Here is a 57,671-nt window from a genome sequence, read left to right as displayed (position 1 = left end):
AATCCGGAATTTGAGGACTGACAAGGACACGTAATTCCCGATCTTCGTGAATACCAAGATAGGAACGGAGTTCCTGCATACAATTATCCATTTCAATAAGGGCATTCATGCGGTTTGTCTCTTCCGTCAAACGGTTAAGTTCCAGTTGCAGCATTTCATTTTCTGTGATGGTACCTATGTTATAGCGGCCTTGCGCATAACGGTAAAGTGTATCGGCATTGGCGTAATTAAAGGAAGCAATATCGTAATCGCTCTGGGCGGTGGCCAAGGCAAAGAATTTATTAATCGCATTGGCTGATACGAGTTCAAGCGTCTCTACGTAGCTTTTCTTTGCCTCCTGATAGCGCACGGGCTCTATCCGTCTATCCCATTTCAAACTATTGTAGCCAAAAAGAGACTGGCGATAACCGATCATTATGGGGGAAGTCTGCCATGAGTATTTATGTTCGCTGAACAGATCCATGCGTTGAGCGGAGGTTTCGAGAAAGAAAGAGCCACCGGTCCAGGATAAGTTCTGTGAAAGATTCAGGGTTAAATCTGTATTCAATAGATTTTGTTCGACAAACTTTACCGAACCGTCTCCCATCGTTATCTTGTTAATGGCACGGTTCAGATTCGGATCGGATGTCAGGCTTAAAGACGGCAGATAATTGGCACGATAATATTTATAGTTCCAATACGCAGAACGGAAACTGTGGCGTGCCGTCTGTGCATCGGGAGATTCCATACGGGCAATCTCTATGACTTGCTTCAATGACAGCTCTGTGGTTTGATCTTGAGCGGTCAATAGTTCTGTCAACAATAGTCCGAGAGATATGAAGATTAATTTCAGATTCATTCGTTGGTTATATTTGTTATTTATCATTCAAAAGATGTGCCATTCAGATAAACAGTTATCATTCAATAATATAGTAATATTCCTTTCATTCATTCAGTGTGCATATACGCACAAAATTAGTGCGCAATCGCACACACAACACATGAGATTTATCCATATCTTTGCTCCCGGAGTTTAAATGGATAGAAGATATGGAAGAAGTCAACAAATTAGGAAAGATACTCATAGTAGATGATAACGAGGACGTGCTCTTTGCCCTCAACCTCCTACTGGAACCGTATACGGAGAAAATAAAGGTGGCTACTACCCCCGATCGGATCGAGCATTTCATGACCACCTTTCATCCCGATCTTATCTTATTGGACATGAATTTCAGCCGGGATGCCATCAGCGGACAAGAGGGATTTGAAAGTCTGAAGCAGATATTGCAGCTTGACCCACAAGCTATTGTTATTTTTATGACTGCCTATGCGGATACGGACAAGGCCGTCCGGGCCATCAAAGCCGGTGCTACCGATTTTATTCCCAAGCCTTGGGAAAAGGATAAATTGCTGGCTACGCTTACTTCGGGTATGCGACTGCGTCAGTCACAGCAGGAAGTCAACATGCTGAAAGAGCAAGTAGAAATTCTTAGCGGGCAAAATGCTTCGGAAAATGATATTATTGGAGAGTCACCGGCCATGCAGGAAGTGTTTGCCACGATAAATAAACTAAGTAATACGGATGCCAATATACTGATTCTCGGAGAAAACGGTACGGGAAAGGATGTGATTGCCCGACTATTATATCGTTGTTCTCCACGATACGGCAAACCTTTTGTCACGATTGACCTGGGAAGTATACCCGAACAATTGTTTGAGAGTGAACTGTTCGGTTTCGAAAAAGGCGCTTTCACCGATGCCAAGAAATCAAAAGCGGGACGAATGGAAGTGGCGACCAACGGGACTTTGTTTTTGGATGAAATTGGCAATCTTTCACTTCCTATGCAGTCTAAATTACTGACTGCTATCGAAAAAAGGCAAATCAGTCGTTTGGGAAGTACGCAAACCATTCCCATCGACGTCCGTTTAATATGTGCCACCAATGCTGATATCCGTCAGATGGTGGAAGACGGGAATTTCCGTCAGGACTTATTATATCGTATCAACACGATTGAAATACATATACCTCCACTCCGTGAACGCGGCAATGACATCATCCTGCTTGCCGAACACTTTCTGAACCATTATGCCCGCAAATATAAAAAAGAAATGCACGGACTGACACGGGAAGCCAAAAACAAACTGCTGAAATATGCATGGCCTGGAAATGTGAGAGAACTTCAACATACGATAGAACGTGCTGTAATCTTGGGAGACGGCTCCATGCTAAAACCTGAAAACTTCCTTTTTCATGCGACACCTAAACAGAAAAAGGACGAAGAAATGGTACTGAATCTCGAACAACTGGAACGGCAGGCCATTGAGAAAGCGCTCCGGATCAGCGACGGAAACATCTCCCGTGCTGCCGAATATTTAGGGATTACCCGTTTTGCATTGTATCGCAAACTTGAAAAATTAGGCTTATGAAACGATTTGAGTTCAAAGTAGCATTGCACATCTTAATTATTTTTCTGCTTTCTATCGGCAGTTGTCTGCTGTATCAAAGACAGTTATGGTTCAGCACTACCGTCTGTATTCTCTTTTTGATAGGTGCCGGTATGCATCTCTACCGAATACAGTTCAAGCAAATCACCTTGTTACGACGATTGACGGATGGACTTCGCTACAACGATATGACGCAGAATCTTCATCCGCCTTTCAAAAATAAGATGATGGATGAGTGGGCACAGGAGCTTTCTAATGCATTGAAGGACTTTCGGGGAAAGTTATTGGCAGAGGAAGTCAAGCATCAGTATTACGAGAGTTTATTAAATAAAGTAGATACTGTCGTACTCGTAACCGATGCTTCCGGGCACATTGAATGGATGAATCAGGCTGCAGTGGCCCATCTGGGGCAAATATCACAACTACCGGACGTACTTCAGGAGGCTTCTATCAGCAATGATATGTCCATGATCCGCATCGAGCAGAATGGTATCGTTCTGGAAATGGCTATTTCCTGCACCACATTTGCTACACAGGGGAAGAAACAGCGGTTAATCAGTCTGAAGAATATTCATTCTGTACTGGAACGTAATGAAATGGAGGCCTGGCAAAAGCTGATTCGTGTATTAACACACGAAATCATGAACTCCATCACTCCTATTATTTCTCTTTCGGAAACGTTAAGTGAAAGGGGAATCCCCGAATCACTCGGAGAAAAGGAGTATTCTGCTATGTTGCAAGCTATGCAGACTATTCACAGAAGAAGTAAGGGATTACTAGGATTTGTGGAGAATTACCGGCGACTGACACGAATTCCGATACCTGTCCGTACTAAAGTATCTGTTGCAGAATTGTTTATGGACTTAAAGAAATTATTCCCGGAAGAGTATATTCATTTCGAAATGCCTGCATCTGATTTATTTTTATATGTAGACCGGGCACAGATAGAGCAAGTGCTTATCAACTTGTTAAAAAACGCCCGCGAAACATGCGAGCGAAAAATAGATAAAGAGATACAGATAAAGTTTTTCTCTAAAGACAACCCGACATTAACAATATCTGATAATGGCGAGGGAATTCTAACAGATGTTTTGGACAAGATTTTCGTTCCTTTCTTCACCACCAAAACATCCGGTTCGGGCATCGGATTGAGCCTGTGCAAACAGATCATGACTTTGCATGACGGAAGTATTAACGTAAAATCAGAAATAGGGAAAGGAAGCTGTTTTATTCTTACTTTCCCTAAATGAGAACCACCGAAAGCCTCCCGAATCCTTTAATACGATGATTAGTCTGGGTAGTAGAGGAATTACTTATCCTCTACTACCCAGACTATTTGTATCGGGATTTAATTCCTTAACAGCCTCTTTGACCGCTTTATTAGTTGGCTTGCGATATGCTTCCGCTTGTTGAACGGGGACAATCTCATTCACCATTCTTTCATATCCTTTTTGCTCTAACAAGTGCACTTCTTTTTCACCTGTTTCTTTTTGTTTTCTTGTTTTCATAAGGCTTTTCATTTTAAAATTCTTATTTATAAAACAGAAAACATCGAAAGATAGTTCATACTCACAGATGATTTATGTATAGAGTAACCACCCTCAATATACCATTATGAGCTTGTTCACTCCGGTACAGTTATGAACAATTTAATATTCTTTCTCTATAATAGGCACAATTCTTCCATCCCCTTCACTCTTCCTCTGTATCCCCGATTAACAGGGAGTTTGCAGGTGAAGAGCCGTTCTTTCACCTTCTTTTCATCGTGAACAAAATCAAATAGCCGCTTCCTGATTACATCATTGAGCAAGATTAGTTAAGCTATTTCGTTATTAGTTTCAACCCCATTTGAAACTAAAAGTTTCACGCCTTGAAACAAAGTGTTTCTCCTAATGAAACAAAGTGTTTCACACCGAGAAACGAAGTGTTTCAAGGATTGAAACTATTTTTGAAACCTAATCGCTTACAGGTGAAGAGGTGGTGAAGTTGTTGCCCTTCACCCGCAAACTCCCTATTCATCGAAGAGACAGAGAAAAGGTGAAAGAGGAGATGAAAAGATGAATTACGATGTCCGATGATACTTCTAATCTCTGACAAGAAAAAAAAGTGAGCCCGCAAAGTGATGAGATTCAAGGTATTGAGAAATAATAGGTAAAAAACATTCGTTTAGCTATTGTTAATTAAAAAATACTCCCTATCTTTGCACCGCTTTTGAAAAGAACAACCCTTCAAAAAAGTAGCGGGGTGTAGCGCAGTCCGGTTAGCGCACCTGCTTTGGGAGCAGGGGGTCGTGGGTTCGAATCCCGCTACCCCGACTACAAAAAAGAGGGTTATTAAGTTCAAAGTTTTTCGGGGTGTAGCGCAGTCCGGTTAGCGCACCTGCTTTGGGAGCAGGGGGTCGTGGGTTCGAATCCCGCTACCCCGACGAAGAAAATCAAGTCAAGATTCACAAAATAAAGCCAGTACAATTAGTATTGGCTTTTTTATTATATATAGGATAAGTGTAATTATCCCCGTTTGGGGGCAAATAAAAAGGGCAATTCTTTGAACTATCTTTGAACAGGTTTCTAGCATTATCCTCATTTTCTTATTTAATTTAGAGTAAAAATCTATTTTGTTAACTTTACTACCCTTTTATTTTGGCGTTATCAATGTTTTGCGTTAACTTTATAGCGGAAATACAAACATTGTTTATAGAGAAAACGATAACAAACAAAATACTTAAACACATGAAGAAAACTCTGCTGATGCTCGTTGTTATTTTCATTTCACTATATTCGCATTCACAAAGTCCCTTTCTGAATTTTAGAATTCCAGAAGAATCAAATAAGCGTATCATTGGATATTCTTCAAGTAATAAAATAAATGTTTTTTTGAATATAAAATATCAATCTTGTAATACTCTAATACAGTATTACAAACAGGATTCTAATAAATTGATTGTGTAACAAAAATAACGATATGATGAAAAAGTTTTTTTATTTGAGTGCGATACTAGCCATAGTTTTGGTTTCATGTAATTCAGAAAAGGAGTATATAGCAAAACTCTCTAATACCGCTTCTATGATTGAGAAAGAAGCTGATTTAAGTGAAGCAATAGCTCTTCATTATTGTGATACTTGGAGAAAAGTAATTTACGATCATGAATACAATGGAGAATATTGCACTGATTTCAATGAAGCCTTAGCGAAGCATCAAGAGTTTATTATCACAACAGATACCTATAAGAGACTAAAACAAAAGAAAGATTCAATCGAGGCTATAATGCCACAACTAAATGATTATCCTTCAAGTTGTAAAGATGCTTATAATGAGTTAGTATCAATATATGCAGATGCAGATGAATTATTCAGATTCGCAGATGAGCCTAGGGGTTCTTTATCTACATACTCAACAAAAACGACAGACCTTTATCAAAAGATAGAAAAGTCACTGAAAGAATTTAAAATAAAGCATATACAAAACAAATAATTTAAAAGAGTAGTATAGTTATTGTAGCAGCTTATTGAATTTAAGACTATCAAAAGACAAAATAATAATTTCACTTCAAGAGCAACTTCAGAAAATACTGCTAGCAAATAGTGTTCAAAAGCTAGAAATTACTCTTTTGAATTATGAGTTAGAAAGGAATAGAACGAAGATCTCAAAATAGCGTTTTTGAACTAGCTTTGAAATAGTGACGGTATATGACAGCGATACCGTCACTATCGCAAGCATATACCGTCACTATCTTTACCGGATAGCGTCACCCTTTTACATGTTCAAATAATAATCCCGGGTTAGCGTCATATATTCCTCGCTATATTGATGACGAGCCAGTTCTGTCAATAGTTCTTCTACAATGCACTCTTGATTGGAAAAAGAAAAAGTAATCAAAACACGTTTCGGAATACCGCCGGGTTTAGTGATTACATTCAGTTGACGGACTGCATATAATTTCTTTATAGAAGCTATCTTTTTTACCCGTTCAGCTACATCTGCCGGAATCACCACTGTAAAAAATCCGTTTTCTGTCAATAATCCGCTTACTCCTTCCAACAAATCTTCATAGGTCAAAGAATCATTGTGACGCGCCGCGGCTCTCTGACGATCCGGACATTCCAGCGAATCGACAAAATAAGGAGGATTAGAAACAATTACGTCGAATTTATCCGAAGACCTGTATTTCCTAAAATCAGCCTGCACCACCTCTACCCGCTCCTTCCAGGGCGAACGAATAATATTTTCCCTGGCTTGCCCGACAGCCGCTTCATCTATTTCCAACGCTACAATATTTGCATCCGGCAAACTGCGTTGCACCAACATTAAAGCTACCAACCCTGTTCCCGTCCCAATATCCAAAATCCGGTGCGCACTTTCAACGGAAGTCCAAGCTCCCAGAAGCACCCCATCCGTACCGACTTTCATGGCACATTTATCATGCCATACCGTAAATTGCTTAAATTGAAAATAAGGATTCGACATTTTATCCGTTTATCTTAAAGCCGTTTTATACTATTATTTTATTGCAAATCGCCAAAAATAAATAATAATTATGGAATACTCCCTTTACAAGCCGATATTTTGGCATTGTTTTTGTGTTTTTATTCTGCGCAGTGCTTTATTATTAGAGAGAATCAATTAACTTTGCAAACGATTTATGCATATCAATATGACATAAACTAAATTAAAACGAAAAAATGAAAGAAAGATATTTATTGGAAGATGGAGGCGATAACAACTTCTCGCTAATCACAGACTATGATGGGAACGATGAACAAGCATTTGATGTAAATGTGAAATCTGGTGAAATTCTTCCGGTACTCCCCTTACGTAATATGGTATTGTTTCCTGGAGTATTCCTGCCGATCACGGTAGGCCGTAAGTCTTCTCTGAAACTCGTACGAGATGCTGACAAGAAACATAAAGATATTGCAGTAGTATGCCAGAGATCGGCACATACAGAAGATCCGAAACTGGAAGATTTACACAATATCGGTACCGTAGGACGAATTGTGCGGATATTGGAAATGCCGGATCAGACAACAACAGTCATTCTTCAGGGAATGAAACGTTTAAGTCTGACTAGCATCATCGAAACTCATCCGTACCTGAAAGGTGAAATAGAACTTTTGGAGGAAGATGTCCCCGGCAAAGATGATAAAGAGTTTCAAGCCCTGGTGGAAACTTGCAAGGACTTGACAATGAGATACATCAAATCATCAGATGTGATGCATCAGGATTCGTCGTTTGCTATTAAAAATATCAACAACTCAATGTTCCTGGTCAATTTCATCTGCTCAAACCTGCCGTTCAAGAAAGATGAGAAGATGGACTTGTTGAGCATCAACTCATTGCGTGAACGCACTTATCACTTACTGGAAATTCTGAACCGCGAAGTGCAACTGGCAGAAATCAAGGCATCCATCCAAATGCGTGCCCGCGAAGATATCGACCAGCAGCAACGCGAATACTTCCTGCAACAGCAGATCAAAACCATCCAGGATGAACTGGGTGGCGGCGGTCAGGAGCAGGAAATAGAGGAAATGCGCCAGAAGGCAGAAAGAATGCGCTGGAATTTAGAAGTCAGAGACACGTTCATGAAAGAACTTGCCAAACTGGAACGCACTCATCCGCAATCTCCGGATTACAGCGTACAGCTCAACTATCTGCAAACGATGCTCAATCTCCCATGGGGTACTTATACAACTGACAATCTGAACCTTAAAAACGCAGAAAAGACGTTGAACAAAGACCATTACGGACTGGAGAAAGTAAAAGAGCGTATTTTGGAACACTTAGCCGTATTAAAGCTGAAAGGTGATATGAAATCACCGATTATCTGCTTGTATGGCCCTCCGGGAGTGGGTAAAACATCTCTTGGAAAATCCATCGCATCTGCGCTCAAACGGAAATATGTACGTATGTCTTTAGGTGGTGTGCATGACGAAGCAGAGATTCGCGGTCACCGTAAGACTTATATCGGTGCTATGCCCGGACGAATTATCAAGAGCTTAATAAAAGCCGGTGCGTCCAATCCTGTCTTCATCCTGGATGAAATAGACAAAGTCAGCGCCGACCGTCAGGGAGACCCTTCTTCTGCATTGCTGGAAGTGCTCGACCCGGAACAGAACACATCTTTCCATGATAACTTCCTGGATGTAGACTATGATCTCTCCAAGGTATTGTTTATTGCAACAGCCAATAACCTGAATACAATCCCCGGTCCATTGCTCGACCGTATGGAATTGATTGAAGTAAGCGGATACATCACAGAAGAAAAAGTAGAGATTGCCCGCAAGCATCTGCTGCCCAAAGAGCTGGAAGCCAACGGACTCAAAAAGACAGATATTAAACTTCCCAAAGATACACTGGAAGCCATAATCGAGTCATATACCCGTGAAAGCGGTGTTCGTGAGCTGGAAAAGAAGATCGGTAAGATTCTTCGCAAATCGGCCCGCCAATATGCTACGGACGGTTATTTTGCCAAGGCGGAAATCAAACCGACAGATTTGTATGATTTCCTTGGAGCACCGGAATATACACGCGACAAGTATCAGGGAAATGATTACGCAGGTGTAGTCACCGGATTGGCATGGACAGCTGTCGGGGGCGAAATCTTATTTGTAGAAACCAGTTTGAGCCGTGGCAAGGGCGGACGTCTCACACTGACAGGTAACCTGGGAGATGTGATGAAAGAATCTGCCATGCTGGCACTTGAATATATCAAGGCGCACGCTTCTGTTCTTAGTCTGGATGAAGAGATTTTTGACAACTGGAATATCCATATCCACGTTCCTGAAGGGGCTATTCCGAAAGATGGTCCGTCAGCAGGTATCACGATGGCCACTTCACTGGCTTCTGCCCTGACTCAAAGAAAAGTGAAAGCCAACATTGCCATGACGGGAGAAATCACTCTTCGCGGCAAAGTGCTTCCTGTGGGTGGCATCAAGGAGAAGATATTGGCAGCCAAACGTGCCGGAATCAAGGAAATCATCATGAGTGCCGAGAACAAAAAGAACATAGATGAAATTCAATATATTTATTTGAAAGGACTGACTTTCCACTATGTAAACGATATAAAAGAGGTATTCGCTATTGCATTGACTAACGAGAAAGTAGCGGATCCTATTGATTTATCTGTTAAGAAACCCAGCCAGGAATGACATTTGAGTTACAATATACAGACACTAAAAGTAATGCCCGTGCCGGTCTGATAACAACAGACCACGGGCAGATACAAACACCTATCTTCATGCCGGTGGGCACACTGGGCACTGTGAAGGGAGTACATCTGACCGAATTGAAAGAAGATATCCAGGCACAGATTATTCTGGGTAATACCTATCACCTCTATTTGCGTCCGGGACTGGATGTGATCGAGAAAGCAGGCGGGCTGCACCGTTTCAACGGTTTCGACCGCCCCATGCTGACTGACAGCGGTGGTTTTCAGGTATTTTCATTAGCCGGAATCAGAAAACTGCGTGAAGAAGGAGCCGAATTTCGTTCGCATATCGACGGAAGCAAGCACATCTTCACTCCGGAGAAGGTGATGGACATAGAACGTACGATCGGTGCGGATATTATGATGGCTTTTGACGAATGTCCTCCGGGTGACTCGGATTACGAGTATGCCAAAAAGTCATTGGGATTAACCCACAGATGGCTCGACCGTTGTATACAACGTTTTAACGAGACAGAACCTAAATACGGTTATAATCAGTCTCTCTTCCCCATCGTGCAGGGATGTGTTTATCCCGACCTGCGCAAGCAATCTGCAGAGTTTGTTGCGTCCAAAGGTGCTGACGGGAATGCCATCGGTGGTTTGGCGGTAGGCGAACCGGTAGACAAGATGTATGAAATGATCGAAATTGTCAATGAAATACTTCCTAAAGACAAACCCCGTTACCTGATGGGTGTCGGAACTCCTGTCAACATTCTTGAAGGAATAGAACGCGGTGTGGATATGTTCGACTGCGTTATGCCTACAAGAAACGGACGAAATGGCATGTTGTTCACCAAAGATGGCATTATCAATATGCGGAACAAGAAATGGGAAACGGACTTCTCTCCCATCGAAGCCGACGGAGCCTCTTGCGTGGATACATTATACAGCAAGGCTTATTTGCGCCATCTTTTCCATGCGCAAGAGCTACTGGCTATGCAAATTGCCTCCATACATAATCTGGCATTCTATCTGTGGCTGGCAGGGGAAGCAAGAAAACACATTATCGCCGGAGATTTCTCGACCTGGAAACCAATGATGGTCAAAAGAGTATCAACTAGATTATAAGAAATGAAAAGCAATCGATTTATAAAACGGCTGGACTGGTATATCATCAAGAAGTTCTTGGGGACATACGTATTTGCTATTGCACTAATCATTTCTATTGCAGTGGTATTCGACTTCAACGAAAAGATGGACAAACTAATGGAGCATGAAGCTCCATGGGATAAAATTATCTTTGAATACTACATGAACTTTATCCCCTATTTCTCCAATCTGTTCAGTCCGTTGTTCGTATTCATTGCTGTTATTTTCTTTACCTCCAAACTGGCAGAAAACTCCGAAATTATTGCGATGTTCTCCACCGGTATGAGCTTTAAGAGGATGATGCGCCCTTACATGATTTCTGCCGCTATCATCGCCCTCGTCACTTTCACACTAAGTTCGTATGTGATTCCGAAAGGAAGTGTTACGCGTCTGAATTTTGAAGACCGGTATATCAAACCAAAGAAACAAAACTCGGTAAGCAATGTGCAGCTGGAAGTGGATAGCGGAGTGATTGCATATATCGACAACTATAACAACGCAATGAAAACCGGTAACCGCTTTTCATTGGACAAATTTGTGGATAAAAAGCTGGTTTCACATTTGACTGCACGACGGATTACCTACGATACCACCACCGTTCATAAATGGACGATCCACGATTATATGGTACGCGAACTGGATGGTTTAAAGGAAAAGATCACTAAGGGAGACCGGATAGACTCTATCATCAACATGGAACCTTCCGACTTTCTTATCATGAAAAACCAGCAGGAAATGCTGACCAGTCCCGAATTAAGCGATTATATCGTCAAACAGAAACGAAGAGGATTTGCCAACATCAAGGAGTTTGAGATTGAATATCACAAACGAATCGCTATGTCGTTCGCCTCTTTCATCCTTACCATCATCGGTGTATCGCTTTCGTCCCGAAAAACGAAAGGCGGTATGGGGCTTCATCTGGGTATCGGATTAGGATTAAGTTTCTCTTATATCCTGTTCCAGACGATTACTTCCACCTTTGCCGTGAACGGAAATGTGCCACCTGCCGTTGCAGTCTGGATTCCTAATATCCTTTATGCGGGTATCGCATTCTTCTTGTACCAGAAGGCACCTAAATAAAAGGTAGGCAAGCCTTCTGCAGTCTTCACGGATTCTATCCATAGATTGCCCCAAGGTTTTGGATGCACCGGATAAACGAAGAGTATAAAAGTAGAAGTTCCGCCTACACTTGCATTAGCAAGAGTAGGCGGAACTTTTTTGTTGTATCCATTTCCTCTTTTGTCTATTCTCCATTGTTTTCACCTGACGGTGATTTGGAAAATCCCTCTTTCTCCTTACATTCTTAAAATCGTTAACCGACTTCTTTTACATAAGCAGAAAGATCTGCAGCAGAGATGTTTTTGGCTATAATTACACCATTTCCATCCAATAAATAGTTAGTAAATCCCCGGTTTAAACGGTACTTCTTAAATAAACCGGAATCCTCGCCTTCTGTTTCCACGAAACAAGTGGGCGTAACTATTTGATCCTTACGAACGGTTTCCTTAAATATTGACTGATATTCGTCAAATGAAATAGAAACCATTTCCACATTATGAGAAGAACGAAGCGCATTGCTCAAACTTACATTTTGCATCCGGGACTGCGCGTCATAACTTGCCCAAAAACTTAGCAACACATATTTACCTTTCAAATTTCCCAATTTAAAGGCGGGTTGCCCGTTTGACGTAGATTCGATTTTAAAATCAGGGGCTACGTCACCCTCACTCAAACCTCCGGTAGGTTTGTCTTTCTCAACGAAAGCGGTCAAGGAACAAATCAGTAATACAACAAAAATCCATTTTACATGCTTCATGTAATTCGGTTTTAGTTAATACTATCCGGGACTGTCCTTAAACAGTGGTTTCTTCCCGAAACATTGTCTTTTCAGGCATCAGGCGAAGAGGAATCCGCTGATTATCAGAGCCTTTATTTTTGAAACCGGGTGCAAAGGTAAGTAAATATTAAATTAACTTCCAAGCAAATAAGCAAAAATATCACTTTTTGGGTATAACTTTTTATGTTATTTAGCATAAAAACGAACTTTTTTCTCTACTTTTGCAGAGTTAAAGTCTATTTTTTTATGCAACCATCAAATACTGAATTGATTCTGATTCGAGTTACCGGTGAAGATCGCCCGGGACTGACTGCTTCCGTGACCGAAATCCTTGCCAAATATGATGCCACGATTCTTGATATCGGCCAGGCAGATATTCATAATACATTATCGCTGGGTATCCTGTTCAAGAGTGAAGAAAGACATTCCGGATTCATTATGAAGGAACTGTTGTTCAAGGCTTCTTCTCTGGGAGTAACCATCCGGTTTGAACCTATCACCACCGAGCAATATGAAAACTGGGTAGGTATGCAAGGGAAAAACCGTTATATCCTGACGGTTCTGGGACGCAAGCTTTCCGCCCGACAGATTTCTGCCGCTACAAGCATATTAGCCGAGCAGGGCATGAATATTGATGCTATCAAACGTCTGACAGGTCGTATCCCGTTGGATGAATGTCAGGCAGATACACGTACCAGGGCTTGCATCGAATTTTCAGTGAGAGGTACTCCGAAAGATCGCATTGCGATGCAGGAGAAGCTGATGAAGTTGGCCAGCGAACTGGAAATGGATTTTTCTTTCCAACAGGATAATATGTACCGTCGTATGCGCCGTCTGATCTGTTTTGATATGGACTCTACATTAATCGAAACAGAGGTGATTGACGAACTGGCTATCCGTGCCGGTGTAGGCGACGAAGTAAAGGCCATCACAGAAAGCGCCATGCGTGGAGAAATAGACTTTACAGAGAGCTTTACCCGCCGTGTAGCACTATTGAAAGGGCTGGACGAATCGGTCATGCAGGAAATAGCCGAGAGCCTGCCTATCACGGAGGGCGTAGAACGGCTGATGTATGTATTGAAGAAGTACGGTTACAAAATCGCCATCCTTTCGGGAGGATTCACTTATTTCGGCCAATACCTGCAAAAGAAATACGGTATAGATTACGTCTATGCCAACGAACTGGAAATCATCGACGGCAAACTGACCGGACGTTACCTGGGAGATGTAGTAGACGGAAAACGGAAAGCCGAACTGCTCCGCCTCATTGCACAAGTGGAAAAGGTGGATATTGCACAGACCATCGCCGTAGGAGACGGAGCTAACGACCTCCCTATGCTAGGGGTTGCCGGACTGGGAATTGCTTTCCACGCAAAGCCTAAAGTGGTGGCAAATGCCAAGCAATCGATCAACACCATCGGGCTGGATGGAGTGCTCTATTTCCTCGGATTCAAAGATTCTTACTTGAATATGTAATTAGACCAAAAAATAGATTATCTTTGCTGACAAATTAAATAAAAGAATGAAGTTTTCCGAACTACAATTAAATGCAAATGTGCTTGAGGCGCTTGATGCCATGCGATTTGACGAATGTACGCCTATACAGGAGCAGGCAATTCCAATCATACTTGAGGGTAAAGATTTGATCGCAGTAGCACAGACAGGAACAGGTAAAACGGCCGCGTTTCTACTGCCTGTATTGAATAAATTATCTGAAGGTAAACATCCGGAAGATGCGATTAATTGTGTCATCATGTCTCCTACCCGGGAATTGGCCCAACAGATCGACCAGCAAATGGAAGGGTTTTCCTATTTCATGCCGGTATCGAGTGTTGCCGTATACGGTGGAAATGATGGAATATTGTTCGAACAACAGAAAAAAGGACTCACTTTAGGAGCTGATGTTGTTATTGCTACTCCCGGACGTCTGATCGCCCATTTAAGCCTTGGATATGTAGATCTTTCCAAGGTTTCTTATTTTATTCTGGATGAAGCGGACCGGATGCTCGACATGGGATTCTATGAAGATATCATGCAAATTGCGAAATATCTGCCGAAGGAACGACAGACAATCATGTTTTCTGCAACAATGCCTGCAAAGATTCAGCAATTGGCAAACACAATCTTAAATAATCCGTCAGAGATAAAGCTCGCAGTTTCCAAACCTGCAGAAAAGATTATTCAGGCGGCATACGTTTGCTACGAAAATCAAAAGCTGGGAATCATACGCAGTCTTTTTATGGATGAAGTTCCGGAACGTGTGATTGTCTTTGCATCTTCTAAAATCAAGGTCAAGGAAGTAGCCAAGGCTTTGAAATCCATGAAACTGAACGTAGGGGAAATGCATTCGGATCTGGAACAGGCTCAACGGGAAACTGTTATGCATGAGTTTAAAGCCGGACGAATCAATATATTGGTAGCTACGGACATCGTTGCACGTGGTATAGATATCGATGATATCCGCCTGGTTATCAACTTCGACGTGCCTCACGACAGCGAAGACTATGTACACCGTATCGGACGTACAGCACGTGCCAACAATGATGGTGTAGCACTTACGTTCATCAGCGAGAAAGAACAAAGTAACTTCAAAAGTATTGAGAACTTCCTGGAAAAAGAGATTTATAAAATTCCTATTCCCGAAGAATTGGGAGAAGCTCCGGAATACAAGCCACGTTCTTTTAGCAAGGGCAAGGGTGGCAACTACAAAAGAAAAGATTTCCGGGGAAAAAGGAATAATAATAACGGAGGAAAGAGAAATAACCGTCCGTCTCCCCCCAGACAAAATTAAAGCAAGGCTTTTTTAATCCGGCACTATACGATCTGAATGTATGGTGCTTTTTTATTTGGATGAAGTGATAGTCAAATCTCCTTTAAAACTTACTTCCATATTTACAATGCTATATATGGAAGTTTCCGGAATGGCCAGGACAGCTTGATAATGAAAACCGTTCCGGTCTACTTTCATAAACTTTGTATCTGACAGGATGGATTGCTCCAGAAAATCGACAGGAAGTACTTTGTCAAACATCTGTTTGGTAACATCGCTGGCAAACAGGCTCTTTTTACCTTCATACACACAAATGTGCATCACATTATCATAGTATACATTATCCATGCTAATCCCGTCTTCGGAATAAGTCGTCTTGATGACTCTCATTTTAGAAGGATTAATATATACGTATGCGCGATAACGAGTGCCATTATAGCTCACTACACTATCGCGTTTGGTTACTTCCGTATATGCCGGAATTACTAATTCCTGACGGACAAAATAGATTGAATCATTGGCATCTTCGGATTTATGCAACTTAATCACATCATCCGTTATGGAATGAAACCAGAATATATGTTCTGCCTGCTTATCAATCTTGTAATAAGTAGTATCATTTCCATAAGTATAAAGAGTATCCCGTATTATTTTAAATGCAATGGGAGTACTTTGTACATCTGCATAGTAGATAGTATCTCCTTCTACACGCATCAACGGGCTCTCCGTTTCATCGTCCAGCCAAATTCCCTGCAGTAGCCCTTTTGCACTAAGATCCTCTTTCTCTTGTTGAAGAGAATGGGGACTCTTATTGCCGCTACATGCCGCGAAAAAGATTGCCATTAACGATACAGCCACATTTTTCATCATCTATTTTAGTTTTTATATAAAGATACTCTTATTTTTTTATTTACCAATACAGTGATAAATAAATCCGAGTTCTTCCATCTCTTTTTTATCATATATATTACGTCCGTCCAACACAATCTGCCGGGACATCGTTTTCTTGATAACGGCCCATGAAGGCAGACGGAATTCTTTCCATTCGGTAACCAGCATCAACACATCAGCATCCAGTACGGCATCATACATATCGCAAGCATAATAGATAGTATCACCAATCCTGCGCTTACATTCTTGCACGGCAGCCGGATCGTATGCGCGTACTTTACAACCTGCTTTCAGCAATTTATCGATCAGGACTAATGCCGGAGCCTCACGCATATCATCCGTTTCCGGTTTAAATGCCAATCCCCACAAAGCAACAGTCTTACCCTGCAAATCACCATTAAACTGTTTCATTAACTTTTCGAACAAGACACTTTTTTGGTTCTCATTCACTTCTTCCACAGCCGTAAGTACCCGCATGGTATAACCATTCTGTTCTGCTGTTTTAATCAATGCCTTCACATCTTTGGGGAAGCAGGAACCACCATATCCGATACCCGGGTACAGAAACTTACGTCCGATACGAGTATCCGAACCGATCCCACTACGCACCATATTCACATCCGCACCAACAATCTCGCACAAGTTTGCAATATCATTCATAAAGCTTATACGGGTTGCCAGCATCGAATTTGCCGCATATTTAGTCATTTCCGCAGACGGAATATCCATGAAAATCACACGGAAATTATTCAATAAGAATGGTTTATATAGTTTGGACATCAATTTCTCCGCACGTGCCGACTCCACTCCCACTACCACGCGGTCCGGGCTCATAAAGTCACTGATAGCATTTCCTTCTTTAAGGAATTCCGGATTAGAAGCCACATCAAAATCAACCGTCACGCCTCTCTTATCCAGTTCTTCCTGAATAACCGCACGAACCTTACTGGCAGTGCCTACCGGAACGGTACTTTTGGTAACTACCAATTTATACTGTTTCATATTGCGACCAATGGTACGGGCCACCTCCAATACGTATTTCAAATCAGCGCTGCCATCTTCATCCGGAGGAGTTCCAACCGCACTGAATATAACTTCCACTTCATCCAGACAACTTTCCAATGAGGTAGTAAACTTCAATCGCTTTGCTTTCATATTACGGAGCACCATCTCTTCCAATCCATTCTCATAAATCGGCATATTCCCCTTTTGCAAAGATTCGATTTTCTCCTTATTCGTGTCTACGCACGTTACATTCACGCCAATTTCGGCAAAGCATGTACCTGATACCAGCCCCACATACCCTGTTCCCACGATTGCAATTTTCATACTTAATCTATTGTTTGTTTAGAAATTCATTCAAAATAAGCGGCATCTTTAAAGGCAGTTCCCTCTCTGTCTTTCGCCGATAATACCATTTGCGAATCTGCCAACGGCCAGTCGATCCCCAACGTTTCATCATTATACAAAATAGAAGCTTCTGCCTGCGGAGCATACTTGTTATCTACCTTATACGTAAAAACGGCTTCTTCGCTCAAGACTGCAAAGCCATGAGCAAAACCACGGGGAATGAAAAATTGTCTCTTGTTTTCCTCACTAAGCAACACGCAGACGTGCTTTCCAAACGTAGGCGATGATTTACGCAAATCAACGGCAACGTCCAGCACTTTTCCTTTAAGAACACGAACCAGTTTCGCCTGACTGTATTCTCCTTTCTGATAGTGCAATCCACGCAATACACCAAAAGATGATTTCGACTCGTTGTCCTGTATAAAATCTACGGGACCAATATTGGCATCAAACTCTTCTTTCTTATAGGCTTCCATAAAATAGCCCCGTTCATCGGAGAAAACTTTAGGCTCTATCAGCCATACTCCGTCTATTTCCGTCTGTATATAGTTCATTATTGATAGTGATAAATAAAACGATGCAAAAGTAGTGAATTTTTCGAAGTTTTCTGGGATATATTCAATTTATCTCTTAATTTTGCAGACATGATTGAATTGGCACAACATATAGAGACTTTACTACTGGAAAACGACTGCGTCATTGTTCCGGGATTTGGTGGTTTTGTAGCGCATTATTCGCCCGCAACCCGCGTAAAGGAAGAAAATATATTTTTACCTCCTACCCGTACAATCGGTTTTAATCCTCAATTAAAACTGAATGACGGCGTACTGGTGCAATCTTATATGTCAGCATACGACACAAGTTTTGCTGACGCCAGCCGTATAGTAGAAAAAGAAGTAAACGAATTTATCGGTCTCCTTCATGAGGAAGGGAAAGCCCATCTGGATAATATAGGCGAGATTCATTATAACATTTATGGCAACTACGAGTTCGTTCCTTATGATTATAAGATAACAACTCCTTCATTATATGGTCTCGACTCTTTTGAAATACATGAACTTTCGGCTCTGCAGCAGAAAGAAAAAGTATTGGTACCGACTTATCAGGAAAAGGAAAAGAAGACTTTTGAAATTAGTATCAACCGCGCGTATCTCCGCAATGCTGCAGCAATGATTGCTGCCATCGTACTGTTCTTTGCCTTTTCAACTCCGGTAGAGAATACTGACGTTCAAAAGAACAATTATGCACAGTTATTGCCCAGCGAGCTTTTTGAGCAAATAGAAAAGCAATCGGTTGCAGTAACTCCTGTTTATGTTAAGAACGATGCTGCGCAACAAGCAAAGAAGCTTTCTGCTTCTTCTGCTTCAACCAAAACTTCATCTGCTAAAAAGCATACAACGGATAAAGCCAAGACTTCCAAACCGATCGCAGTAAGAGAAGTGAAAGTGGTAAAACAGGAAACAGCGACTCCTGCTCCTGCGGTGAAATCTCAAGAAAGTGCAAATCATCCTTTTCATATCATTGTGGCAGGAGGAATCAGCCTGAAAGATGCAGAAGTTATTGCGAACCAATTAAAATCAAAAGGATTTGCAGATGCAAAAGCTCTGAACACTGATGGTAAAGTACGTGTCAGTATCAGTTCATTTAACAACCGTGATGAAGCAACCAAGCAATTACTTGAGCTAAGAAAAAACGAAACTTATAAGAATGCCTGGTTACTGGCTAAATAAAAATCCCTTTTAAAAAGCATGAAACGAGTTCTTTGTCCTAAATGTGAGAATTATCTTTATTTTGATGAAACCAAGTATAGTGAAGGCCAATCACTGGTATTTGAATGCGAACATTGTGGCAAGCAATTCAGTATCCGGTTAGGAAAAAGTAAAGTTAAGGCTCTTAGAAAGGAAGAAAACCTGGAAGAAGAAGCTGAATCTCATAAAGAAGAGTTCGGATATATCACTGTAATCGAAAATGTATTTGGTTTTAAACAGTTACTTCCCTTGCAGGAAGGTGACAATGTCATAGGCCGCCGTTGCGTAGGAACAAACATTAATACTCCCATTGAAAGCGGTGATATGAGCATGGATCGACGCCATTGCATCATTAATATAAAGCGTAATAAGCAAGGAAAGCTAGTCTACACATTACGAGATGCTCCTAGTCTCACAGGTACTTTCCTTATGAATGAAATTCTGGGAGATAAAGACCGTGTACGCATTGAAGATGGCGCTATTGTAACAATTGGAGCTACTACATTTATTTTGCATACGGCTGAACAAGAATAATAAATAATCTGATAATAAAAAATAGCGCCACTGTTCTCTGAACAAGTGGCGCTATTTTTTTATTTAGTCTTCTAATTACAGAATACCTTTAACGGTCTCAAGCATTCCTTTTTCCTGGATAGAATCCAAATCAGCTTTTACGGCTTCTGTCAATCCCGGAATCTTATTCAAATCTTCTCCCCAGATAAAATCTGCAGCCAGAACACCTTCGGCAACTTTCTTTGTGCAACCTGTTGCCCAAAGTTCTTTCAGCAGGTTCATGATTTCAGGAGCATCATTCGGAACAATTTCAGCACCATCAGCACGTACACCACCTTTATAATAAGTAATGATAGCAGCTAATCCAAGCACCAGTCCTTTAGGAAGTTCACCTTTACGTTCCAGATAAGTCTTCAATCCCGGCAAATCACGAGTTTCGTATTTAGGGAAAGAATTCAGCATGATACTGGTTACTGCATGATCCACGAACGGATTGTTGAAGCGTTCCAATACATCATTTGCAAATTTCTCCAACTCATCCTTCGGCAAGTTCAAAGTTTCCATCAGTTCGTCAAACATTACCTTGTGGATATATTTACCAATCACTTCGTGCTGGCAAGCATCACGCACAATATTCACTCCCGAGAGATAAGCAACCGGAGAAAGAACTGTATGCGGGCCATTCAACAAAGTAACCTTACGTTCGTGATAAGGAGCTTCTGACGGTACAAACAATACATTCAAGCCTGCCTTGTCAGCCGGGAACTCTTTTGCAACTTCCTGCGGAGCTTCAATAACCCACAAATGGAAAACTTCAGCCTGAACAACCAGATTATCATCATATTGCAGTTTTTCTTTGATAGCAGCAATATCCTTGCGCGGGAATCCCGGAACAATACGGTCTACCAATGTTGCATATACACCACAAGCTTCTTCAAACCAAGTTTTAAACTCATTCCCCAGGTTCCACAATTCAATATATTGATAAATTGTTTCTTTCAACTTATGACCATTCAGGAAAATAAGCTCACAAGGGAAAATAATCAAACCTTTTGTCTTATCACCATTGAATGTTTTAAAACGATGATAGAGTAATTGAGTCAGCTTACCCGGATAAGATGAAGCAGGAGCATCCTCAAGTTTACAAGCCGGATCAAAAGCAATACCAGCCTCTGTAGTGTTTGAAATAACAAAACGCATTTCAGGTTGCTCTGCCAACTTCATAAACTCGTCATTTTGAGTATATGGGTTTAAAGCGCGGCTGATTACATCAATCATTGTCAAGCTGTTAACAGCCTCTCCTTTATCCAATCCTTGAAGGTTTACATGATAAAGATCATCCTGTGCATTCAGCATATCGACCATACCTTTATCAATCGGTTGAACCACTACTACACTGCTGTTGAAATCAGCTTTCTGGTTCATGTTATAAATAATCCAATCTACAAATGCACGCAAAAAGTTACCTTCGCCAAATTGGATAATACGCTCCGGACGTTGTGTTTTAGGAGCAGTTTCTTTGTTTAATGCTTTCATGTTAGTTGTAATTTATAAAGTTGATATTATACAAATTCAAAATAAAAATCAATGTTTTCCTTTATCAGGATATCAATAGGCATGTATTTTACAGGTTCAACAGACTTCTTAAACACGACATGGTCGCACAACGCCTTCACCCCACAATATCCTTGCAAACCCGGACGTTGCCCGATTAAATAATGCACATCACCGGATTTTAATAAATCTACGTTTGCTTTCAGAAGGTCATATCCTATCAGTCCTTTCATGCTACGTCCCGCATGACGAAGATACTCTCCCAACTGATACACTCTGGAATTAAATACAACTCCCAGTAAAGCCTTCGGATGCGCCTGAAAAAACTCATCCAATGTCTGTTGGTTACTTTCCTGATCGGATTTATTAAGTACTACCTCATGGATTACCAAGTTATTATATTCTTCGGCAATGTAACTCATAAAACCATCCAAACGGCGTTGCATCTGTATTTCAGCCGGATTATCTTTATTGTTACTTAAAAACAAAACCAACTCCTGGCCTTCTCCTGCCGAATAATTGCGCATCAATATTTTCGCTGCGATATATCCGCTCTTATATGAATCCTGCCCGATATACGTCAACGCTTTCGCTTCTTCCATATTGAAATCGACAAAAGCATAAGCAATCTTATTTTCCTGTAAATAGGCTGTCAGCGCCAGTGTCTCTTCCCGAAAATTCGGAGAAATCAATACCGCATCCACATTCTTTTCTTTTATAGAAAGGCAGGCTTCCTGATAACTCTTCTCATCCCCATGGTGATAGCACAAATAATCTATACTCACATTAAAAGGACGTAATTCTTGCCGGGCACGCTCAATCCCCCCTACTACCGAATGCCAATAATCATGCTCTATATAATAAGGTATCAAACAGAGGAAAGAATATTTCTTTTTAGCGGCCAAACCGATAGCAAACACATTGGGCTGATAATGAATCTCATCCAACACCTTTTGTACTTTGGCTTTGCTTTTGGGAGACACGTCACCGCGATTGTGCAACACCCTGTCAACCGTTCCGGCGGAAACACCGGCCATACGGGCAATGTCTTTAATGGTATAGTTCTGGTCCTCCATAGTGCTAAAACTTAAATATTATAAATAATCGCTGCAAATATACGAATTATTTTGTTACTCCAAGTAAATTTTCTATTTTTGTGTTCGATAACGGTTAATAAAACTAAAACAAGATTTACGCCTATTAGCTTTAAAATCAATACTATATAGGTATAAATATAGAAAGTAATAATTTTATATACTTAAAACACAGTAATAATGAAGAACTTCATGGACGAAAACTTCTTGCTGCAAACAGAAACTGCGCAAAAGTTGTATCACGAGCATGCGGCTAAAATGCCGATCATCGACTATCACTGTCACCTTATCCCTCAAATGGTAGCTGACGACTACAAGTTTAAATCACTGACTGAAATCTGGTTGGGCGGTGACCACTACAAATGGCGTGCAATGCGTACAAACGGTGTAGACGAACGTTTCTGTACGGGAAAAGATACCACAGACTGGGAAAAATTTGAAAAATGGGCGGAAACAGTACCTTACACTTTCCGCAACCCATTGTACCACTGGACTCACCTTGAACTGAAAACGGCATTTGGTATCAATAAAATATTGAATCCACAAACCGCACGTGAAATTTACGATGAATGTAATGAGAAACTGTCTCAACCCGAATATTCAGCTCGTGGAATGATGCGTCGTTATCATGTAGAAGCCGTTTGCACAACGGATGATCCTATCGATTCATTGGAATATCATATCAAAACACGCGAAAGCGGATTTGAAATCAAGATGTTACCAACATGGCGTCCTGATAAGGCTATGGCTGTAGAAGTCCCTGCAGATTTCCGCAGTTATGTAGAAAAACTGGCAGAGGTAAGTGGTGTTATCATCTCCAACTTTGATGATATGATCGCTGCTTTGCGCAAACGTCATGACTTCTTCGCAGAACAAGGCTGCCGTCTGTCTGACCATGGTATTGAAGAATTCTACGCAGAAGATTATACAGATGCTGAAATCAAAGCTATTTTTAATAAAGTATATGGTGGCGCAGAATTGACCAAGGAAGAAATTCTGAAATTCAAATCGGCAATGCTTGTGATCTTCGGTGAAATGGACTGGGAAAAAGGATGGACTCAACAATTCCATTACGGCGCTATTCGTAACAATAACACGAAGATGTTTAAATTACTGGGTGCTGATACAGGTTTCGATTCTATCGGTGAATTTACAACCGCCAAAGCAATGGCTAAATTCCTTGATCGCCTGAACACTAATGGCAAATTGACTAAAACAATCCTCTACAACTTGAACCCATGCGCCAACGAAGTGATTGCAACAATGCTGGGTAACTTCCAGGATGGTTCTATCCCGGGAAAAATCCAATTTGGTTCCGGATGGTGGTTCCTCGATCAAAAGGATGGTATGGAAAAACAAATGAATGCTTTGTCAGTACTTGGTCTTTTGAGCCGCTTCGTAGGTATGTTGACCGACTCTCGTTCATTCCTATCCTACCCGCGTCATGAATATTTCCGCCGTACATTGTGTAATCTGGTAGGACGTGACGTAGAAAACGGAGAAATTCCGGTATCTGAAATGGAGCGTGTAAACCAAATGATTGAAGATATCAGCTACAACAATGCCAAGAACTTCTTCAAGTTCTAATAGATAGTAGTTACACTATAAAAAAATACCGCTACCAAAGTCGAATATAGCTTTGAGTAGCGGTATTTTTTATTCCTATAGCTGAACTGTAACAACAAAGACTCTTAACAAAAAAGGAGAACCTTTTAAGTTCTCCTTTTAATAATCTTTGTACACCCTCAGGGACTCGAACCCTGGACCCATTGATTAAGAGTCAATTGCTCTACCAGCTGAGCTAAGAGTGCAACATTTTATTTTTATTGCAACGTTGAATTTGTACACCCTCAGGGATTCGAACCCTGGACCCACTGATTAAGAGTCAGTTGCTCTACCAACTGAGCTAAGAGTGCTTAATTCCTCGTTTGCGGTTGCAAAAGTAGGTCTTTTATTTTATTTGACCAAACAATCATGCAGCTTTTTTACTATCTTTTTTTCGTCTTTATTCGAACACATAAAGCTCGGAAGGCGTATTTCGCTTTAAAGCAAGTAGTTGCACATCTTTGCCTACAATAACACCTTTGTTCTTTAATTTCCATTCCACCGTTTTATAAGCCAGCTCCGGGTGATTATTGTCTTTACTTAAATGGCATAACCAGATATATCGCAAATGTTCAGTGATATTTTCCGCCAGAAACTCTGCAGTATCAGAGTTACTCATGTGTCCGGTTTTACTTGCAATCCGTTCTTTCAGATATTGAGGATAAGGCCCCATTTTGAGCATTTCCTCATCGTAGTTGGCTTCAAGTATCAAATAATGGGCTTTACTGATATAATGAGCAGCTGTAGGAGTAATCTCTCCAAGGTCGGTTAAGAAAGAAAAGACTTTGCCATCAATTTCAATGCAATACCCCACATTGTCCGTTCCATCGTGTGGCACTTCAAAAGATTCGATGTGAAAATCTTCCAGCGTCATAGGCTCTTGCTTTTCCAGATAACGAACTGACGAGCTAAGTTTCTCCGTCATACAATAGCTACGATTAATTCCAGCATGAATACGTGCGGTTGTATAAACAGGAATATTCATTTTTTCTCCCAGATTACCTACTGCTTTAATATGGTCAGCATGATCGTGCGTTATAAATACCGCACGAATACTATCCATCAAGATATTATAATCTTTCAGTGATTTTTTGATAGTACGTATGCCGATTCCGGCATCTATCAGTATTCCATAGGTTTCAGTGCCCAGATAATAACAGTTCCCGCTACTGCCACTCGCCAGGCTTATAAATTTTACTTTCATGTTTTATCCTCTTTATTAAAATGCAAAATGCCGTCAACTTTTACAGCAAAGTGACGGCAAATATACATAAAAAAGCAGAGAATTACCGAGAAGCCTCCTTCTTTTTGTCGATGGATTCGGTGATTTTTGCAAATAAGAGTAGCGCTACAGCGGCAATCAGGCCTATAGCAGCAAAGTAATACCATATATAATGGGCATTTCCACTAGCTGCCTCCCATGCTTCCCGCGTCTCGAACAAAGCCGGATCCGGACAATATTTAGTGAGCAGAATTCCCGCCAGACCAAAACCGAAAATGGAAGAAAGGAATGAATGCAAATGACTGAATCCTAAATACATTCCTTCTTCTCCTTTAGGAGCCTGTAAAGAGAAATATTCCAGATAACGCGGTGAAATGAAACATTCGGCAAGCGCCTGCACAACTATACCCGCAATCATCATCAGAGTAATATTGCTCATACCTGTAATAAGATCATTACCCAACAAATTTCCACATGCCATCAGTAATGCCGAAATAGGAATCAAAAACATTCCCACATTCATCGAAGTAATCGCACTGCGTTTGGCCATCAAACGGGTGATAAAACTAACGCAGCAAACCACCACAAACGGATTCACATTGGCAATCCAACCCGGTTTTGCCGTCTCGCCAGCCATACGAATCACATATTTAGGCATAGTGGCATAAAGCTGCTGCTGCACCATCCAGAAACCAGTAACAATCAAAATAAGAATCAATAAACGCCAGTTTGTGATGATTCGCATAAATCCCTGTCCAATCTCATGGAGACTTTTTCCTTCACCTGCCGTATGCGTCGATTTATAAAGAAGAATAACAGCAAGTAAAGCAACTATTGTCATCGCACCGGAGAAATAATTAATATAGATATACGCTTGTTCACCAATGACATTACGCAAAGGATCGATAATCGTTTTACCGGTGAAAGCACCCACATTTACCATCATATAAAATATGGAATAACCACGGGCACGGGTTGCTTCCGTTGTTTCTTTAGCCACAGAAGCGGAGATAATGGACTTAATGAAAGAACCTCCCACCATAAGTACAAACAAAACCGGCACGATGATCCACCGGGTATAGCTATCAGGCAAACCATTAAATTGAGTAGTGGCACCATAACTAACCAAACCGGCAGCTTCCAGTAAAGTGGGCAGTACACCCAACCCTAAATATCCGATGGATAATAAGGAAAATGCTATAATCATTGATTTCCGGAAACCGATCTTGTCAGCATAAGCACCGGAAAAAATAGGAAGCAGATACAATCCACCGGAAAAAAGCCCGGAAATCATACTTGCTTCGAAATCATTAAAACCTAAAATGGAAGATAGATAAATAGTGAGAACGATAAAAACGGCATAATATGCCATACGCTCAAACAGTTCGACTGTGTTGCTGACCCAAAATGCTCTCGTAAAGCCTTTAGCAGCACGCTGAGGGGAATTGTTCATATATTTATATTTTTATTAAAATGTTAATTTGAGACAAAGATACGTTTTTTTGGCTTACTGTCCGTATCTTTGTTCCAAATTAGGTAATTAAAAACTATGATTATAGCTGTTGATTTTGACGGAACGATTGTAGAACATCGTTATCCACGCATTGGTGAAGAGATTCCATTCGCTGTTGACACATTGAAGTTATTGCAACAAGAAAAGCATCGTTTAATACTGTGGAGTGTGCGTGAAGGAGCACTTCTGGACGAAGCTGTCGAATGGTGTAAAGCCAGAGGTTTAGAATTTTATGCCGTTAATAAGGATTATCCTGAAGAGCAGAAAGGCCATCAGGGATTCTCTCGAAAGTTGAAAGCCGACATGTTCATTGACGATCGAAATCTGGGTGGTTTACCAGACTGGGGAGTCATTTACGAAATGATTAAAGAGAAAAAGACGTTTGCAGATATCTATAGCCAAAACGGAGAAGAAGAAAAAACATCCCTGAAAAAGAAGAAAAGATGGCTGCCTTTTTAGGAAGCTGATAAATATCAAACTAATAAAATAGAAATGCACTCTAATCATGTCAGATAAGAGTGCATTTCTATATTCATAAATGATTTATCATTCAACATTGAATCGCAATTTGCTACGCTTCTTTATTTTCCCACTTTTCCCTAAACTCCCATAATTGCTCAATAGTGGGATGAAAAGTCGGATTCTCCCAGTTTCTGGAAATCATTGCAATCAAAGACTCCAAATACGATTTACCATCAATAATGGTAGTACATTTATTGACCTGATATCTTTCTGTTGGATAATTCTTTGTCTCAATCATCTTTTTTGCCCAGTTCAATAATTCCTGAACAGCTTCATTGTCATAAGTATGTTGTGCCATATCTTTAGAATTTTCCGCAAAGATACAAAGTTTATTTATTCATAAATAAAGTTGTTCGTTTCTTTTTACTATAAAGATTCCATTTTAAATTTATACCTTTACGTCCAATATACTCAATTAGGCTAACTAATAGAAACAATAATAATGAAGAAAATTTTCATTTTAGTATGTTCATGTGCTCTTTTGGCAGCATGCAACAATAGCGCGAAAACAAACAAGAGTGCCGGTGCAGACAGTACTTCAATCGAAGTAACCGATATCCATAATGCGGAAAATTCACTTGATTACGAAGGAACTTATAAAGGAGTTTTCCCCGCTGCCGATTGTCCGGGTATTGAAACAACCCTGACATTAAATCCGGACAAAACATTCAGCCTCCATTCCGTATATATCGATAGAGACAGCTCATTTGACGAAAAAGGTACATATACTTTAAAAGACAACCTATTGACTCTTAATGAAGAAGGCGGAGAACTTTCTTATTATAAAGTAGAAGAAAATCATTTACGCAAACTAACAATGGATAAACAAGAAATAACCGGAGAACTTGCAGACCATTATGTTTTAAATAAGAAATAAGGTCCAAACAAATTTTGCTATCAATAGAGAACAAATTCAATATTTTTTATGTTTATATAAATAGATATAAACTTAAAAATAGAACAACTTATGATTTATAGTTTTTTATTTCCCACAAAATCGAATACAACGAAAGTATCTTTGTTGCTATTGGCTGTCCGGATCATCTTCGGTATATTATTAATGAACCACGGTATCCAGAAATGGAGTAACTTCCAGGAGATGTCAGCAGTATTTCCTGATCCGCTTGGAATAGGAAGTCCCCTATCTCTCGGATTAGCAATTTTTGGCGAACTCGTATGTTCGATGGCATTTATCATCGGATTCCTGTATCGCTTGGCAATGATCCCGATGATTTTCACAATGATAGTAGCCTTCTTTGTTGTTCATGCTAATGACGTATTTGCGGTTAAAGAGCTAGCTTTCATCTATTTAGTTGTATTTATATTGATGTATATTGCCGGTCCCGGTAAATTTTCAATAGACCATATCATAGGAAACGAATTGTCACGGCGGAAGTCAAGAGTATACAAAAATTAGAAATAATAGCCCCGATTAATTAAAAAATATTATATTTGCATACACATAAGAGAGAAATTATCAATATTTTTTATTAATCAAAAACATTTTAACATGAAAAGAGGAAAACTGACTTTAGTCGCAGTAGTACTTAGTGCTAGCTTATTATTCAGTTCTTGTGTAGGATCATTTGGTTTATTCAACCGCCTGTCTTCCTGGAATCAATCAGTTGGAAACAAGTTTGTAAACGAACTCGTATTCCTTGCTTTCAACATTGTTCCGGTTTATGGTGTAGCTTACCTGGCTGATGCTTTAGTTATCAACTCAATCGAATTCTGGAGTGGCTCCAATCCGATGGCTAATGTAGGTGACGTAAAGAAAGTAAAAGGAGAAAACGGCAACTACATGGTGAAAACTCTTGAGAATGGATATTCCATTACTAAAGAGGGCGAAACTGCTTCAATGGACCTGATCTACAACAAAGAAGCCAACACATGGAATGTCGTTGCAAACGGTGAAAGCGCTGAATTAGTAAAAATGAACAATGATGGCACTGCTGATTTGTTCTTGCCAAATGGCGAAAAGATGAATGTAACGCTGGATGCTCAAGGCATGCTGGCAGCACGCCAGGCTACAATGAGCAATTTTATGTTTGCCGCCCGCTAAAAATAAAAACAAATACGAAGGAGATGAAACATCATATAGGAGTTTCATCTCCTTTTTCAATCTTATCTTCTTCTATCAAGAATCTTTTGTACTATGAATAAACTACATACGCTTATCTATTCTGTTCTAATCTTCACCTGTCTATCTTGTCAGCAACAAACTCCTCAAACTCAAATAGAACAGACAGCCATCGATTTCTGCGAAGCCTTTTATAATTTCAATTATCCGGTCGCCAAAGAATGGAGCACGCCTTCTTCTCAATCTTATCTTAGTTTCTTAGCATCTAATGTCGGGCAAACCCATCTGGAGCAACTTAAGACACGAGGCGCTGCAAAAGTTTCTGTTATTTCAAGTGAGATAGATGCTAATTTAGAAGAAGCGTCGGTTGTCTGCCAAATCAAAAATGCATTCGTCATTCATCCCATCGGAGGAAAAATGGAATACGTAAGTTCCCTGCAAGATACGCTCGAATTAGTAAGAGTAAATAATAAATGGCTGATTAGAAAGGATATCCCACAGCAAAATGGAAAGCAAAGTCACGACTGAATTTAGGATGAATGATGGGGAAATGCTCTTTCCTCGTTTCATAGGCAGGATTGACAGCTTTCATACCTCCGTCAAAACGCAAAATAAAGAAATCCAAATCCAGGCGGAGACCTAATCCGTAGGCCACTGCTATTTGCTTATAAAACCTATCAAACTTGAAAACCCCTCCCGGTTGATTGGCATAACTCCGGATGGTCCAGATATTACCAGCATCAATAAATACCGCCCCCTGAAACTTCCAGAATAACTTGCTTCGGTATTCAATACTGGCATCCAGTTTAATATCTCCGGATTGATCGAGCAAATTCCCATTTCCTGCAAAAGAGCCCGGTCCCAAATCGCGAACACTCCATCCGCGGACACTATTGGCTCCACCAGAGAAATATTGTTTCTCAAACGGAATAGTCTTCGCATTTCCATAAGGTACAGCTATTCCCACACCAGCATGAAACGCAAAAGAGTTACGATAATCGATTCTGATATTCTTAGCAAAATCAAACTCCCCTTTCAGATATTGAGCATAAGGAATTCCCAGAATAGCGTATTCACCATTACTGTTCTTCCGAATGTTTGCAGCCTTTGACAGAGCATACATTATATTTCCCGCCGATTCGAAATTAAAACGGATGGAGTATGAATTAGAAGCAATCGTATTATTGATAATCGATCCTCCCACGCTATTATAATTATAGCTATATCCCATATTTATAATCAGTCGATCCTGATAATTATACTGGAATATATGGTTCTGTCCTTTATTTATATAGTCTTCTTTAAACCTTTCAGAGATACGGGGCAAATAAAGGAAAGCAATATTTATCAAATCAATACGGTGTTGTATCTTCTGACGTTGTGTCCACTTGTAACTCCAGTTAGCAGAAGCCATCGTACGCAAGAACTCCGGTCGCAACTGATAATTATACTGTAAACCAAACTCTGTTGTAGCCCTGATTTTCCGTTTAAAATCAGAGGAAATGAATGGGAACAGGAAATTAGGAAAGTTGATACTCGTTTCCACTCCATACTCCGTATAGTTATTATTTGAATAGCCTGCCTGAAGCCCGGAAATAACCTCATACGCTCCACGGAATTTTATCATAAACGTTTCCGACCCGCGAAAGAGATTCCTATTCTGGAAAGAAACGGAAGCTGCCGCTCCCAAGTCACCGGCAGAATTGGTTCCCTCTACCTCAAAGGATACCGATTTATGCTTGCTCTTAGTCAACATCACGTAACAATCGAGCATTGTTGAATCTCCAACTTGAGTCTCGATAAAACGGATATTCGTATATTTCAATGCAGACAAACGCCCGAAACTGGAATAAGTTTGCTGCACATCACGCTCATTAAACAAATCGCCGGAAGCAAACCGGAGGTTATCCGTAAGCACTTTAGGACGTAAATAGAGCTTATCCTTATAGTAAATCGGATATCCCTTATAATGAACCGAATCATTGATGTCCACACTGCTCATTGCCGAGGACTGCAAAACATCATAATCCGTAATAAAATTAATCTTATTGATCCAATATTGCCGATGTGCTCTTGCCGAATCATTCGCATGAGCTTTATACATCTGCAAATGTTGAGTCAGATCTACATTATAAGTATTACGAACGGTGTCGGCAGTATATCCGATATAATCCTTATTAAATTTATAGTAACCATTCCGAAGTAACTTATTTGTGATACGTTGCCTGTCCGCATCCAATACATTCACATCAAAATACATTCCTTCCTTCAGCAAACTTCTGGCAGAATCCTGTTTGAGAAGCGCAGCTATTTTAGGATCATAAATATCATATTTGATAGATTGAACAACGTATGGCTTGCCTGCCGTTACGTCATAATAGACTTTGATCTTTTTCTTTTTTACTTTGGTCGAACGTTTCACTGTTGCCGCCATATATCCCATATTATGCACAGCCTTAGTGATCTCTTCTTCAGAGCGTTGTGCTTCGTCCTCGCTATATATTACGGGAGCATCCCCTATTCTTCTCAAGAACTTATTCCCCCATTTGGTCGAATCACGCCCCGATAGATTATATACATAAAGTTGGGTCTTTATCAGACTGAACCACTTGGCATTAGGATTTTGGCGAACATACATGCGCAAGGAAGAAGGCCGTATATTTTTTTGGTCCGTACGAATTTTAACTTCATCCAGCAGATAAGATCCATCCGGCACAAACTTAGTGGTAGTACACGAAGCAAGTGACAAGACAGCAGCAGAAGCAAGCAAACAAAGAAAATTTCTCCTCATACGGTTTTACATCGATAGCATGAAAAATGCGCCTACAAAGATAAATTATATTTTCCGACGGGGAAAATAATTTAAGAAAAAGACGAAGAAAGTAAGGGTAGATTGGAAATATCTTTATAGCTTTGCAAAAGAATATCAAATCTATGGCATCATTAAGTAAAAACAAAATAAAGTATATCCACTCGCTGGAACTGAAGAAAATACGTAAAGAAGAGCGGGTATTCCTGGCTGAAGGTCCTAAATTGGTAGGTGATTTACTCGGACATTTTCCCTGTCGTTTTTTAGCAGCCACTCCCTCCTGGTTTCAGGAGCATCCGGGTATTGACGCAAGTGAACTGGTAGAAGTTTCACAGGAAGATCTTTCACGAGCCAGTTTATTGAAAACTCCCCAACAGGTACTTGCTATTTTCGAACAACCACAATATACTTTGGATCCGGAGGCAGTTCGTTCATCACTTTGCCTTGCATTGGACGATGTACAAGATCCCGGAAATCTGGGTACCATTATCCGTTTGGCCGACTGGTTTGGCATCGAACATATTATCTGCTCGCAGAATACGGTAGATGTATATAACCCTAAGACCATACAAGCCACTATGGGTGGAATTGCCCGGGTGAAAGTACATTATACTTCCCTCCCCGATTTTATCCGGTCGCTCGGAGATACTCCTGTGTTCGGTACGTTCCTGGATGGAAAAAACATGTATGAACAACCATTGTCGGCCAATGGCTTGATCGTAATGGGAAATGAAGGGAATGGCATAGGGAAAGAGGTAGCCACATTAATCAACCGAAAATTATATATCCCCAATTACCCGGCAGGCCAAGAGACATCCGAGTCTCTGAATGTAGCCATTGCTACCGCAGTAATCTGTGCCGAGTTCCGTCGACAGGCTGCATGGAAGTAAAATCAAAAGGATAAAACAAATAAGGAAATAAAGCTTCCCCCTTCTTTTCTGCTTCCTGCAGATACTCATTAAAACATTGGGAAGATTGATTCGAAACACTGGAAAGATTGATTTGAAACACTGGAATGTTTTTTAAAATCATCCCAGTGTTTTTTATTTCTTCCACCTGACTTTCAGAAAGCAGCACAATCACTCCCGGCATCCATTCAACCGATTCAATCTCTTCGGTCAATGGGAACACACCTCGGACAACTCCTTCGTCAGTGATCTCCACTACCTGCTGCTTCATATATCCGACGGCAGGTATCAGCAAATAATGAGAAGCAAAACGTTTCATTACAATCAGTTGTTTGAACGTCTTTGTTGTTGCTTCCTGCGTTGATTCATCTGGCGTTCTTTTCTTTGCTCTATCCGTTCCTTTTGGATATGCTGTTCCACCTGAATCTGCTCCGGCTTCTTCTCACGATGAGTTCCCGTACGACGACGGTTCATCTCTTCCGGTGTCAGACGCTGAATGTCATCTTTATTCTTGTCTATGACCTTATGTAAAGAGTCGGCATTTTCTTTAGTAGCTATCTTCTTCAAAGAATCCGCTTTCAATGCTTCTATCTTATTCAAAGAATCGCGTACAGCAAATGCGAGCGTATCCGTACAATGATAACGAGTCATCATGAAACGGTCGGCCAATACTGCCCCGCCTTTTTCCTGGCTATCCATCGGATAATAAATGAAACCTTTTATTTCTTTCATCGAACCTAATGTGTCTGCAAACAAACGAATTTGTTGCACACCCGGTTCAGTCACCGTTTTCCAATGATTGATCGTATCTTTTTCATAAATCACCTGCATAGCCATAGTGACACCTCTTAAAGAGTCGGCAAGCATCGGCTCCAGGAAACGATACCGCACTTCCCATACCAGTGTATCCCGGTCTTTGTAGTTAGAGTCGGTCGGCAAAGTAAATACATATTGATTATCCATCATTTCACCGGTCAGACGTACCATACGCTGCCACGGCCAGACATCGATGCTATCACCTTGCTTGGTCATTTTCGGTTTCTTATCACGCTTGGCTATCAGGTCGCCAACAAGTTCCTGTTCGTCTTTCAAGCGTTTTTTCACCTTATCATAAATTTTCGATAAAATCTCTGTGTTACGGGTATACCAAACCATGGATGAGTCAAATGCAGCTTGTGTAGTCCCGTATTTCTTGAAAACGGCGTCGATATATAATGCTTTCTTATAGTTCTCACTATAAGGCAAATTATCTCCCATAGACTTTGCCACATGATAATCATACAGCAAATTCTCCATCTTCGATTCCGAGATTACATCACTGGGTCTTTTCACTTTACACCCGGCTACCGCAAACACGAACATGCAGATGAGACACAGATGAAACCGAAATTTATTTTTCATGATCCGTAGCTTCCTTTTTATCTTTATCCAGTGAATGATAAGACTCATTCAAATATTTACTATAAAAGAGTAACAAGGCAATGATACCGCAACTGATAGCGGCATCCGCAAAATTAAAGATCGGACTAAAGAATATAAAATGCTCTCCACCCACAAACGGCATCCATGTAGGCCAGTTTGTATCTATAATCGGAAAGTAAAACATATCCACCACTTTTCCGTAAAACCAGGTAGAATATCCACCACCTTCGGGCATGAAACTGGCAATCTGCGAATGAGTGCTTTCATTGAAAATAACTCCATAGAACACACTATCTATGATGTTTCCCAAAGCACCGGTCAGAATAAGAGCCACACAGACGATATAACCTGTTTTAAAACCTTTCTTTATGATTTTATAGAGATACCACCCTATCAATGCTACCGCAACAATGCGGAATATTGTCAGGAATAACTTACCGAAGATTTCCATACCGAAAGCCATCCCGTTGTTTTCGGTGAAATAGATATAAAACCAATCGGTCACACGTATACTTTCGTGCCAGTACATGTGAGTTTTAATCCAGACCTTGATGATCTGGTCAATAATCAATACGGAAAAGATAACGAGAAGGGCAATTCTCCCCTTCGTGAATAGTTTCTTCATGTGTTTATTATAAGTTAAACATAACGAGCTACAAGTGCCGTGCGTAAACTTTGCGCAGCTACTTGTAGCTCGTTACCTGTAGCCTACTTGCTATCTGTTATTTTTTACCACTGTTCTTTGCTTCAATGCTTAATGTAGCATGAGGAACAGCACGCAGACGCTCTGCCGGAATCAACTTTCCGGTTTCACGGCAAATGCCGTACGTTTTATTCTCAATACGTACCAAAGCAGCTTGTAATCCTTGGATAAACTTCAGCTGACGTTGTGCCAGTCGGGTCGTTTCTTCCTTGGAGAGCGTATTAGCTCCTTCTTCCAATACTTTATACGTAGGAGATGTATCGTCGGTATCATTACCGTCCAGTCCCATCAAACTTTTCTTCAACTGTTCATAGTCACGTTGTGCCAATTCCAGTTTCTCCATAATAATGGCACGGAATTCCTCGAGTTCCGCATCCGAATATCTAGTCTTTTCTGCCATAACTTTACAATTTTAAAAGGTTAATCAATATAGTATTAGTCTTTTATCACGTTCACAAACAATGAGAAATCGTCAAACTCCAACATTGTTCCGTCTTTCACTTCATCTACAAGTTCAAGAGATGTGCCTAAAACCTGGTTACAAATATAAGTATTATATTCATTTACCGCATCATCTGTTTGCGTATTTTTCGAGATTGTTATTTTTATTTTGTCTGTAATCTCGAAGCCGCTTGACTTACGTATATTCTGAATACGGTTCACCAGTTCACGGGCAATACCCTCGCGACGCAGTTCTTCGGTAATGGTCACTTCAAGCGCTACTGTCAGTTTGCCTTCATTGGCAACCAACCATCCCGGAATATCTTCACTAAAGATCTCGACATCCGATGCTTCAATAACAGCTTCCGCACCATCCAGATTTAATGTATACTTTCCGTTTTTCTCCAATTCACCGATGGCTTCCTGTGACATTTCTGCAACAGCAGCAGCTACTGCTTTCATTTGCTTGCCAAATTTCGGGCCTAGCTTTTTAAAGTCACATTTCACTTTTTTCACCAATACACCGGCTGCACCATCAACGAATCTGACTTCTTTTACGTTCACTTCATTCATAATCAGGTTCTTCACAGCTTCGATATGAGCTTTCTGCTCTTCATCTACCACCGGAACCATGATACATTGCAGCGGTTGGCGTACCTTGATATTCACCTTGCGGCGCAATGCCAACACCATAGATGTAACATCCTGTGCCATTTGCATGCGGGCTTCCAGTTCCTTGTCTATCATTTCTTCCTGATATTTCGGGAATTCGGCAAGATGGACAGAAACTACATTGTCGCGTCCTGTTGCTGTAATCAAGTCAGTATACAATCGGTCTGCATAGAACGGAGATACAGGAGCCATCAGTTTGGCAACTGTCTCGAGACAAGTGTACAATGTCTGATAAGCAGACAATTTATCCTGTGTAAATTCACCACCCCAGAAACGTTTACGATTCAGGCGAACATACCAGTTGGACAAATTATCATTCACAAAATCAGAAATCAAACGTCCTGCCTTTGTCGGTTCATATTCATTATAGCATGTATCTACCTCCTTTATTAATGTATTCAATACAGACAAGATCCAGCGGTCGATCTCCGGACGTTCTGCCATCGGTACATCCGCTTCTTTATACTCAAATCCGTCTACATTCGCATAAAGCGCAAAGAATGAATACGTATTATATAAGGTACCGAAGAATTTACGGCGAACCTCTTCCACTCCTTCAACGTCAAATTTCAGGTTATCCCATGGAGAAGAATTGGTAATCATGTACCAACGCAACGGGTCGGAACCATACTTTTCAATCGTAGTAAACGGATCGACAGCGTTATTCAAACGCTTGGACATCTTGTTACCGTTCTTATCGAGTACCAAACCGTTAGAGATAACAGCTTTGTAGGACACGCTGTCAAATACCATGGTAGCGATAGCATGCAAGGTAAAGAACCAACCACGAGTCTGGTCTACTCCTTCTGCGATAAAGTCAGCCGGATATACCTGACGGTTATCCAACAGTTCTTTATTTTCGAACGGATAATGGATCTGCGCGTATGGCATAGCACCCGAATCGAACCATACATCAATCAAGTCTGATTCACGCTTCATCGGTTTGCCGTCTTTCGATACCAATATGACGTCGTCTACATAAGGACGGTGAAGATCAATCTTATCATAATTTTCTTCCGAATATTGACCCGGCACGAAACCTTTATCCTTGTATGGATTGGATTTCATAAATCCGGCAGCTACCGATTTCTCGATTTCATTATAAAGTTCTTCTACAGATTCGATGCATATCTCATCCGTATTATCTTCTGTACGCCAAATAGGTAATGGAGTACCCCAATAACGAGAACGGCTAAGGTTCCAGTCATTCAGATTTTCCAGCCACTTGCCGAAACGGCCGGTTCCGGTAGATTCCGGTTTCCAGTTGATGGTTTTATTCAATTCCATCATTCGCTCCTTGCAAGCGGTAGAACGGATAAACCAGCTATCCAATGGATAATAAAGCACCGGTTTGTCTGTACGCCAGCAGTGCGGATAGTTGTGGACATGCTTTTCTATCTTGAAAGCCTTGTTGTCTGCTTTCATCATCATGGCAATGACAATATCCAAAGATTCGGCAGCTTGCGCAGCTTTCTCATCGTATTTGCCATCCACCATAAATTGAGGATCATAAGCATTTTTCACCCATGCACCCTGATATTCTTTGTATTTATCTACATCAACACATTCTTTTACGAAATTCTCATCCAGCTCATTCAACAGATAGAATTTACCAGTTAAATCCACCATCGGACGAGTTTCTCCTTTCTTATTAATCATGAACAATGACGGGATTCCTGCAGCACGTGCCACATTCGCATCATCCGCACCAAATGTAGGTGCAATGTGAACGATACCTGTACCGTCTTCTGTCGTTACATAATCACCCGGTATCACACGGAAAGCCTTATCACTAGGCTTCCAGTTGCCATCTTCGGATACCTCAACCGGTTTCACCCAAGGGATCAACTGCTCATATTCCATACCGACAAGATCAGTACCTTTATATTCGGCAATCACTTTAAACGGTACAAGTTTATCTCCGGCTTTGTAGTCCTCCAATTTCAGATCAGCAGCTTTTGCATTGAAGTGTACATTCAATAAAGCTTTTGCCAGAACAACCGTGATAGGTTCTCCGGTATAAGCGTTGTAAGACTGTACAGCCACATAGTCAATTTTGGGTCCCACACAAAGAGCCGTATTTGAGGGCAATGTCCATGGAGTAGTTGTCCAAGCGATAAAATAAGGAGTTCCCCATTCCGTCATTTCCGGTTTAGGATTCTTCATTTTAAATTGGGCAACGGCCGTTGTATCTTTTACATCCCGATAACAGCCCGGTTGATTCAACTCATGTGAGCTCAATCCTGTTCCTGCAGCCGGTGAATACGGCTGGATCGTATATCCTTTATACAACAATCCTTTTTTATGCAGTTGCTTCAATAGCCACCATAATGTCTCAATATAGCGATTATCATACGTGATATAAGGATGTTTCATATCCACCCAATATCCCATCCGATGAGTCAGGTCTTCCCACTCCTTGGTATATTTCATCACGTCTTTCCGACAAGCCGCATTGTAGTCGGCAACAGAGATTTTCTTACCAATATCTTCTTTTGTGATACCTAATGCCTTTTCTACACTTAGTTCCACAGGCAGTCCGTGCGTATCCCATCCGGCTTTACGCTTCACCTGATAACCCTTCATCGTTTTGTAGCGACAGAAAATGTCCTTAATGGTACGAGCCATTACATGGTGAATACCCGGCATACCATTAGCCGAGGGAGGTCCTTCGAAAAACACGAACGAAGGACAGCCATCACGTTCTGTCATACTCTTGGCGAAAACCTGGTTCTCGTCCCATTTCTTCAGCACATCTTTGTTCACCTGCGAAAGGTCAAACTGCGAATATTCAGTAAATCTCTTACCCATAGCTGTCTACGATTTTACTATTTACAATTTACAATTTGAGGGGTATCCCCATTTTTAAGGGTGCAAATTTACAAAAACATTTGTTTAGTTGAGCAAAAAGCTAGGACTTTTAATCGGATTCGTGTGAAGTTAACGATTATAAACCGCCTACAGCCTAAACAAAACAGGTATCTCCTTGTTTTAGTGGGAAACCTAAAAGCACTTTAACTTATGAATTACGGTATTAGCATTTTATTCAGAGCAATCCCTTTGGCGATGGCTATTTTTTGCTTCGGATACGGAGCGTTTATTTATGGTTATGGAGATGACGGGAGTCGTGTTGTGGCCGGTCCTGTTGTGTTTTCACTCGGTATGATATGCATTGCACTGTTTTGCACGGCTGCCACTATCATCCGGCAAATCATACATACTTATAATAAATCGGCCAAATACGTTTTGCCGATCATAGGCTATCTGGCAGCCATCATTACTATTATTGGAGGCATCTGCATTTTCAGTAATGCCGCTTCCACTTCAGCATTTGTTGCTGGGCATGTTATCACCGGCGTTGGATTTATTACCACTTGTGTAGCTACCGCCGCCACCTCTTCTACCCGATTCTCTTTAATTCCGGGAAATTCAAAAGCAACAAGTAATGAAGTTCCGGAAGGAGCTTTTTCCCTTAATCAGAGACGGGCATTGGTAATTGTTGCCATCATCGTTTCGCTGATCGCATGGATATGGGCATTTGTATTATTGGGCAACAGTCATTCTCATCCTGCTTATTTTGTGGCGGGGCATGTAATGGTCGGTCTGGCATGTATTTGTACCAGTTTGATTGCACTGGTAGCTACCATAGCACGCCAGATACGTAATGATTATTCAGAAAAAGAACGGAATAAATGGCCGAAACTGGTTTTATTAATGGGATCTATCTCTTTTGTATGGGGATTATTCGTGATTTTGGCAGATTCCGGAAGTGCAAACGGTACCACCGGATATATTATGCTCGGGTTGGGGTTGGTATGTTACAGTATTTCCAGCAAAGTAATCCTGCTGGCTAAGATATGGAGGCAAGAGTTCAAATTAGCCAACCGTATTCCTATGATTCCGGTATTAACGGCATTAACTTGTCTGTTCCTGGCGGCTTTTGTATTCGAGCTTGCCACTATACATGCTGATTATTTCATTCCGGCACGTGTTTTGGTAGGTCTCGGAGCTATTTGCTTTACGCTGTTTTCTATCGTTAGTATATTGGAGAGTGGCACGTCTTCCAAATAAAAAAGTATTCTATAAAAAGGGCGTCACTATATGCCCCGGATAGTGACGCTATCCAAGGCATATAGTGACGCTATCCGGACAGCATAGCGTCACTCTTTTTATTTCTTGTATCTCACCTCATACAGGTCATTCCTGCGGTCTTTCAAATTGCGTACACTACCATAAGTATGCAGCTCGTTCAGCAAATCCAGGTCAACATCCGATACCAAAATCATTTCGGTGTTAGGAGTTGCCTCTGCCCTCTTTCCGTCTGTTGGAAAAGCAAAGTCGCATGGGGTAAATACCCCCGATTGAGCATATTGAATATCCATATTGTGCACACGGGGAAGATTTCCGACACTTCCGGCAATGACCACAAAACATTCATTCTCGATGGCACGTGCCTGCGCACAAACACGAACACGGGAGTAGGCATTCTGGGTATCTGTCAGGAAAGGAACAAATAATATCTGCATTCCCTGATCTGCCATCAGGCGGGAAAGTTCGGGGAACTCGACATCATAGCAGATCAAAACTCCAATCTTTGCACAGTCCGTGTCAAAAGTATTCAGAAGTTTACCACCATTAAGTCCCCAGCTTTTTATTTCATCGGGAGTGACGTGTAATTTCTCGTACATTTCGTAGGTTCCATCCCGTCGGCAAAGGAAACCTACATTATAAAGTAGCCCATCCTCTTTTACGTATGGCATACTTCCGGTTATAATGTTGATATTATAGCTAATAGCCAGATTCATAAACCGTTCCCGAATTTCATCCGTATACTTTGCCAATCCGCGAATAGCCTGCGATTCTCCTTTATCGTTATACTTCGACATCAAAGGAGCATTGAAGTATTCCGGGAAAAGAACAAAATCACTTTTATAATCGGAGACTGCATCCACAAAGAATTCTACTTGTTCGAACAGGTCATCCAACGTTTTATAACTACGCATCTGCCATTGCACCAGTCCTACGCGAACCGTAGTTTTGGGACTGATATATTCCTGTGTAGGTGGCTGATAATAGATATTATCCCACTGGAGCAAACAAGCATAATGTTTCGATTCTTCATCATTCGGCAGATAATTAGTCATTACCTTACGAACGTGAAAATCATTCGACAACTGGAAAGTAAGTACCGGATCATAAATCTCGCGTTGACGTACCCGTTCGATATATTCTTTCGGACGCATTTTGTCAGCATATTTATGATAATTCGGGATACGTCCGCCAAACATAATCGCTTTCAGATTCAATGTTTCGCAAAGCTCCTTACGATATTCATACATACGACGTGCGAGACGCAAACCACGATAGCCCGGGTGGATAAATACTTCAATGCCATACAGGATATTTCCTTTGGGATTATGTGTATTGAATGTTTCCTTACCCGTCACTTGTGCATACGTATGGTCGTTCTTTACTTTATCATAATCAACAATGATAGAAAGAGCACAACCAACTATTTTATCATCGACTACTGTGACAATCTGACCTTCCGGAAAAATCTTAATTAACTTCTGGATCTGCTCACGAGTCCAAAACACATCGCTACCATCTGAATAGACGCGGGTAAACGACTGGGATAACTGTACATAATCTTCTATTTGCAGATTGCGTATCTGCACTTTATTAATTTTTATCGGATGTTGTTCCATAACAATACGTGTTTTATAAAAGATAGTGCAAAGGTATAGCTATTCCTTTAATTGTGTTTTCAAACCAAGAAAAATTTAACAATAGTATTTTATGTAAATTGAGTTATTCAATTCAAACTTATCTGCTTTGACATTACTCTAACTCTAATATTTCTTTTACCTCACCTTCTCCTACATGCTTTCGTCCTTCTCCAAAAGTAAACTTGGTGCCTTCAGAAAAATTATCTCCTAAAGCTCTTCTAATAAGAAAAGCTATTTCAACTATCCCCTCATCTCCGGGATAAAAATATTCCCTATCAAGCAAAGTTATTTGACCAGAAGTTTTTGTCTCCTCAATAAAATCAAATAAAGGGCGGTAACCACTAGAAAATGGAGTTCTACGACCATCCTTATATAACCTTATACTAGCTATAATTCTAATCATAATAGTAGCAATATAAAAAAATAATCAGCTAATTTGTGAGAATTAAGAATAGCAAACAATGTTAGCTATAAGTTTATTCATCAAAGTTAGTCTAATAAATTGAAAAACAAAAGTATCTTTTACACAAATATATATTTTATTATACTATCTATTTTATGCATTCTTTTTCAGTAAATTCCAAAGGTGAAGAAGCACTCCTTCACCTACAAAATACTTATTCACAGGTAATTCAGAAGAAAGATGAAGGAGTAGATAAAAAATGTTTCTTATATATAGAGAATGCTGCTTAAACAGAAAGAGAAAAAAGCAGTGTTTTAAGAGAAGGAAAGCGGTGCTTTAAGTAGGCTAAAGCAATGCTTTAGCTGCGGGAAATAGCTGTTTTTATTTGATTCTGCTTCTTCTATCCACTTCTCTCTAGTCTGGAAAATTCTAAAGATAAAACGATTAGATTTTCCAAAGGAATCTTTTTTAAGCCAGAAACCGATATGAGAAGTCATAGAATCAACTTTTGAATCATTTTCATATAGGATGCGTATATAAATACTATCTTTGCGAATATCAATCATAAATAAAAGAGTACCTCAAAAGGTAAAGAAAAGATATGAATTCCAACAAATTCTCCTATCAAGGACAAATCGAGACAATTCTTCATTATCTAAATTCCATGATACAAAAGAATTGGACAGGTAAAACTGCCGATGAGTTCAATCGTTTGATATCCATACCTGAATTAGCTAAAATGGCATGTATGTCTGTTCGTAATCTTCAGCTGATGTTTAAAGTTTACACTAGCGAAACATTACATCAATATATCATTCGTACACGCATGGAATATGCCCAGCAATTACTCAAAGATAATAAAAAAAGTATAGCTGAAATATATGAATATATTGGATTTGCTAACCAGTCAGCTTTAAATAATACACTTCAAAAAAAATACAATCTCACTCCTCGAGAACTACAAAAGAAATTATTGGAAACAAGTCATACTTATCCTTCATATATTTCTCCTTACCGCATAGTGGAATCAGAAACAATACCTGTCTTATTTTTATCTTATATTGGCAATTATGACACTTGTAGCACAGTTGCTTTTGAGACATACACTTGGGACTGCCTATATGAATATGCAAAAGAAAACTCTTTATTGCCAGATAAAGAAGATTATTGGGGGATAGCTTATGATGACACGGACATTACCTCATTAGAAAAATGCCGTTTTTACGCTTGTATAGCTATTCAAAAAGGAATAAGATCCAATCCCCCTCTTACTAGTCCAATAAAACACATGGATTTACCTCAAGGTACATACGCAGTTTATATCCATCAAGGAGATTATGCATTGTTAGATGCCTTTTATGAGACAATATTGAAACAATTACCGCAATTTTATAGCTTAGGAGAAACTCCAATCCTGGAACATTACTTGAACTCTCCCACCGACACAGATGTGAAAGAGCTTCTTACTGAAGTTTGGATTCCAATCGTTAAATAATTTTGTATAAGGGCGATATTTCACCCTTATACAAAATTAGTAGCTATCATGCCTGATATACACTTTCTATCAAAGACTTAGGACAATATCCGAGGATGTCAATAGAAATTTTCTCGGCTTCTTCTTTTGAGATGTTATCATTAACGATATAGTTCCTAAATACATTTTCCTTTTCTTTATATGCATAAGATGAAAGCAGCGGTCCTACCATCGTTCGTAATTGCAAGTTTTTAAAATCGTCACTTTGCTTGTCACTTAGACCAACACGTGTAGAATGCATGATGATTGATTTACTTTCTCCATCACGGCAATCTTTAACAGCTTCTTTTAAAACAGATTCTTTTTCCAAAGTATCATAATCTACATTCTTATCCTCAACAATAAATTTTAAAACATTATTCGGTCCAAATTTAATTGTGCCATCATCAAACTTAGCACTTCTTATTAAGATGCCATAATATGCATTAACGTCATCAGATAAACAAATATCAATACCTCCTCTTGTTCCACCTTTAAATTTTGAATTCTTTGTTATACCTGTACGATGAACATAAAATCTTCCATAATTATTTTTTTGCAGTTCATTTCCATGCACAAACTCATCATTAAATTTTGCATCTTTAAAATAAGCTTCTACTTCAATTGGGTAAATCCGTAGCCCATTATTTAGTTCAAACATATAGTTTGTGACTATTAGTTTATTAATTACTTGAAGCTGTTTCTCTATTTCCTTAAAATCAATACATTGCATTAAAACTGCAATTTCCTTTTTCAAAGTATCCATAATTATTATAGTATTAATATTTCTTTGGGTAAAGATAATCTTTCTAGTAAAGAGTTGTGCCGAATATATCAACTTTTTTACTTCTCACTTAGATGATATCAAATAGTCAACAACAGAGTCCCAATTCGGATACTGTTCCGAACCAAATAAGATTAATTCACCACTAAAATTTTCAGCACCATTTTTGAGACGATCATCTATCAAAAAGTCTCCGTTGTTCAAATTTTTATGATGACTAAGAATTAATCGTTTATAACCATCTGTACCTAACCATTTTCTCACCCATATTAGTTTATCTGACCAGGCAGAAGGATTATTCCAAGGTGCCGTGGAAAGAATATATACATCATAAAAACGCGCTAAATGATGGTAGGCATTAATTGCTCCTTCATACGGACTCATTCTTGCAAAAATATCAGGTACCTCATCATATCGCCCTTCATACTCTCTCTTTTCGTATTCACTCAACTTGTTAATACCTGATTGAAAGTCAACCAGAACATTATCCATATCAATATAAAGTATAGGTTTGGAAATCGGTAATGCTGATATCATATAATTTCTATAATTTACTCACAGTCCAAGACAAACAATTCAATGCACCTCCCCATTTCTTTACAATCGGAGCCATATTAATTGGGTAAATTCGCCCCTCATAGGAAGGATATAATTCTTTTATCTGTTCTAAAGCCTCTCCATCTGTAGGTAATCCAAGTCCGGGAACAATGATTATATCACGTGTCTGAAGCATATTTATGTATGCCCAACTATTCTCATAATACTTACTAAGTTTTAAATCCACAACTACAAAAACGTCATTCAATCTACATCTCATCTCCCGTTCTATCTTTTGAGGATATACTTTCAAGTTGACCAAAATCTTACCATCGCCAATATTGTGAACAATCCCATCTGTATGACCACAGATATCGTATCTATCCCATGGTAGAAATATAATATCTGCTCCATGAAAGTTTGCCTTTAATATTGCCAGTACTTCTCCCTGATCGATCTGCGAATTTTCTTGGAACACCTTTTCTGTCATGATAATAATTGGTTTCCGCTCTCTTATACATGATCCCATCCACTTAGAATTTCCCTCACACACAACAACATTCCCTCCATCAACTATAAGTGGCGATTGAATAATATCCATCTTGCTACTCATAGCTTTAAGTACGGGAACAATATTAGTTTTATACTGTGGTTTATCCGTCAAATAATCAGGTTCATAGCGGAACTGAATATAAGTATTAGCTCCCCACTGTATTGGCATATAATCTCGGCACCAATAATCTTTAGTGTGCATCAAAGTCCCATGTGCTATATGATGGTGAGAAAGAATATTAGATAATTCTTCATAAACTTTAGGGTAGTGACGTACAAAAAGGTTCGAAAAATAAACGGTATCTTTATATTGCTCTGTTATCATACTTCAATTTTTATAATGCAAAGATAAGCGCATCATTGGAGAACATATTTACTCAAAAATGCAAAAACATTAATTGTAACACCAACGATAAAACAATTAATGCAAAATAAAAGATTGATTTACTGTACGATATGTATATAAACAATTATGACACCATACCATTGGTATGATGTCATAATCTCAATAGAATCATGTCAGGAGGCCAAAGTCATAATGACATGATGAAATAACACTAACCTAATTTATTTATCTTTTTTCCAAAGTTTGCTCATATCTTCCAGTGTCTTACCCTTCGTTTCGGGTACCCAACGCCAAACGAAGATGGCAGCAGCCACGCAGATAATGCCATATAAACTATATGCAAACATCGGGCTGAAGTCGTACAGTGCCGGAAAAGTAGAAGATACAATGTAATTGAATATCCATTGGAATGCTACGGCGATTGCTACCGCTTTACCACGGATGGTATTCGGGAATATTTCCGAGATCAACACCCAGCAAATCGGCCCCCAAGACATCATAAAGAATGCTGCATACACAATCACTGAAAGTACCGGGAGAACACCCTTTATTGCCATGCTATCACACATTGCTACCGCAAATGCACCTACAGCCATACCAATAGAACCGATTATCAATAGTGGTTTACGTCCGAAGCGGTCTACAGTGAAGATTGCAACCAATGTAAAGACAATGTTTACAATACCCATAATAACTGTCTGCATCATACCACCTCCTTCTGCACCTGCATTTTCGAAAATACGAGGAGCATAATAAAGTACCGCATTAATACCGATAGCCTGTTGGAATACAGAAAGCAAAATACCGATCACAATTACTGCCACTCCATAAGTAAAGATTTTCTCTGTCTTTTCATGAGCAGTAGCTTTAATATCATTAAGAATTTCCTGTGCTTTTGTCTTACCATTGATCTTTTCAAGGATCGAATAAGCCTTTTCATCTTGCTGTATCAATACAAGATAACGAGGAGTCTTGGGAACAAAGAACAATAACAGACCGAAGAAAGCGGCAGGGAAAGCTTCCGAACCGAACATGTAACGCCATCCTTCATAAACAGTCCACATATCAGATTCAGCACTAACAGACAGTACACCGGCTGCATCTTTCAAAATAATAGGATTTTGATGGTCGCCCATAATCAGGAAATTCACGAAGTATACTACCAACATACCGAAGATGATAGCAAACTGGTTACACGATACAAGCGTTCCACGAATATTAGAAGGAGCAATTTCAGCAATATACATCGGACAGACTGCAGAAGCCAGTCCAACACCGATACCGCCCAAAACACGATACAAATTAAAAGCAATCAGCAAATCCATGTTCGGCTTTCCGTATTCGAAAAACAAGACTTCCGGATAATAGGAACCTAATGCTGAAAGGAAAAAGAGTACGGCAGCAAGCCTTAGAGAATTACGACGTCCCAAACGGGAAGCAAATATACCGGACAAAGCACCACCCAGTACACAGCCAATTAATGCACTGGAAGATGTGATTCCATGCATTACTTTATTGTATTGAAAATCAGAGGCCGAAAGAAAAAAAGCCTCCAAGCCTTTCTCTGCACCGGAAATAACCGCTGTATCGTATCCGAAAAGCAATCCTCCCAAAATGGCGACAGAGGTTATCGAATATAGGTAGAGTTTACTACCCTCGTTCGTTGTATTAATCATGGTTATAAGTAGATAAAGTAGTGTTGTAGTAGTTGGATTTATATCACCACAGATTTCACAGATTGACACAGATAAAATTCAAAATAAGAGAGAAGAAAATTAATCTGTGACGATCTGGGTAATCTGTGGTGGGGTTAATTAGCAATACATATTCAGAATTGCTTCATAAAGTTCTTGTTTACCGCTAGTCTGCTTCGGTTCACCGTTTGCTTTAGCATAAGCAACTACATCTTCCAAAGTCAACTTGCCATCTTCAAACTCCTTACCTTTACCGCCATCAAATGAAGCGTAACGGTCAGCCAACATTTTCTTATAGGGAGATTCGTTCAACAGAGCGGCTGCACTTTCCAATGCACGAGCCATAGCGTCCATACCTGCGATGTGAGCGATGAAGATATCTTCCAGGTCAGTAGAGTTACGACGAGTTTTAGCGTCGAAGTTTGTTCCACCGTTACCCAAGCCGCCGTTGCGGATTATTTGCATCATAGCTTGTGTCAATTCGTAGTTGTCAATCGGGAATTGGTCTGTATCCCAACCATTCTGATAATCACCACGGTTAGCGTCGATAGAACCCAACATGCCGTTGTCTACTGCTACTGCCAATTCGTGTTCGAAAGTGTGACCAGCCAAAGTTGCGTGGTTTACTTCAATGTTCACTTTGAAATCTTTATCCAAGCCATGAGCTTTCAGGAATCCGATTACTGTTTCTGTATCTACATCATACTGATGTTTTGTCGGTTCCATCGGTTTCGGTTCAATCAGGAAAGTACCTTTGAAACCACGGGCACGAGCATAATCACGAGCGATGGTCAGCATTTTTGCCAGGTGTTCTTTTTCACGTTTCTGATCTGTATTCAGAAGAGACATATAGCCTTCACGGCCACCCCAGAATACATAGTTCTGACCACCCAGTTCAATAGTTGCATCGATTGCATTCTTGATCTGAACAGCAGCACGAGCTACTACGTCAAAATCAGGGTTAGTAGCAGCACCGTTCATATAACGTGCATGGCCAAATACGTTGGCAGTACCCCACAACAGTTTGATGCCAGTTTCAGCTTGTTTCTGTTTTGCATAAGCTACGATTGCTTTCAAGTTAGCTTCGTATTCTTCGATGCTTGCACCTTCAGAAACCAAGTCTACATCGTGGAAACAGTAGTATTCGATACCCATTTTCTGCATGAATTCGAAACCTGCATCCATTTTATCTTTTGCAGCTTGTATAGCGTCAGCATTACTATTCCAAGGGAATTGTTTTGTTCCGCCACCGAATTGGTCGCCACCTTCAGCACACAAAGTATGCCACCATGCCATAGCGAATCTCAACCAATCTTTCATCTTCTTGCCGTTGATAACCTTTTCAGCATCGTAGTAACGAAATGCCATCGGATTCTTACTATCTTTACCTTCGAACTTAATCTTTTCAATTCCCGGGAAAAATTCTTTTGTTGCCATAATTCTTTTATTTTTAAAATGGTTATTATTTAAATTGTTAATTATTTATCTGAAGAAAGAACCGGAGCCGGTATGTTACCGGTCATCGACTTTTCAAGACGGTATTTCCATTTTGCATACGCGTCAGCATATTCTTGGCGTTTTGCCACATTAGGCTCAATCACATCCAGTTTGTCAAGCGTAGCAAATGCTTCATTGTTATCCTTGTAGATACCTGCACCGATGCCCGCACCTTTCGCAGCACCTACGGAACCATCCGTATCGTAAAGCTCGATAGTAGCTCCTGTGACTCCCGCCAAAGTATCGCGGAAGATAGAACTTAAGAACATATTAGCGTGTCCGGCATGGATCATCTTCACAGGAATTCCCATTTGCTCCATGATATCAATGCCATATTTAAAAGAGAATACAATACCTTCTTGAGCGGCACGGATAATGTGGTGTTTGCCATGTGCATTGAAGTCCAGTCCACGGATGCTGCAACCGATTTCTTTATTATTCAACATACGTTCGGCACCATTACCAAAGGGCAGAATACTGATTCCTGCACTGCCGATAGGAGCTTTGGAAGCCAATACATTCATTTCATTATAAGATATTCCTTCGGGAGCAATGTTGCGTTTTACCCATGAATTGAGAATACCCGTTCCGTTGATGCAAAGCAATACTCCCAAACGTGTCTGGTCTATGGTATGATTGACATGCGCAAAGGTATTGACGCGTGACTGCGGATCATAGTTCACTTCACCGTTCACACCATAAACCACTCCTGATGTTCCTGCCGTAGAAGCAATCTCTCCCGGATTAAACACGTTCAAAGAAAGGGCATTGTTAGGCTGGTCGCCTGCACGATAAGTAATCGGTGTCCCTTCTTTCAGTCCAAGCTCTTTGGCAGCTATTGCATTTACACGTCCTTGTTCAGCGAAGGTCGGCTTAATATCTGCAATCAAAGAAGAATCAAACCCGTAATAATCCATTAAGAAATCAGCCACCCGATTGTTCTTGAAATCCCAGAACATACCTTCCGAAAGTCCGGAAACAGTTGTGCAGATTTCTCCACTCAACTTCATGGCAATATAATCGCCCGGCAGCATTATCTTATCAATCTGCTCATAGATGGTAGGTTCGTTTTCTTTAATCCACGCCAACTTGGAAGCGGTAAAGTTTCCCGGTGAGTTCAACAAATGAGAAAGACATCTCTCCTCCCCGATTGTCTCAAACGCTTTCTGACCGTATGGCACCGCACGGGAGTCACACCAGATGATAGCAGGACGCAATACATGCTGATTCTTATCAACACAAACCAATCCGTGCATCTGATAAGAGATACCGATGGCTTTAATTTCAGCGGCACTCACTCCGGATTCAGTCATAATAGCCTGCGTGGACAACTTTAAGTTTTCCCACCAACTTTCAGGATCTTGTTCCGCCCATCCGGGATTCACTGCAATAATATTCGCTTCTGTTTTCGGAAAAAATGCCGAGGATACACATTTACCAGTCTCCGCATTTACCAAACTCGCTTTTACAGACGAGCTACCTATGTCATAACCTAATAGAAACATAATTTTATTTACGATTAAACGATTTACTATTTACGATTTAACGCTCAATGCCCGACTATTAATACTTTAACATTCAACGCCTAATACTTAATACTTGATACTTACTTGAACAGGGGCTATCTTCTTACCTTATTATATATCTTCTTATCAAATTTATAATAACGGGCAGCACGGTGAGCCACTCCTTGTTGTTTTTCTTCCAAAGGAACTACATATTCCATCATTGCTATTTTTTTATGGAAGTTACGCACGTCCACGGCTTTGTCGTATACTAATTCAAAAAGAGTCCTTAATTGTGCGGCTGTAAATTTACGCGGAAGCAGTTCGAACAACATGGAAGGATTAAATTCTACGAACTGACGAATATAAGTCATTGCCTCCTTTATAATCAGATTATGGTCGAAAGCCAGTGTTTTCACGTCTTTCAAAGCGACCCAGCAAGCCTGGTGATCGTCCAGATTCTTATCCAACGTACGGTCTATCTTCACCATCGACAAATATGCAATGGTAACAATACGCTCCACTTTTGACTGCATAGCTCTTTCCAACCAACGTACATCTTTCGGATTACTCGTTCTGTTTTTAGAACCAAATGCTTTAAACTGCATCAGATTCACATTTTTAAGTCCTGTCAGTTCATACAAAACTCGTTGTGCAGCTTCATCCAAGGCTTCATCCATATAGATAAGACTTCCGGGAAGTTTCATATCATGATATACTTCTCCATTATCCTCACCTGCACGTTTTACAAGCAACACTTTCAGTTGTTCTCCGTCAAAACCAATCACTACACAGTCTACTGATATATGATTGTTTGCTAAAGGTGTATTTTTCTGTAAATTTTGCATATACATTTCTTTAAGACGATGCAAATATAGAGGCTACAAACCATCAAAACAAAATAAGAAACATGCTATAAAACATTGTTTTTCATATAAATACATATCATACATTCTACAATATGAATAGTTAGTGTTATCTTACGAATTACAATATGTATTTTAGTATTTCCGCGAGTGAGTAATTGTATAAAGTACAAAAACTAGATGGACGCTTTATTATCAGTACTTTTCATATCATTTCCAGCAGATAGCGGTAAAGGTACTTATTGTATTTTAAACGATATGCCATTTTGTACCTTATCGTTTTTTATTCTATCTTTGTCGGGTAAATATTAAAAAAACTAAAATGGAACGTCATCCAGTCATTTTATCCATTGCCGGCTCCGATTGTTCGGGAGGCGCAGGTATTCAAGCAGACATAAAAACAATCTCCGCTTTAGGTGGCTATGCGGCATCGGCTATTACTGCCATCACCATACAAAACACACTGGGAGTACGTGCCGTACAATCTATCGCCCCTGACATTGTTCGTGGACAAATAGAAGCAGTGATGGACGACCTGCAACCGGTTGCCATCAAAATAGGAATGGTAAATGATATTCAAATTGTTCGTGTGATTTCCGACTGTTTACAAAAATATTCACCTGCATACGTCGTCTACGATCCGGTAATGGTGTCTACCAGCGGAAAGAAACTCATGACAGATGAAGCTATAGAAGAAATAAAAAAAGAACTTTTGCCGCTTGTGACATTAATCACCCCCAACATCGACGAAGCGAAGGTGCTTACAGGTAAAAGTATTCACAACATTCAAGACATGCAGGCAGCCGCCAAAATGCTGACGGACGATTATCACACTAGCATCTTGTTAAAAGGCGGACATCTGGAGGGAGACAATATGTGCGACCTTTTGCACACGTCCGAATCTATCTATCATATATATGAGGAGAAAAAGATAGAAAGCCATAACCTGCATGGAACCGGGTGTACCCTCTCCTCTGCCATTGCTACTTATCTGGCCAAAGGATACCCCATGCGAGAATCCATCCAGCACGCTAAAACGTATATCACTCAAGCTATTATCGCAGGAAAAGAATTGAATGTCGGACACGGCAACGGCCCTTTATGGCATTTTCCGGACTCCGTTGCACAAATGTGTACATTTTGTGCGGTTGTATCATAAAAATACGTAACTTTGCACCCGCAATTAAAAATCAATTAAATAATAAAAATATGAAAGCATTTGTATTTCCCGGTCAAGGCGCTCAATTTGTAGGAATGGGTAAAGACCTGTATGAAAACTCAGCTTTAGCAAAAGAATTGTTTGAAAAAGCAAATGATATCCTCGGATATCGCATTACAGATATCATGTTCGACGGCACAGACGAAGATCTTCGTCAGACAAAGGTTACTCAACCTGCCGTTTTCCTTCACTCTGTTATTTCTGCTCTTTGCATGGGCGATGACTTCAAACCGGAAATGACTGCCGGCCACTCACTCGGCGAATTCTCTGCATTGGTAGCTGCCGGTGCATTGAGTTTTGAAGATGGTTTGAAACTTGTTTATGCACGTGCAATGGCTATGCAGAAAGCTTGTGAAGCTACTCCTTCTACTATGGCTGCCATTATAGCATTGCCTGATGAGAAAGTAGAAGAAATCTGCGCAGCAGTAAATGCAGAAGGTGAAGTTTGCGTACCGGCTAACTACAACTGCCCGGGACAAATCGTTATCTCCGGTTCTGTACCAGGTATCGAAAAAGCTTGCGAACTGATGAAAGCGGCCGGAGCTAAACGTGCCCTTCCACTGAAAGTAGGTGGTGCTTTCCATTCCCCATTGATGGACCCTGCCAAAGTTGAATTGGAAACTGCTATCAAGGCTACGGAAATTCATACTCCTAAATGTCCGGTATATCAGAATGTAGACGCACTTCCTCACACTGATCCTGCAGAAATCAAAAAGAACCTGGTTGCCCAGCTGACTGCTTCCGTACGCTGGACACAGTCTGTTAAGAATATGGTTGCCGACGGTGCTACTGATTTTACAGAATGTGGCCCGGGTGCAGTACTTCAAGGACTGATTAAGAAAATTGACGGTACTGTCAACGCTCACGGTATTGCATAAGCATCCGTAAGAAAGACTTTATCTTTAAATATATGAAGCGTGTTGGTAACTATTGCCAACACGCTTTTTTATATTAAGCCTATTCATAGCATACGGATTAACATGTTGTATAACACCCCATTACTTTTCTTTTCCGGCAAACTTTCCGTATCTTGCTATTGTTTTTATTACAGGAATCATTTACTCAAATTTATGAGCCATGAAAATACATGAATATCAAGCGAAAGAGATTTTCTCCAAGTACGGAATACCTGTCGAGAGGCACACTTTATGCCGTACAGCCGCAGGTGTCATAGCCGCTTACCGGAGGATGGGAACAGACAGGGTGGTTATAAAAGCACAGGTATTAACCGGAGGCCGGGGAAAAGCCGGAGGAGTGAAACTGGTAAACAATACGGAAGATGCTTATCAGGAAGCTAAAAATATTCTCGGAATGAGTATTAAAGGACTTCCGGTCAATCAAGTACTGGTTAGTGAGGCGGTAGATATTGCTGCCGAATATTATGTCAGTTACACCATCGACCGGAATACACGTTCTGTCGTTCTGATGATGAGTGCATCCGGCGGTATGGATATCGAAGAGGTAGCCCGTCAAACACCGGAGAAAATCATCCGATATTCAATCAATCCATTTATTGGTCTTCCCGACTATCTGGCAAGGCGTTTTGCTTTCTCTCTTTTTCCCCAAATGGAGCAGGCGGGTAAAATGGCGGCCATCCTTCAGGAACTTTATAAGATCTTCATGGAAAATGATGCGTCATTAGTGGAAGTAAATCCGCTGGCACTTACCAAGAAAGGTACGTTGATGGCTATTGATGCAAAGATCGTTTTTGATGACAATGCGCTCTATCGCCATCCGGAGATACATGCTTTATTTGATCCGACGGAGGAAGAAAGAATAGAAGCAGACGCTAAAGATAAAGGATTCAGTTATGTCCACATGGATGGCAACATCGGTTGTATGGTAAATGGTGCCGGACTCGCTATGGCTACTATGGACATGATTAAACTTTATGGAGGTCAGCCAGCCAATTTTCTCGATATTGGTGGTAGTTCCAATCCTGTCAAGGTAATTGAAGCCATGAAACTTTTATTGCAGGATGAAAAAGTGAAAGTGGTCCTGATTAATATTTTTGGAGGAATCACCCGCTGTGATGATGTAGCAATGGGGCTTCTTCAGGCATTCGAGCAGATAAACAGTAATATACCTGTTATCGTACGGCTTACAGGCACTAATGAGCATATCGGACGGGAACTGTTACGGAATTACAGCCGTTTCCAAATAGCCACAACGATGAAAGAAGCTGCTCTTATGGCTCTGAAAGCATAATAAGTACCCAAATCATTAATAAATAAAGCAATTATGAGCATATTAATAGATAAATCCACCCGCCTGATTGTACAGGGAATCACCGGGAGAGACGGGCTTTTCCACGCCAAGAAGATGAAAGAATACGGAACCCATGTTGTTGGAGGAACTTCTCCGGGCAAAGGAGGAACAGATGTAGACGGCATCCCCGTATTCAATACTATGTATGACGCGGTTGAACAAACGAAAGCCAATACTTCTATCATTTTTGTTCCGGCACGTTTTGCGGCAGATGCCATTATGGAGGCAGCAGATGCGGGCATCCGGTTAATTGTCTGTATTGCGGAAGGAATCCCCACGCTGGATGTAATTAAGGCGCACCAGTTTGTCGAACAAAAAGGTGCTATGCTGATCGGCCCCAACTGTCCGGGACTGATCTCTCCGGGAAAAAGCATGGTAGGCATTTTACCGGGACAGGTCTTTTTAGAAGGGAATGTCGGAGTTATCAGTCGTAGCGGAACACTTACTTACGAGATTGTGTATCACTTAACAGCTAATGGTATGGGACAATCCACCGCTATCGGCATCGGGGGCGATCCTGTTGTAGGTCTTCATTTCCGTCAACTGCTGGAGATGTTCCAAAATGATCCGGAAACAGAAGCGATCGTCCTGATTGGAGAGATTGGAGGAAACGCAGAAGAACAAGCGGCTGAATATATCCGCAATAATGTAACCAAACCTGTAGTGGCATTTATTGCAGGACAATCAGCTCCTCCGGGGAAGCAGATGGGACATGCAGGAGCTATCATTTCGGGAAGTTCCGGTTCGGCAAAAGAGAAGATTGAATCTTTAGAAGCTGCCGGTATCCGGGTAGCACAAGAACCTTCGGATATACCGAAATTATTGAAAAGATAAACTCCCAAAGAGAAAGAAAAGACAAAAGTAGTCATATCATAACAGATGCAGATTCACTCCCTCAAATAAGTAATTACATACTTATCGTTTAGAGTAAATCTGCATTTATTTTACATACCTTTCTTTATACCTAATTTTATAAGAAGAGCATTCATAGGATATGCACAGAAGAAACCGAAAAGCATAGCCAACTGCATCATAAACCAGAATATCCATGTGTCTTTGGGTAATGGTTCATTGATGAACAATACAAAATAGACAATCGCCATCCAGCCATACATTCCTACCTGCCAGGATAAAAGAGAAAAGAAATCCGCTTTGAAAGCACGAGCCAAGGCATTACCTACCGATATTTTTTCCATCTCCCGAATAGCATAGAATTGGAAATAAACACCAATCATCAAAGCCAGAATAAAGTCAAGTACCCAATTACCAAAGAGCTGACTTCCTGCCACAGTTACAGGAACATAGTTTGTGAACCACTCTCCTATGATATCTGCCAATGTACATCCTGCACCACAATGAAGCGCCGACAAAGCTACCGATTGCCAATAAGGACGTTGCATTCCTTGCATCGACATTTCTCCCTGCATGGCCATATCCATCTCCATATTATCTTTCATACCGGACATATCCATTCCCTTCATATCAGACATATCTTTCATGCCAGACATATCCATTTTCATCCCATCATCCTCAGCTTTCATCGGACTACTCCGTCCAAACTTATTATACGCCCATAAAGCTAAATAACTTCCCCATAATGCAGATAATATCCAGACTGCATTCATTATCTTCATTGATTGCGGACGATGTGTCAGGTCTATGGCAATATGTACTGCAATTCCGATACCTGAACATACTAAGAAAACGGCTATTAAATTGAGCATGGCTGTATGTTTTTTAAAGATTCAGATTACAAAACATCCTTTATTTGTGAATAGTTCACCCCATTACTTTAATTTTATCCCGTCGAACTATTCCCTACACGAGTTGTTATCATTTTATAATCAAAACAATAGAATTATGAGCAGACGTAGACAATTAGAGCATGAAGTATCTGTTGCTCAAGAAAGAATAAAGAAAGCTGCAAAAGATACACCGAAGGATATCCTGAAATTATGGGAACAAGAGCTGGTAGACCTGGAATTGGAACTCAATAATATGGTGGATGATGAAGAAGATAACAATGAGGATTAACAGAAGAAAGGCGCGCTAGTTACCTAGTGCGCCTTTCTCTATTACTGTATATGTATTCAGTATTAATTCTTTGGCAATGCTTCTTTTACTACCATTGAACGACCTACATATTCTGCACCGTTCAATTGTTCGATAGCTTTAGCAGCTTCTGCATCATCCGGCATTTCGATAAACGCAAAACCTTTTGATCTTCTAGTTTCACGATCTGTGATTAACTTTACTGAAGCAACTGTTCCATACTCTTCCATTACATGTCTCAAATCTGATTCCTTAACATTATAGCTAAGATTTCCAATGTACAAATTCATAAAATACAAATATAAAAAATTAATAATTCAATAAGAAAGTTTTAG

At 40.3% G+C, this 57,671-nt stretch carries 54 protein-coding genes and 4 tRNA genes (1 of these 58 running past the window's edge); 26 read left to right on the top strand and 32 right to left on the bottom strand.

Going from position 1 to position 57,671, the window contains the following annotated elements:
* On the bottom strand, window positions 1-838 hold the 5' portion of the coding sequence (locus tag DXA54_RS01315) for a TolC family protein (RefSeq protein WP_004318226.1). Its footprint begins 635 nt before the window's first position; only the first 838 of its 1,473 coding nucleotides appear in the window; it begins with the start codon at window positions 836-838; its stop codon lies beyond the left edge, outside the window.
* Window positions 839-1,029: 191 nt separating this feature from the next.
* Between DXA54_RS01315 and DXA54_RS01310 the strand changes: the two genes are divergently transcribed.
* Window positions 1,030-2,406 carry a sigma-54-dependent transcriptional regulator gene (locus tag DXA54_RS01310; RefSeq protein ID WP_004318225.1) on the top strand — a complete coding sequence of 459 codons (1,377 nt, stop codon included), beginning with the start codon at window positions 1,030-1,032 and terminating at the stop codon, window positions 2,404-2,406.
* On the top strand, window positions 2,403-3,674 hold the full coding sequence (locus DXA54_RS01305; protein ID WP_004295918.1) for a sensor histidine kinase: 1,272 nt from the start codon (window positions 2,403-2,405) through the stop codon (window positions 3,672-3,674). Before DXA54_RS01310 ends, DXA54_RS01305 begins: the two co-directional genes overlap by 4 nt.
* Before the next feature lie 63 nt (window positions 3,675-3,737).
* On the opposite strand, the gene DXA54_RS01300 is transcribed toward DXA54_RS01305, so the two are convergent.
* Complete coding sequence (locus DXA54_RS01300) at window positions 3,738-3,932, bottom strand: hypothetical protein (RefSeq protein WP_004303066.1); 195 nt, start codon at window positions 3,930-3,932, stop codon at window positions 3,738-3,740.
* A 732-nt stretch (window positions 3,933-4,664) separates the two neighbouring features.
* On the opposite strand from DXA54_RS01300, the gene DXA54_RS01290 reads away from it, so the two are divergent.
* From DXA54_RS01290 to DXA54_RS01275, 3 genes are all read left to right on the top strand, one after another.
* Window positions 4,665-4,739: transfer RNA gene (locus DXA54_RS01290), tRNA-Pro, on the top strand.
* A gap of 35 nt (window positions 4,740-4,774) precedes the next feature.
* A tRNA-Pro gene (locus tag DXA54_RS01285) sits at window positions 4,775-4,849 on the top strand.
* Window positions 4,850-5,385: 536 nt separating this feature from the next.
* Window positions 5,386-5,895: a hypothetical protein gene (locus DXA54_RS01275; protein ID WP_004311658.1), complete on the top strand. Its 510-nt coding sequence runs from the start codon at window positions 5,386-5,388 to the stop codon at window positions 5,893-5,895.
* 282 nt (window positions 5,896-6,177) lie between these two features.
* Here the strand turns inward: DXA54_RS01275 and DXA54_RS01270 are convergent, their stop codons facing one another.
* The gene (locus DXA54_RS01270; RefSeq protein WP_004311659.1) at window positions 6,178-6,888 is read right to left on the bottom strand and encodes a tRNA1(Val) (adenine(37)-N6)-methyltransferase; all 711 of its coding nucleotides are present in this window, start codon (window positions 6,886-6,888) and stop codon (window positions 6,178-6,180) included.
* A 215-nt stretch (window positions 6,889-7,103) separates the two neighbouring features.
* On the opposite strand from DXA54_RS01270, the gene lon reads away from it, so the two are divergent.
* Genes lon through DXA54_RS01255 form a run of 3 tightly spaced genes read left to right on the top strand, consistent with a single transcriptional unit; the run spans window position 7,104 to window position 11,797 of the window.
* The gene (gene lon, locus DXA54_RS01265; protein WP_004311661.1) at window positions 7,104-9,569 is read left to right on the top strand and encodes an endopeptidase La; all 2,466 of its coding nucleotides are present in this window, start codon (window positions 7,104-7,106) and stop codon (window positions 9,567-9,569) included.
* Window positions 9,566-10,696, top strand: a complete 1,131-nt coding sequence (gene tgt, locus DXA54_RS01260; protein WP_004295910.1) for a tRNA guanosine(34) transglycosylase Tgt — start codon at window positions 9,566-9,568, stop codon at window positions 10,694-10,696. Before lon ends, tgt begins: the two co-directional genes overlap by 4 nt.
* A gap of 3 nt (window positions 10,697-10,699) precedes the next feature.
* A complete protein-coding gene (locus tag DXA54_RS01255; protein ID WP_004311664.1) occupies window positions 10,700-11,797 on the top strand; it encodes an LptF/LptG family permease in 1,098 nt (365 codons plus the stop codon).
* Between the two features lie 232 nt (window positions 11,798-12,029).
* On the opposite strand, the gene DXA54_RS01250 is transcribed toward DXA54_RS01255, so the two are convergent.
* On the bottom strand, window positions 12,030-12,533 hold the full coding sequence (locus DXA54_RS01250) for a thioredoxin-like domain-containing protein (protein WP_004295908.1): 504 nt from the start codon (window positions 12,531-12,533) through the stop codon (window positions 12,030-12,032).
* A 267-nt stretch (window positions 12,534-12,800) separates the two neighbouring features.
* On the opposite strand from DXA54_RS01250, the gene serB reads away from it, so the two are divergent.
* Complete coding sequence (serB, locus tag DXA54_RS01240; RefSeq protein ID WP_004311666.1) at window positions 12,801-14,030, top strand: phosphoserine phosphatase SerB; 1,230 nt, start codon at window positions 12,801-12,803, stop codon at window positions 14,028-14,030.
* Window positions 14,031-14,076: 46 nt separating this feature from the next.
* On the top strand, window positions 14,077-15,345 hold the full coding sequence (locus DXA54_RS01235; protein ID WP_004295906.1) for a DEAD/DEAH box helicase: 1,269 nt from the start codon (window positions 14,077-14,079) through the stop codon (window positions 15,343-15,345).
* A 51-nt stretch (window positions 15,346-15,396) separates the two neighbouring features.
* On the opposite strand, the gene DXA54_RS01230 is transcribed toward DXA54_RS01235, so the two are convergent.
* From DXA54_RS01230 to rfbC, 3 genes are read right to left on the bottom strand one after another with little or no spacing between them, the layout of a single operon-like run.
* Entirely contained in the window at window positions 15,397-16,194 is a 798-nt protein-coding gene (locus DXA54_RS01230) for a DUF4738 domain-containing protein (protein ID WP_008647664.1), read from the bottom strand.
* Window positions 16,195-16,230: 36 nt separating this feature from the next.
* Window positions 16,231-17,544, bottom strand: coding sequence for a UDP-glucose dehydrogenase family protein (locus DXA54_RS01225; protein ID WP_008647671.1), 1,314 nt, complete (start codon window positions 17,542-17,544; stop codon window positions 16,231-16,233).
* Between the two features lie 26 nt (window positions 17,545-17,570).
* The gene (rfbC, locus tag DXA54_RS01220) at window positions 17,571-18,119 is read right to left on the bottom strand and encodes a dTDP-4-dehydrorhamnose 3,5-epimerase (protein ID WP_004315343.1); all 549 of its coding nucleotides are present in this window, start codon (window positions 18,117-18,119) and stop codon (window positions 17,571-17,573) included.
* Window positions 18,120-18,209: 90 nt separating this feature from the next.
* Between rfbC and DXA54_RS01215 the strand changes: the two genes are divergently transcribed.
* Both DXA54_RS01215 and DXA54_RS01210 read left to right on the top strand, forming a co-directional pair.
* The gene (locus tag DXA54_RS01215; RefSeq protein ID WP_008647674.1) at window positions 18,210-19,295 is read left to right on the top strand and encodes an SPOR domain-containing protein; all 1,086 of its coding nucleotides are present in this window, start codon (window positions 18,210-18,212) and stop codon (window positions 19,293-19,295) included.
* 18 nt (window positions 19,296-19,313) lie between these two features.
* Window positions 19,314-19,847, top strand: a complete 534-nt coding sequence (locus DXA54_RS01210; protein ID WP_004295901.1) for an FHA domain-containing protein — start codon at window positions 19,314-19,316, stop codon at window positions 19,845-19,847.
* Between the two features lie 75 nt (window positions 19,848-19,922).
* Here the strand turns inward: DXA54_RS01210 and DXA54_RS01205 are convergent, their stop codons facing one another.
* Both DXA54_RS01205 and DXA54_RS01200 read right to left on the bottom strand, forming a co-directional pair.
* A complete protein-coding gene (locus DXA54_RS01205; protein ID WP_004295900.1) occupies window positions 19,923-21,362 on the bottom strand; it encodes a tagaturonate reductase in 1,440 nt (479 codons plus the stop codon).
* A 26-nt stretch (window positions 21,363-21,388) separates the two neighbouring features.
* Window positions 21,389-22,456 carry a substrate-binding domain-containing protein gene (locus DXA54_RS01200; RefSeq protein WP_004303151.1) on the bottom strand — a complete coding sequence of 356 codons (1,068 nt, stop codon included), beginning with the start codon at window positions 22,454-22,456 and terminating at the stop codon, window positions 21,389-21,391.
* Between the two features lie 198 nt (window positions 22,457-22,654).
* Between DXA54_RS01200 and uxaC the strand changes: the two genes are divergently transcribed.
* A complete protein-coding gene (uxaC, locus tag DXA54_RS01195) occupies window positions 22,655-24,061 on the top strand; it encodes a glucuronate isomerase (RefSeq protein WP_004295898.1) in 1,407 nt (468 codons plus the stop codon).
* A 151-nt stretch (window positions 24,062-24,212) separates the two neighbouring features.
* On the opposite strand, the gene DXA54_RS01190 is transcribed toward uxaC, so the two are convergent.
* The 4 genes from DXA54_RS01190 to DXA54_RS01175 form a co-directional block, all read right to left on the bottom strand.
* A tRNA-Lys gene (locus DXA54_RS01190) sits at window positions 24,213-24,285 on the bottom strand.
* Between the two features lie 32 nt (window positions 24,286-24,317).
* Window positions 24,318-24,390 (bottom strand) — tRNA-Lys (locus DXA54_RS01185).
* An 89-nt stretch (window positions 24,391-24,479) separates the two neighbouring features.
* Complete coding sequence (locus tag DXA54_RS01180; RefSeq protein ID WP_004295897.1) at window positions 24,480-25,283, bottom strand: MBL fold metallo-hydrolase; 804 nt, start codon at window positions 25,281-25,283, stop codon at window positions 24,480-24,482.
* A gap of 82 nt (window positions 25,284-25,365) precedes the next feature.
* On the bottom strand, window positions 25,366-26,754 hold the full coding sequence (locus tag DXA54_RS01175) for a peptide MFS transporter (protein ID WP_004295896.1): 1,389 nt from the start codon (window positions 26,752-26,754) through the stop codon (window positions 25,366-25,368).
* A 96-nt stretch (window positions 26,755-26,850) separates the two neighbouring features.
* Between DXA54_RS01175 and DXA54_RS01170 the strand changes: the two genes are divergently transcribed.
* Window positions 26,851-27,273 carry a BT0820 family HAD-type phosphatase gene (locus tag DXA54_RS01170; RefSeq protein WP_004295895.1) on the top strand — a complete coding sequence of 141 codons (423 nt, stop codon included), beginning with the start codon at window positions 26,851-26,853 and terminating at the stop codon, window positions 27,271-27,273.
* Between the two features lie 112 nt (window positions 27,274-27,385).
* Here the strand turns inward: DXA54_RS01170 and DXA54_RS01165 are convergent, their stop codons facing one another.
* Window positions 27,386-27,634, bottom strand: a complete 249-nt coding sequence (locus tag DXA54_RS01165) for a DUF6965 family protein (RefSeq protein ID WP_004295894.1) — start codon at window positions 27,632-27,634, stop codon at window positions 27,386-27,388.
* A gap of 144 nt (window positions 27,635-27,778) precedes the next feature.
* Between DXA54_RS01165 and DXA54_RS01160 the strand changes: the two genes are divergently transcribed.
* The 4 genes from DXA54_RS01160 (at window position 27,779) to DXA54_RS01145 (ending at window position 29,944) form a co-directional block, all read left to right on the top strand.
* Complete coding sequence (locus DXA54_RS01160; protein ID WP_008647909.1) at window positions 27,779-28,213, top strand: copper resistance protein NlpE; 435 nt, start codon at window positions 27,779-27,781, stop codon at window positions 28,211-28,213.
* 90 nt (window positions 28,214-28,303) lie between these two features.
* A complete protein-coding gene (locus tag DXA54_RS01155; RefSeq protein ID WP_004295892.1) occupies window positions 28,304-28,753 on the top strand; it encodes a DoxX family protein in 450 nt (149 codons plus the stop codon).
* A gap of 93 nt (window positions 28,754-28,846) precedes the next feature.
* Window positions 28,847-29,398, top strand: coding sequence for a DUF3332 domain-containing protein (locus DXA54_RS01150; protein WP_008647911.1), 552 nt, complete (start codon window positions 28,847-28,849; stop codon window positions 29,396-29,398).
* A gap of 93 nt (window positions 29,399-29,491) precedes the next feature.
* Window positions 29,492-29,944, top strand: coding sequence for a hypothetical protein (locus tag DXA54_RS01145; RefSeq protein WP_008647912.1), 453 nt, complete (start codon window positions 29,492-29,494; stop codon window positions 29,942-29,944).
* Here the strand turns inward: DXA54_RS01145 and DXA54_RS01140 are convergent.
* Window positions 29,898-32,207 carry a BamA/TamA family outer membrane protein gene (locus tag DXA54_RS01140; RefSeq protein ID WP_120078836.1) on the bottom strand — a complete coding sequence of 770 codons (2,310 nt, stop codon included), beginning with the start codon at window positions 32,205-32,207 and terminating at the stop codon, window positions 29,898-29,900. The genes DXA54_RS01145 and DXA54_RS01140 overlap by 47 nt on opposite strands.
* A 143-nt stretch (window positions 32,208-32,350) precedes the next feature.
* Between DXA54_RS01140 and DXA54_RS01135 the strand changes: the two genes are divergently transcribed.
* A complete protein-coding gene (locus tag DXA54_RS01135) occupies window positions 32,351-33,115 on the top strand; it encodes a TrmH family RNA methyltransferase (protein ID WP_008647918.1) in 765 nt (254 codons plus the stop codon).
* Here DXA54_RS01135 and DXA54_RS01130 read toward each other — a convergent pair.
* From DXA54_RS01130 to ileS, 5 genes are all read right to left on the bottom strand, one after another.
* On the bottom strand, window positions 33,066-33,452 hold the full coding sequence (locus tag DXA54_RS01130; protein WP_032852494.1) for a hypothetical protein: 387 nt from the start codon (window positions 33,450-33,452) through the stop codon (window positions 33,066-33,068). The two genes, DXA54_RS01135 and DXA54_RS01130, sit on opposite strands and share 50 nt — an antisense overlap.
* 5 nt (window positions 33,453-33,457) lie before the next feature.
* Window positions 33,458-34,534 carry a DUF4296 domain-containing protein gene (locus tag DXA54_RS01125; RefSeq protein WP_008640156.1) on the bottom strand — a complete coding sequence of 359 codons (1,077 nt, stop codon included), beginning with the start codon at window positions 34,532-34,534 and terminating at the stop codon, window positions 33,458-33,460.
* Window positions 34,524-35,180 (bottom strand): lipoprotein signal peptidase, encoded by a 657-nt coding sequence (locus DXA54_RS01120; RefSeq protein ID WP_008647922.1) that lies wholly within the window; start codon window positions 35,178-35,180, stop codon window positions 34,524-34,526. Before DXA54_RS01120 ends, DXA54_RS01125 begins: the two co-directional genes overlap by 11 nt.
* Window positions 35,181-35,277: 97 nt before the next feature.
* Window positions 35,278-35,658 (bottom strand): TraR/DksA family transcriptional regulator, encoded by a 381-nt coding sequence (locus tag DXA54_RS01115; protein WP_004295883.1) that lies wholly within the window; start codon window positions 35,656-35,658, stop codon window positions 35,278-35,280.
* A gap of 35 nt (window positions 35,659-35,693) precedes the next feature.
* The gene (ileS, locus tag DXA54_RS01110) at window positions 35,694-39,182 is read right to left on the bottom strand and encodes an isoleucine--tRNA ligase (RefSeq protein WP_004311814.1); all 3,489 of its coding nucleotides are present in this window, start codon (window positions 39,180-39,182) and stop codon (window positions 35,694-35,696) included.
* Between the two features lie 210 nt (window positions 39,183-39,392).
* Here ileS and DXA54_RS01105 point away from each other — a divergent pair, with 210 nt between their 5' ends.
* On the top strand, window positions 39,393-40,442 hold the full coding sequence (locus DXA54_RS01105) for a DUF2776 domain-containing protein (RefSeq protein ID WP_120078835.1): 1,050 nt from the start codon (window positions 39,393-39,395) through the stop codon (window positions 40,440-40,442).
* 98 nt (window positions 40,443-40,540) lie between these two features.
* Here DXA54_RS01105 and DXA54_RS01100 read toward each other — a convergent pair whose 3' ends face one another.
* From DXA54_RS01100 to DXA54_RS01090, 3 genes are all read right to left on the bottom strand, one after another.
* A complete protein-coding gene (locus tag DXA54_RS01100; protein ID WP_004295880.1) occupies window positions 40,541-42,079 on the bottom strand; it encodes a carbon-nitrogen hydrolase family protein in 1,539 nt (512 codons plus the stop codon).
* A 133-nt stretch (window positions 42,080-42,212) separates the two neighbouring features.
* Window positions 42,213-42,503, bottom strand: a complete 291-nt coding sequence (locus DXA54_RS01095; protein WP_120078834.1) for a hypothetical protein — start codon at window positions 42,501-42,503, stop codon at window positions 42,213-42,215.
* Window positions 42,504-42,817: 314 nt separating this feature from the next.
* On the bottom strand, window positions 42,818-43,069 hold the full coding sequence (locus DXA54_RS01090) for a hypothetical protein (RefSeq protein ID WP_243647625.1): 252 nt from the start codon (window positions 43,067-43,069) through the stop codon (window positions 42,818-42,820).
* Between the two features lie 98 nt (window positions 43,070-43,167).
* Here DXA54_RS01090 and DXA54_RS01085 point away from each other — a divergent pair, with 98 nt between their 5' ends.
* Window positions 43,168-43,998: a GyrI-like domain-containing protein gene (locus DXA54_RS01085; RefSeq protein WP_233525029.1), complete on the top strand. Its 831-nt coding sequence runs from the start codon at window positions 43,168-43,170 to the stop codon at window positions 43,996-43,998.
* 46 nt (window positions 43,999-44,044) lie between these two features.
* Here DXA54_RS01085 and DXA54_RS01080 read toward each other — a convergent pair whose 3' ends face one another.
* The 7 genes from DXA54_RS01080 to DXA54_RS01050 form a co-directional block, all read right to left on the bottom strand.
* Window positions 44,045-44,782, bottom strand: a complete 738-nt coding sequence (locus DXA54_RS01080; RefSeq protein ID WP_120078857.1) for a hypothetical protein — start codon at window positions 44,780-44,782, stop codon at window positions 44,045-44,047.
* An 84-nt stretch (window positions 44,783-44,866) separates the two neighbouring features.
* Window positions 44,867-45,337, bottom strand: a complete 471-nt coding sequence (locus DXA54_RS01075) for a 5' nucleotidase, NT5C type (RefSeq protein ID WP_117512934.1) — start codon at window positions 45,335-45,337, stop codon at window positions 44,867-44,869.
* Window positions 45,338-45,344: 7 nt separating this feature from the next.
* Window positions 45,345-46,214, bottom strand: a complete 870-nt coding sequence (locus DXA54_RS01070; RefSeq protein WP_120078832.1) for an agmatine deiminase family protein — start codon at window positions 46,212-46,214, stop codon at window positions 45,345-45,347.
* A 242-nt stretch (window positions 46,215-46,456) separates the two neighbouring features.
* Window positions 46,457-47,911 carry a D-xylose transporter XylE gene (xylE, locus tag DXA54_RS01065; RefSeq protein ID WP_099147314.1) on the bottom strand — a complete coding sequence of 485 codons (1,455 nt, stop codon included), beginning with the start codon at window positions 47,909-47,911 and terminating at the stop codon, window positions 46,457-46,459.
* Between the two features lie 138 nt (window positions 47,912-48,049).
* Window positions 48,050-49,366 (bottom strand): xylose isomerase, encoded by a 1,317-nt coding sequence (gene xylA, locus DXA54_RS01060; RefSeq protein ID WP_004295876.1) that lies wholly within the window; start codon window positions 49,364-49,366, stop codon window positions 48,050-48,052.
* A gap of 41 nt (window positions 49,367-49,407) precedes the next feature.
* Complete coding sequence (locus tag DXA54_RS01055; RefSeq protein WP_120078831.1) at window positions 49,408-50,931, bottom strand: xylulokinase; 1,524 nt, start codon at window positions 50,929-50,931, stop codon at window positions 49,408-49,410.
* Window positions 50,932-51,047: 116 nt separating this feature from the next.
* Window positions 51,048-51,779 (bottom strand): NUDIX hydrolase, encoded by a 732-nt coding sequence (locus DXA54_RS01050; RefSeq protein ID WP_004295874.1) that lies wholly within the window; start codon window positions 51,777-51,779, stop codon window positions 51,048-51,050.
* Between the two features lie 340 nt (window positions 51,780-52,119).
* Between DXA54_RS01050 and thiD the strand changes: the two genes are divergently transcribed.
* The 4 genes from thiD to sucD all read left to right on the top strand — a co-directional run bounded on the left by thiD (window position 52,120) and on the right by sucD (window position 56,118).
* The gene (thiD, locus tag DXA54_RS01045) at window positions 52,120-52,956 is read left to right on the top strand and encodes a bifunctional hydroxymethylpyrimidine kinase/phosphomethylpyrimidine kinase (protein WP_004295872.1); all 837 of its coding nucleotides are present in this window, start codon (window positions 52,120-52,122) and stop codon (window positions 52,954-52,956) included.
* 50 nt (window positions 52,957-53,006) lie between these two features.
* On the top strand, window positions 53,007-53,894 hold the full coding sequence (gene fabD / locus DXA54_RS01040; protein WP_120078830.1) for an ACP S-malonyltransferase: 888 nt from the start codon (window positions 53,007-53,009) through the stop codon (window positions 53,892-53,894).
* 199 nt (window positions 53,895-54,093) lie between these two features.
* Window positions 54,094-55,224, top strand: a complete 1,131-nt coding sequence (sucC, locus tag DXA54_RS01030) for an ADP-forming succinate--CoA ligase subunit beta (RefSeq protein ID WP_120078829.1) — start codon at window positions 54,094-54,096, stop codon at window positions 55,222-55,224.
* Between the two features lie 33 nt (window positions 55,225-55,257).
* Window positions 55,258-56,118, top strand: a complete 861-nt coding sequence (gene sucD, locus DXA54_RS01025) for a succinate--CoA ligase subunit alpha (protein ID WP_004303312.1) — start codon at window positions 55,258-55,260, stop codon at window positions 56,116-56,118.
* A gap of 110 nt (window positions 56,119-56,228) precedes the next feature.
* Here sucD and DXA54_RS01020 read toward each other — a convergent pair whose 3' ends face one another.
* A complete protein-coding gene (locus DXA54_RS01020; protein ID WP_004303313.1) occupies window positions 56,229-57,008 on the bottom strand; it encodes a DUF4396 domain-containing protein in 780 nt (259 codons plus the stop codon).
* A gap of 136 nt (window positions 57,009-57,144) precedes the next feature.
* Between DXA54_RS01020 and DXA54_RS28120 the strand changes: the two genes are divergently transcribed.
* A complete protein-coding gene (locus DXA54_RS28120) occupies window positions 57,145-57,318 on the top strand; it encodes a hypothetical protein (protein WP_004303314.1) in 174 nt (57 codons plus the stop codon).
* A 62-nt stretch (window positions 57,319-57,380) separates the two neighbouring features.
* On the opposite strand, the gene DXA54_RS01015 is transcribed toward DXA54_RS28120, so the two are convergent.
* On the bottom strand, window positions 57,381-57,626 hold the full coding sequence (locus tag DXA54_RS01015) for an RNA recognition motif domain-containing protein (RefSeq protein WP_004295865.1): 246 nt from the start codon (window positions 57,624-57,626) through the stop codon (window positions 57,381-57,383).
* Window positions 57,627-57,671 lie beyond the last annotated feature (45 nt).

Source organism: Bacteroides sp. OF03-11BH (assembly GCF_003604005.1).
GTDB classification, from domain to species: domain Bacteria; phylum Bacteroidota; class Bacteroidia; order Bacteroidales; family Bacteroidaceae; genus Bacteroides; species Bacteroides ovatus.
The sequence above is the reverse complement of the archived record's forward strand: the minus strand, read 5'-3'. Positions and strand labels throughout refer to the sequence as shown.

Excerpts from the sequence above, each read along its gene's own strand:
- DXA54_RS01225 (WP_008647671.1), bottom strand. The coding sequence starts at position 17,544 with ATGAAAATTGCAATCGTGGGAACAGGGTATGTGGGGCTGGTATCAGGT.
- DXA54_RS01090 (WP_243647625.1), bottom strand. The coding sequence starts at position 43,069 with ATGATTGATATTCGCAAAGATAGTATTTATATACGCATCCTATATGAA.
- DXA54_RS01200 (WP_004303151.1), bottom strand. The coding sequence starts at position 22,456 with ATGGAGGACCAGAACTATACCATTAAAGACATTGCCCGTATGGCCGGT.
- DXA54_RS01100 (WP_004295880.1), bottom strand. The coding sequence starts at position 42,079 with ATGGAACAACATCCGATAAAAATTAATAAAGTGCAGATACGCAATCTG.
- DXA54_RS01205 (WP_004295900.1), bottom strand. The coding sequence starts at position 21,362 with ATGAAAGCATTAAACAAAGAAACTGCTCCTAAAACACAACGTCCGGAG.
- xylE (WP_099147314.1), bottom strand. The coding sequence starts at position 47,911 with ATGATTAATACAACGAACGAGGGTAGTAAACTCTACCTATATTCGATA.
- DXA54_RS01235 (WP_004295906.1), top strand. The coding sequence starts at position 14,077 with ATGAAGTTTTCCGAACTACAATTAAATGCAAATGTGCTTGAGGCGCTT.
- DXA54_RS01085 (WP_233525029.1), top strand. The coding sequence starts at position 43,168 with ATGATACAAAAGAATTGGACAGGTAAAACTGCCGATGAGTTCAATCGT.
- tgt (WP_004295910.1), top strand. The coding sequence starts at position 9,566 with ATGACATTTGAGTTACAATATACAGACACTAAAAGTAATGCCCGTGCC.
- DXA54_RS01055 (WP_120078831.1), bottom strand. The coding sequence starts at position 50,931 with ATGTTTCTATTAGGTTATGACATAGGTAGCTCGTCTGTAAAAGCGAGT.
- DXA54_RS01175 (WP_004295896.1), bottom strand. The coding sequence starts at position 26,754 with ATGAACAATTCCCCTCAGCGTGCTGCTAAAGGCTTTACGAGAGCATTT.
- DXA54_RS01130 (WP_032852494.1), bottom strand. The coding sequence starts at position 33,452 with ATGAAACGTTTTGCTTCTCATTATTTGCTGATACCTGCCGTCGGATAT.
- DXA54_RS01115 (WP_004295883.1), bottom strand. The coding sequence starts at position 35,658 with ATGGCAGAAAAGACTAGATATTCGGATGCGGAACTCGAGGAATTCCGT.
- thiD (WP_004295872.1), top strand. The coding sequence starts at position 52,120 with ATGGAACGTCATCCAGTCATTTTATCCATTGCCGGCTCCGATTGTTCG.
- sucD (WP_004303312.1), top strand. The coding sequence starts at position 55,258 with ATGAGCATATTAATAGATAAATCCACCCGCCTGATTGTACAGGGAATC.
- ileS (WP_004311814.1), bottom strand. The coding sequence starts at position 39,182 with ATGGGTAAGAGATTTACTGAATATTCGCAGTTTGACCTTTCGCAGGTG.
- DXA54_RS01105 (WP_120078835.1), top strand. The coding sequence starts at position 39,393 with ATGAATTACGGTATTAGCATTTTATTCAGAGCAATCCCTTTGGCGATG.
- DXA54_RS01015 (WP_004295865.1), bottom strand. The coding sequence starts at position 57,626 with ATGAATTTGTACATTGGAAATCTTAGCTATAATGTTAAGGAATCAGAT.
- fabD (WP_120078830.1), top strand. The coding sequence starts at position 53,007 with ATGAAAGCATTTGTATTTCCCGGTCAAGGCGCTCAATTTGTAGGAATG.
- DXA54_RS01135 (WP_008647918.1), top strand. The coding sequence starts at position 32,351 with ATGGCATCATTAAGTAAAAACAAAATAAAGTATATCCACTCGCTGGAA.
- DXA54_RS01270 (WP_004311659.1), bottom strand. The coding sequence starts at position 6,888 with ATGTCGAATCCTTATTTTCAATTTAAGCAATTTACGGTATGGCATGAT.
- DXA54_RS01150 (WP_008647911.1), top strand. The coding sequence starts at position 28,847 with ATGAAAAGAGGAAAACTGACTTTAGTCGCAGTAGTACTTAGTGCTAGC.
- DXA54_RS01170 (WP_004295895.1), top strand. The coding sequence starts at position 26,851 with ATGATTATAGCTGTTGATTTTGACGGAACGATTGTAGAACATCGTTAT.
- DXA54_RS01020 (WP_004303313.1), bottom strand. The coding sequence starts at position 57,008 with ATGCTCAATTTAATAGCCGTTTTCTTAGTATGTTCAGGTATCGGAATT.
- DXA54_RS01125 (WP_008640156.1), bottom strand. The coding sequence starts at position 34,534 with ATGAAAAATAAATTTCGGTTTCATCTGTGTCTCATCTGCATGTTCGTG.
- DXA54_RS01070 (WP_120078832.1), bottom strand. The coding sequence starts at position 46,214 with ATGATAACAGAGCAATATAAAGATACCGTTTATTTTTCGAACCTTTTT.
- lon (WP_004311661.1), top strand. The coding sequence starts at position 7,104 with ATGAAAGAAAGATATTTATTGGAAGATGGAGGCGATAACAACTTCTCG.
- rfbC (WP_004315343.1), bottom strand. The coding sequence starts at position 18,119 with ATGAACTATATACAGACGGAAATAGACGGAGTATGGCTGATAGAGCCT.
- DXA54_RS01050 (WP_004295874.1), bottom strand. The coding sequence starts at position 51,779 with ATGCAAAATTTACAGAAAAATACACCTTTAGCAAACAATCATATATCA.
- DXA54_RS01080 (WP_120078857.1), bottom strand. The coding sequence starts at position 44,782 with ATGGATACTTTGAAAAAGGAAATTGCAGTTTTAATGCAATGTATTGAT.
- DXA54_RS01255 (WP_004311664.1), top strand. The coding sequence starts at position 10,700 with ATGAAAAGCAATCGATTTATAAAACGGCTGGACTGGTATATCATCAAG.
- DXA54_RS01275 (WP_004311658.1), top strand. The coding sequence starts at position 5,386 with ATGATGAAAAAGTTTTTTTATTTGAGTGCGATACTAGCCATAGTTTTG.
- serB (WP_004311666.1), top strand. The coding sequence starts at position 12,801 with ATGCAACCATCAAATACTGAATTGATTCTGATTCGAGTTACCGGTGAA.
- uxaC (WP_004295898.1), top strand. The coding sequence starts at position 22,655 with ATGAAGAACTTCATGGACGAAAACTTCTTGCTGCAAACAGAAACTGCG.
- DXA54_RS28120 (WP_004303314.1), top strand. The coding sequence starts at position 57,145 with ATGAGCAGACGTAGACAATTAGAGCATGAAGTATCTGTTGCTCAAGAA.
- DXA54_RS01155 (WP_004295892.1), top strand. The coding sequence starts at position 28,304 with ATGATTTATAGTTTTTTATTTCCCACAAAATCGAATACAACGAAAGTA.
- DXA54_RS01250 (WP_004295908.1), bottom strand. The coding sequence starts at position 12,533 with ATGAAGCATGTAAAATGGATTTTTGTTGTATTACTGATTTGTTCCTTG.
- xylA (WP_004295876.1), bottom strand. The coding sequence starts at position 49,366 with ATGGCAACAAAAGAATTTTTCCCGGGAATTGAAAAGATTAAGTTCGAA.
- DXA54_RS01075 (WP_117512934.1), bottom strand. The coding sequence starts at position 45,337 with ATGATATCAGCATTACCGATTTCCAAACCTATACTTTATATTGATATG.
- DXA54_RS01180 (WP_004295897.1), bottom strand. The coding sequence starts at position 25,283 with ATGAAAGTAAAATTTATAAGCCTGGCGAGTGGCAGTAGCGGGAACTGT.
- DXA54_RS01145 (WP_008647912.1), top strand. The coding sequence starts at position 29,492 with ATGAATAAACTACATACGCTTATCTATTCTGTTCTAATCTTCACCTGT.
- DXA54_RS01160 (WP_008647909.1), top strand. The coding sequence starts at position 27,779 with ATGAAGAAAATTTTCATTTTAGTATGTTCATGTGCTCTTTTGGCAGCA.
- DXA54_RS01215 (WP_008647674.1), top strand. The coding sequence starts at position 18,210 with ATGATTGAATTGGCACAACATATAGAGACTTTACTACTGGAAAACGAC.
- DXA54_RS01165 (WP_004295894.1), bottom strand. The coding sequence starts at position 27,634 with ATGGCACAACATACTTATGACAATGAAGCTGTTCAGGAATTATTGAAC.
- DXA54_RS01095 (WP_120078834.1), bottom strand. The coding sequence starts at position 42,503 with ATGATTAGAATTATAGCTAGTATAAGGTTATATAAGGATGGTCGTAGA.
- DXA54_RS01305 (WP_004295918.1), top strand. The coding sequence starts at position 2,403 with ATGAAACGATTTGAGTTCAAAGTAGCATTGCACATCTTAATTATTTTT.
- DXA54_RS01230 (WP_008647664.1), bottom strand. The coding sequence starts at position 16,194 with ATGATGAAAAATGTGGCTGTATCGTTAATGGCAATCTTTTTCGCGGCA.
- sucC (WP_120078829.1), top strand. The coding sequence starts at position 54,094 with ATGAAAATACATGAATATCAAGCGAAAGAGATTTTCTCCAAGTACGGA.
- DXA54_RS01140 (WP_120078836.1), bottom strand. The coding sequence starts at position 32,207 with ATGAGGAGAAATTTTCTTTGTTTGCTTGCTTCTGCTGCTGTCTTGTCA.
- DXA54_RS01300 (WP_004303066.1), bottom strand. The coding sequence starts at position 3,932 with ATGAAAACAAGAAAACAAAAAGAAACAGGTGAAAAAGAAGTGCACTTG.
- DXA54_RS01310 (WP_004318225.1), top strand. The coding sequence starts at position 1,030 with ATGGAAGAAGTCAACAAATTAGGAAAGATACTCATAGTAGATGATAAC.
- DXA54_RS01120 (WP_008647922.1), bottom strand. The coding sequence starts at position 35,180 with ATGAAGAAACTATTCACGAAGGGGAGAATTGCCCTTCTCGTTATCTTT.
- DXA54_RS01210 (WP_004295901.1), top strand. The coding sequence starts at position 19,314 with ATGAAACGAGTTCTTTGTCCTAAATGTGAGAATTATCTTTATTTTGAT.